The organism is Pseudodesulfovibrio cashew (assembly GCF_009762795.1).
In the GTDB taxonomy this organism is placed as follows: Bacteria; Desulfobacterota; Desulfovibrionia; order Desulfovibrionales; family Desulfovibrionaceae; genus Pseudodesulfovibrio; species Pseudodesulfovibrio cashew.
On sequence record NZ_CP046400.1, the window covers coordinates 3652443 to 3709821 of the forward strand.

A 57379-nucleotide genomic window follows, 5' to 3' on the forward strand; every position below is an offset into this window, starting at 1 on the left:
TACGCTCGGGCCGTTCCTCGCCGATACGCGCCAGGAAGTCATTGACGCTTGACGTCAGCTTCCGCGACTTGACCGCCAGTATCTCGCTGCCCCGCCTCCAGGTAATCATCACCGTAAAGAATGTCAGGCCAACGGCCAGGGGGAACCAGGCACCGTGAAAGATCTTGGTCATGTTGGCCGCGAAAAAGGACAGGTCCACGGCGAAAAAGAGCGACGTCAGGGTCGCGGCCGCAGCTAGCGACCAGCGCCAGTGCTGCCTGAGAATCACAAAAAACAGAGTGGTGGTTATCAGCATGGTAGCGGTGACGGCTACGCCGTATGCTGCGGCCAGCTTGCTGGACGACTGAAAGCCGAACACCAGACCGATGGTACAGGCCATCAGCAGCCAGTTCACCGGGGCGACATATATCTGCCCCCGATGGGAGACCGAGGTGTGCCTGACCCTGAGCCTCGGCAGGTACCCCAGCTGAATCGCCTGGCTCGTCAGGGAAAAGGCGCCGGTGATCACAGCCTGGGAGGCGATGATGGTGGCCATGGTGGCCAATGCGACCATGGGGATGAGCGCCCACGACGGCACGATGGCGTAAAAGGGATGGTAGGCGTCAGCCGGATGATTCAGCAGGTGCGCCCCCTGCCCGAAGTAGTTGAGGACCAGACAGGGCAGGACGAGCCCGAACCAGGTCAAACGGATGGGACGCCGTCCGAAGTGTCCCATGTCCGCATAAACCGCCTCGGCTCCGGTCGCCACCAGAAAGACCGCTCCCAGCACCACAAAGCCGTGCAGCCGGTTGTCCAGAAGAAAGGCGAGGCCGTACCATGGCGAGAAAGCCTTGATCACCTGCGGCGTGCGGAGGATCTGCGACAGCCCGAGCCCGGCAAGGGCGATCATCCACACAAGGATAACCGGGCCGAACAGCGTTCCGACCCGGGCGGTGCCGTGTTTCTGGATGAGGAACAACCCGGTCAGGATGGCCAGGGTAACGGAAATGATGTGCGGCTGGAAAGCGGGTTCGATGTGCCCCAGCCCCTCCACCGCGCTCAGCACTGAGATCGCCGGGGTGATCATGCCGTCTCCATAGAGCAGGCAGGCCGCGAACAGCCCGAGGGCCACCAGGGTCCGGCCAACGGCGCTCCGGTCCGCCCCGCCCGCTTTGACCAACGAGGTCAGTACCAGCACACCGCCTTCGCCGTGACTGTCGGCGCGGAGAATGAACAGCAGATATTTTATGGTGACGATAAGCAGCAGCGCCCAGAAGATGAGGGAGAGCACGCCGAGTACATTGGCGGGAGTCACCGCGATACCGTACTCCCCGTGAAAGCATTCCCGGAGCGCGTACAGCGGACTGGTGCCGATGTCTCCGAAGACAATGCCCAGCGCAGCCAACGACAGAGCCGCCAAGCGGCGCCCGGAAGGGTTGTCAGCAGTACTATCCATTCTTGCAGATTTACTGCCGTGGACAGAGGAAGTCAATTCAGTGCAAACAATAACCGACAGGCGACGAGCCTAAACGCCCGAGACTAAAGGGAGGCTTTCGGAAATGGCACAACGCTCCCAGCGACACGGAAGTGCCGCTACAGGGAAGGCCCCGATGCCGCAAAAACGATCAACGCCGAATGGAGGCTTTCGAGAGTGGTGCAGCCGCTAGGCGGAAGCGTTCGCGCTTCCCACAGGCGTATCCCAACACACCGAGGACAGGCTCAACGCTCCCAGCGACACGGAAGTGCCGCTACAGGGAAGACCCCGATGCCGCAAAAACGATCAACGACGAATGGTGGCTTTCGAGAGTGGTGCAGCCGCTAGGCGGAAGCGTTCGAGCTTCCCACAGGCGTATCCCAATACGCCGAGGACAAGCGCAACGCTTCCAACGACGCGGATACGCCGCTATCGGAAGCCGACGTTAGGATTACTGTGCGTCGATCCAGGCGTTGGCTTCCTTGACGTCCAGGGTGCCAACGTAGATGGCGCGACCCGAGATGGCGCCCTCCAGGCCCTTCTTGGACAGCGGATAAAGCGCCTTGATGTCGTCGAGGGTGTGCACGCCGCCTGCCGCGATGACCGGAACGGACGTCTTGCCGCACAGGGTCTCCAAACCGAGAACGTTGACGCCGGTCTGCATGCCGTCGCGGGAGATGTCGGTGTAGACGATGAAACGGATTCCGTCGGCTTCGAGGCGGGGCAGCACGTCGTCGATAGTCAACCCGGCGTCCTCGACCCAGCCCTTGGTCTTGAGCCGTCCGTCCACCGCATCCAGGGACACGCCGATGCGACCTGGCAGCGCCCGGCACAATTCCGAGAAACGGTCCGGCTCTTCGAGGGCCATGGTACCGATGATCAGACGGTGTACTCCGGCCTCAATGTAATTTTGGGCAGTCTCGATGTCGCGGATACCGCCGCCCAACTGGACCGGGATGTCGATCTCGGTGCAGATGGACTTGATCAGGTCGAAGTTCTTGGGCATGCCGGAAAAGGCGCCGTCCAGGTCCACTACATGGAGGTAGCGGGCGCCGAGTTCGGCCCAATGGCGGGCCTGGGCGACCGGATCGGTGCCGAACACGGTGACCTGGTCTTCCTTGCCCTGGGCCAGGCGGACGCATTCACCGTTCTTGATGTCTACAGCGGGGAAAAGAATCATAATCCGAGTTCCGTGAGTTTTTCTTCGATGCCGTCCGAGGCCAGACGGGTTGCGGTCACCCATTTGCCGCCACGGTCAGCGAACTTGCGGGCCGTGAACAGATTCTCCATGAGGGAGACCTGGGTTTCTTCGTAGCGGGCGCGCACCATGCGCTCCTGCTTGACGTCTATGAGGTAAAATTCAAGGGATACCGAAGCCGGGGTCTCGACCCCGTTATCGCTGCCCACGCGCTCACGCCAGTAGGTAACCTGGGGCACCAGGAGCAGGTCGACCTGCATGCACTTGCCCACGCCCAGCCAGTATTTCCAGGCCGAAACCTTGGGCAGGCCCGATTCCTCGAACACCACCACGTCCTCACACTGCTTGACTGCGGCGGGAGTGATGTAATCGAAGACTTGGTGGCGCTGCAGCGTCTCCCGCAAGATGCCATCGAGGGCGTCAAGTGTCCCGTCGGGCACCGGGTGCCCCTCTTCATCGAGGTAGCCCGCCAGGATCTGCCAGTTGTAGATGGGATTGGAGAATCCAGCCACGGCGAGCTTGCCTTCGGGACGAGGCACGGCGGCGGTGCGCTTGCTGGTTCCGCAACCGGCGGTCAGCAACAGGGAAAGAGCCAGGGCCGCAAAGGTGACTAAAGAAAACGTGCGTCGCATCAGTCGAGACTCCCTTTGGTGCTGGAGACGCCCTTGCGCCCGACTCGGACGGCCTGGCCGAGGGCGATGCCCATGGCCTTGAAGGCGGCTTCCAGAAGATGGTGGCCGTTTTGGCCGTAGGCGTAGTGAACGTGCAGGTTCATGCCCGCCTTGTAGGCAAAGGACTTGAGAAATTCGCGCCATACGTCCTTTTCACCACCGCCGATGAGGGCAGGCAGCAGGTCGTCGGCATAGACGATATAGGGACGGCCCGAAATGTCGACCACCACTTCGGCAAGAGCCTCGTCCATGGGCACCTTGGCACTGGCCACGCGGACAATGCCCTTCTTGTCGCCCAATGCCTCGCCCAGAGCCTGGCCGAGACAGAGCCCGATATCTTCAAGGGTGTGGTGGGTGTCGATCTCCAGGTCTCCCTTGCAGGTCAGGTCCAGGTCGAACCCGCCCCAGAAGGCGAACAGGGTGAGCATGTGGTCGGCGAATCCGATGCCGGTGTCCACCTTGACCTTGCCCTCCCCCTCGAGCGTGAGGGTCAGCTTGATATCCGTCTCGTTCGTAGTCCGAGCCACCGTTGCCTGGCGCACCATGGGCTCCTCCTTTGCTCAACAATACATAGATGGTATGAGCGCGACTGTATAGTAAATCTCTAGAAAAGGAAACCGGGCGGAGACGCCATTTTCACGCCCCGCCCGGATTGGGATCATTATGCCTTTTCGGTTTCCGCCTCGTCGCCATCAGGCTCTCCGGCATCCTCTTCCCCGGCGGCATCCTGTTCGGAAGCGGCATCCAGGGCGGCCTGCTTGGCCGCTTCCTCCTCCGCCTGCTTTTTGAGATGCCGCTTCTCCTTCTTGCCGAAGAAGAAGGCCACCCAGATGCCCAGCTCGTAGAGCAGGATAAGCGGACCGGCCATGAGGCACTGGGTGAACGGATCGGGCGGGGTCAGGATGGCGGCCACGACAAATCCGATCAGGATCGCGTACTTGCGCTTCTTGCGCAGTCCCGTGGACGACACCATCCCCAGCCTGGCCAGGAAGAAGATGAACAGCGGCAACTCGAAAACAAAGCCGAAAGCGAAAAGGAGTTTCAGACAGAAACTCAAGTATTCGTTCAGCTTGGGTGTAAACTGAATGCCCTCGGTAGAAAAGCTCGCGAAGAACTCGAACCCGTAGGGAAAGACGATGAAGTAGCCGAACAACGCGCCAGCGGTGAAGAAGATGGCCGAAACCAGGGCCATTGGGATCATCCACTTGCGCTCGTGGGCGTACAGGCCCGGGGCGATGAAGCCCCAGATCTGGGCAAAGACGTAGGGGCTGACCAGAAAGAGGCCGGCCACGATGGCTATCTTGATGTGCGAGAAAAACGCTTCCGCCGGGTAGGTGTACTGGAAGTGTCCTTCCTGGGCCACCTGCATGAGCGACTGCTGGAGGGCGTTGACGAAGAGATCGATCTGCTGGCTGTGCTGGAATCCTTTCTCGGCCAGCACCTGGGTCAGGGCCTGGCGCAGGTCGTCGAAGAAGCCGAGAGGCAGTTGCGGCTTGGAGGCCATGCGCGACTGGAAGACCTGAATCATGGGAGCCATGAGGATGTCGAACATCCGGTCAGCGAACCCGTAACAGGCGACCATGCCCACGGCCACGGCGATGAAGCACTTGGTCAGCCGTACGCGCAGTTCACCGAGGTGATCAAGCAGGGACATCTGGGCGCCTTCGCCGTCATCCTCGCCATCGGGCTCGTCATCGGACCCATCTTCGGGCTCACCGCCTTCCGGTTCATCCGGGTCGGCAGGTTCGTCAACTGGCTCGGAATCCCCTGTCGGAGGCTCTCCGGAACCGCCGTCGCCCGCCTCTTCGGGCTGCGGATAAACCGGCGGCACGGTCTCGGACTGCGCTGCGGCATCAGCCTCGGTCGCGGCTTCAGCATCGGCAAGATCCTCTTGCCAGGATTTCTCGGCGGCCTTGCCCTCCATGTCAAAGGGCGCGGGGGTTTCCTCTTCCTCCAGGGAAGGATCGTCATCCGGCACGGCGGCCGTCTCCCCGGTCTCCAGTTCCTTCACGTCGTCTTTGTCGGAAGCCATCGCCACCTCTAAGCGTCTTCGGCTTTTTCGACAGTGGCGGCCTGGGCCTGGGCCTTTTCCAACTCCGCCTTGGCGGTCTCGGCCTCGGCCTTGGCAGTCTGGGCTTCCAGCTTGGCCTTCTCCGCCTGACGACGGGCCAGCTCTTCCTCGACTTCGCGCTTGCGGGCTTCGGCCTCGGCCTTAGTGACTTCCTCGTCCAGGGTGGACTTGACGTCATTGCCCATGCGCTTGAATTCGGCCACGCCCTTGCCGAGGGAACGCAGCATTTCCGGCAGTTTCTTCGGACCGATGACGATAAGCGCCACAACACAGATGATCAGCAGTTCCGGGCCACCAATTCCAAACATATTTCTACCTTTGTCGCAGGAGTTAACGCGTTATTCCCATTCGATGGTGGACGGCGGCTTGGAGGAAATGTCCAGCACCACGCGGTTGACGCCCTTCACTTCGTTGATGATCCGGTTGGACATGCGGGCCAGCAATTCGCTGGGCAGCCGCGACCAGTCGGCGGTCATGGCGTCCAGGCTGTCCACGATACGCAGAGCAACGACGTTCTCGTAGGTCCTGTCGTCGCCCATGACACCCACCGTCTTGAGCGGGAGCAGCACGGCAAATCCCTGCCAAACCTTGCGATACCAATCCGAGGCAACCATTTCGTTCTGCACGATCCGGTCGGCCAGACGGAGAATCTCCAACCGTTCCTCGGTCACTTCGCCGATGATGCGGATGGACAGGCCCGGTCCAGGGAAGGGCTGACGCCAGATGATGTGTTCGGGCAGGCCCAGTTCGTAGGCGGCGCGCCGCACTTCGTCCTTGAACAGCTCACGCAGGGGCTCAACCAGCTTGAGATTCATCTTTTCAGGCAGGCCACCCACGTTGTGGTGGGACTTGATCACCGCAGAGGGGCCCTTGAAGGATTCGGACTCAATGACGTCCGGGTAGAGGGTGCCCTGGCCCAGGAACTTCACGCCGTCGATGGCCTTGGCCTCGCGGTCGAAGACCTCGATGAACTTGTAACCGATGATCTTGCGCTTCTTTTCCGGATCCTCAACACCCTTGAGATCGTCGAGAAATTCCTGGGAGGCGTCCACGAACTTGACGTTGAGGTCGAAGTGTTCGGCCAGGAAGCCGACGACCTCTTCTTTCTCGCCCATGCGCAACAGCCCGTTATCCACGAAAATGCAGTGCAGGTTCTGGCCGATGGCCCTGTGCAGGAGCACGGCCGCCACGGTGGAGTCAATGCCACCGGACAGGCCGAGCACGACCTTGGCGTCGCCAACCTGTTTCTTGAGGTCCTCGATGCAGGTGTCCACGAAGCTGGCCATGGACCAGGAGGGCTCCAACCCGGCGACCTTGAACAGGAAGTTCTGGATGATGATGTCACCGCCGGTGGTGTGCGCCACCTCCGGATGGAACTGGAGTGCATAAATTTTCTTGTCCACGTTGCCCATGGCACCGAACTCGATGGTGTCGGTCTTGCCCATGGGTACGAAGCCCTCGGGCAGCCCTTCCACTCTATCGCCGTGGGACATCCAGACGGTCAGGTCCTCCTTGTCCTCGATACCATCGAAGAGGACACAGTCGTTCATGGCCGTGAACTTAGCTCGTCCGTATTCGCGATCCTTGGACGAGACCACGTTGCCGCCCAGCTTGTGGGCGAGTAACTGCATGCCGTAGCAGATGCCGAGCACGGGAATTCCCATGTCCAGGTATTCCATGTTCAGGTCCGGGCACCCGCCCTCCAGGACGGAGGAAGGCCCGCCCGACAGGATCAGCGCAGACGGCTTGAACGCCTTGACCCGCTCGGGATCGACGTTGCAGGGATGGATTTCGGAGTAAATCCCGGCCTCGCGCACGCGGCGCGCTATGAGCTGGGTGAACTGGCTGCCAAAGTCAAGGATGAGTACTCTGTTGTCGTGCATGCGTTCCTCTCTAATTCACATCACGCAAAATGAAAAGCAGAAGATGCCCGCTTCCCGCCCAAGACAGGCTTTGCACCATGGCGGCGAAACAGGATGCGGACCACCGGAAGCCCGTCCGGGCAAGGCGATCCGCGGAAAATTTGCCTCCGCCCGCTCCGCATGCGTCCATGCCGCTTGCGGAACGGCGGCGGGGAGGCCCGCTGGGAGCCTCCCCTAAAACATGCCGTCCGACTAGCCGTCGCCGCGGTAGTTGGGGGCTTCCTTGGTGATGGTCACATCGTGGACGTGGGACTCGCGCAGGCCGGCCGGGGATATCTGCACAAGCTGGGACTTCTCATAGAGTTCCTCGATGGTGGCGCAGCCGGTGTAGCCCATGCCGGAGCGCAGGCCGCCGATGAACTGGTAGAGGGACTCGCCCACCTTGCCCCGGTACGGGACGCGGCCGACGATGCCCTCGGGCACGAACTTCTTGGACTTCTCCTGGAAGTAGCGATCCGAGCTACCCTGCTTCATGGCGTCGATGGAGCCCATGCCGCGATACTGCTTGTAGGTACGACCCTGGTAGAGAATGGTCTCACCCGGGGACTCCTCGGTGCCAGCCAGGACCGAGCCCATCATGCAGGAGTTGGCGCCCACGGCCAGGGCCTTGACCACGTCGCCGGAATACTTGATGCCGCCGTCCGCGATGATGCACTTGTCGGCTTCGCGAGCTGCGCGGTTGGCTTCCATGACGGCGGTGATCTGCGGCACGCCGACACCGGCCACCACGCGGGTGGTGCAGATGGAGCCGGGACCGATGCCGACCTTGACCGTGTCCACACCAGCTTCGATGAGCGACTTGGCGCCCTCGTAGGTGGCGATATTGCCGCCAATAAGCTGGACTTCGGGGAATGCGGAGCGCAGCTCACGAGCGGACTGGAGGATGTTCTCGGAATGGCCGTGTGCGGAATCCAGGACCAGGAAGTCGGCTCCGGCGTGAAGCAGCGCTTCGGAACGGGTCAGGCAGTCCTTGCCCACACCGATGGCGGCACCCACCAGCAGGCGGCCTCGGGAGTCCTTGACCGCGTCGGGGTACTTCTTGTGCTTGTTGATGTCCTTGATGGTGATCAGTCCCTTGAGACGGTTGTCCTGATCCACCACGAGCAGTTTTTCGATGCGGTGCTGGTGCAGCTTGCGCTTGGCCTCTTCGTTGTCGATACCCTCGGGCACGGTGACCAGATCGCGGCTGGTCATCAGCTCGGAGACGCGCGGATTGTCGTCCTTGACGAAACGGATGTCACGGTTGGTGATGATGCCCACCAGATGGTCGCCCTTGACCACGGGCAGACCGGAAATACGGTACTCGGACATGATCGCCTTGACCTTGCCCAGATCGTCATCGGGGTGAACGGTGATGGGATCGGAAATCATGCCGGATTCGGACTTCTTGACCCGGTCGATCTCCCTGGCCTGCTCCCGGATGGACATGTTCTTGTGGATGACCCCGGCCCCGCCGTGCCGGGCCATGGAGATGGCCATGCGCGCCTCGGTCACAGTGTCCATCGCCGCCGAAATGAGCGGGATGTTCAACTTGAGCAGCGGCGTCAGGTAGGTGGAGACATCCACGCTGTCGGGCAGCACGTTGGAATAGCCAGGCTGCAGCAGGACATCGTCAAAGGTTAATGCTTTATCAAGAATCTTGCTCATAAAATTCCTCCAGAGCGGTTTGCGTATGCACTGTATATGTGATCTCTTTGCAAAGTTCGATTATAAGACGCATAGGGTGCGCCCCCTCTCACCTTGTCCAGTATGTAGAAGGCCGGACGTTTCCGTCCGGCCTTGTAGCTTTCTCAGAGCCCCAGGTAGGCCCGTTTCACCTGCTCATCCGCCAAGAGCTTGTCGCAGGTGTCGGCGAGCACTATCCGCCCGTTCTCCATCACGTATCCGCGGTCTCCGATCTTGAGCGCCAGGTTGGCGTTCTGCTCCACCAGGAAGATGGTGGTTCCCGATTCCGCGTTGACCTTCTTGATGATGTCGAAAATCTGCCGGACCACCAGCGGGGCCAGGCCCATGGACGGTTCGTCCAGGAGCAGCAGCCGGGGCCGGGCCATCAAGGCTCGGGCGATGGCCAGCATCTGCTGCTCGCCGCCGGACAGATTGCCGCCCGGCTGTCTCCGGCGCTCGGCCAGGATGGGGAACAGGTCGTAGCAGTATTCCATATCCCTGGCGATGCCGTCCTTGTCGTTGCGCATGAACGCGCCCATGTCGAGGTTTTCCTGCACCGTCAGTTCAGGAAAGATGAGGCGTCCTTCGGGCACCTGGCAGATGCCCTGGCCCACGATCTTGTTGGGCGATTCCTTGGTGATGTCCTCGCCCTGGTACAGAACCTGGCCAGAACGCGCCTGAACCACGCCGCACACGGTCATGAGCGTGGTGGACTTACCCGCACCGTTAGCCCCGATCAGGGTAATGATCTCGCCTGCGTCGATATACAGGTCGATGTCGTAGAGGGCCTGGATGTTGCCGTAAAAGCTGTTGACGTTCTTGAGTTCCAGAATCCTAGCCATCGTGGTCCTCCCCGAGGTACGCCTTGATAACGTCCTCATTGCCCGCGATCTCCTCCGGGGTGCCGTCGGCGATCATCCGGCCGTAATCCAGCACGTAGATGCGGTCGGACATGGACATGACCATCTTCATATCGTGCTCGATAAGCATGATGGAGATGCCGAACTTTTCGCGAATCTTGATGATCAAATCCTCCAGGTCGCGGGTCTCCTGCGGATTCATGCCCGCTGCCGGCTCGTCCAGAAGCAACAGGAACGGGTCCGTGGCCAGGGCGCGGGCGATTTCAAGCCTGCGCTGTTTGCCGTAGGCTATGTTGGAGGCCAGCTCGTTGACGTATTCCTCCAAACCAACCAGTTGCAGCAGTTCATAGCTTCGCTGGATAACCGCCTGCTCTTCCTCGCGTGTGGCCTTGTTGCGGGAGACCGCGCCCCAAATGGAGGACTTGGTCCGGCAGTGAGTACCGATCATGACGTTCTCCAGGGCGGTCATGGACGGGAAGAGCCGGATGTTCTGAAAGGTCCTGGCCATGCCCAGCTCGGTGACGATGTTCGGCTTTTTGCCGTTGATCCGGCGGGTCTTGCCCGAACACTGGGGATCAATGAGCACGTCGCCGCGGGTGGGCTGGTAGATGCCGGTGATGCAGTTGAAGAAGGTGGTCTTCCCTGCGCCGTTGGGGCCGATGAGGGCCACGATTTCCTTGTCGTGCACCACGAGATCGACTTCATCCAGGGCGCGAATGCCCCCGAAGTCCTTGCTCACGGCGTTGACGTTCAAGACGGGATTATTCATTGCCTGCACTCGCGGGGTTAGCTTTGTATTCGTAAATCTTGCGCTTGGCGCTGATCAGACCCTGAGGACGGAAGACCATGACCAGAACCATGATCGCCCCGAACAGGAGCATGCGGAACTCAGCAAAGTCACGGAGATATTCCGGAACCAGGATGAGGATGATGGCTCCGGCGATGACGCCTCGGATGGAACCCATGCCGCCGATGACCACGATGGACAGGATGATGGCCGACTCCCAGAAGGTGAAGGACGCCGGGTTGACGAAGGTCGTCTTGGCCGCGAACACGACGCCGGCCATGCCCGCCCAGGTGGCGCCCAGGGCAAAGGCCATAAGCTTGGTCTTCATCTTGTCGATGCCCATGGCCTGGCAGGCGATCTCATCCTCGCGCAGGGCCAGCCAGGCGCGGCCGATACGCGAATTCTGGAGCCGGTTGACGCAGAAGATGGTCAGTACCAGCAGTCCTATCATGATGTAGTACATATAGGTGGTGGACCCGATGACGCCGAGCTTGGCGCCGAAGAACTCCGGGCGGGCGATGCGCGAGATGCCCGAGGGCCCCATGGTCACCTCGCCCCAGTTCTCCAGAACCAGGCGGATGATTTCGCCGAAGCCCAGGGTGACGATTGCCAGGTAGTCGCCTCGCAGCCGCAGGACCGGAAAACCGAGCAGCAGGCCGAGGATGGCCCCGAGCACCGCGCCCACGGGGAGCATAAACCAGAAGCCGACGCCCCAGTGCATGTTGCACAGGGCGTAGGCATAGGCGCCCACGGCGTAGAAGGCCACGTAGCCGAGGTCAAGCAGTCCGGCCAGGCCCACGACGATGTTCAGGCCGAGCCCGAGCACCACATAGACGAGGCAGGAGATCATGATGTTGGTCTGGTAGAGGTCGAAAACCTCGGGGAAGGCCAGGGCCAGGGCGGCGATGACGCCAAGCGCGACGAATTTGAGAATCTTGTGGGACTGGATGGTAGTCAGCAACGCCTCTGCGCGGCTCTCACCCTTGCTTTCGTCCTTCTTGAGTTCCTTGCGGGCGAGCAGCCAGCGCCAGACGAAGGAGCCGAAAAACACGGCCAGGACCACATAGCCGAGCCGCTGCCAATGCCAATCCACAGTATGTTCAATGGTATTGACGCGGATGACCATGATCGGAAAGGTCACGAAGGCGAACCAGACGGCGGCCAGGAAGGACTTCTTGAGCGCATGGGCGAAGCTGTCGCATCCGGCGCTCAGGAAAAATTGCAGGAATCCCTGCCTGTCCATGTTGTTGGTTTCGGTAGTCACGATATATTTCCTTGCGGCGGAAGACGCGGCCCGGGGGCCGCCTCAAAGTTAAACCTTCTGGATCTTTTCCTTGCCCATGATACCGGAGGGCCGGAAGATCAGGATCAGCACGAGCAGGCAGAACGCGAAGACGTCCTCGTAGTCAGAGGACACATAGCCGGTGGCAAAGGCTTCGGTCAGTCCGAGGACGAGACCTCCGAGCATGGCCCCGGGAATGGAGCCGATGCCGCCCAGCACTGCGGCGGTGAACGCCTTGATACCCGCGATGAAGCCGATGAAATAGTTGATCTGCCCGATGTGCGAAGCGATGAGCACGCCGCCCATGGCAGCCAGACTGGAACCGATGATGAAGGTGGCCGAGATGACCATATCAACATTGATGCCCACCAGCATGGCCATCTTGCGGTTCTGAGCCGTGGCGCGCATGGCCTTGCCGAGCTTGGTGTACTTGATGAACAGGGTAAGGCCCACGCAGACAGCGACCGTTACCGTAAGGATGGCCAGCTCGGAGGAGCTGAGCATGGAGCCCATGCCCTTCATGAAGTCGAACTCGGGGATCAGCTCGGGAAAGGGAAGAAAATCGGAAGTCTGGGCGAGCATCACGTAGTTCTGCAAGAAGATCGACATGCCGATGGCCGAGATGAGCGGAGAAAGCCTGGGAGCGCCCCGCAGGGGCTTGTAGGCGACCTTTTCAATGGTATAGCCGTACGCCGCAGCCCAGACCACTGCGCAAGCCATGGCGATGGCCAGGATGGCGATGCCTGGGAAGCCGAGCATGGTCAGCAGCCCGGCCACGATCAGGCCGGTGAACGCGCCGATCATGTAGATCTCGCCGTGAGCGAAGTTGATCAGCTCGATGATGCCGTAGACCATGGTGTAGCCGAGGGCGATGAGCGCGTAGATGCTCCCCCGGGTCAGCCCGCCGAACAGCAGTTCCAGAAAATATTCCATGTTATGTCCGTATAAATATAATAGCAGGGGACAGGCTCTGCACCTGTCCCCTGACCAATAAAGGTAATGTTTGGTTTCCTACTTGACTTCCGCGTACTTGCCGTCTTTCACCTGGTACACGGAGAAGCCGACACCCTCGGCATCGCCCTTGGCGTCGAACTTGATCTTGCCGACGGCGGTGTCCACGTACTGGGTACGCAGGGCCTCGGTGACCTTGTCGTAGTCGGTGGAACCGGCACGCTGAACAGCGGTCAGCAGGGCCTGGGCAGCGGCGTAAGCCTGGGAGAAGAACGGACCGGGATCTTCGCCGAACTCGGCCTTGTGGGCGGCGACGGCTTCCTGGTTCATGGGCACGGAGGACAGGTCCTTGGGACCGGTGGCGTAGACGCCCTCGGCGTACTTGCCGGCAACCTTGATGAAGGTGTCATCCTTCACGCCGTCATCAGACAGGAACGGCAGCTCCAGGCCCTTCTTGCGCATACCGGTGACGATCTTGGAAGCCTCGGGATGGTAACCGCCGAAGATGACGCCTTCAGCACCGGAGGACTTGATCTTCTGGACAACGGCGGAGTAGTCCACCGCGCCGGGGGTCACGCCTTCGAACAGGACGACGTCGATGCCGTCTTCCTTCTCGATGAACTGCTTGCAGAAGGAGGCGAAGCCCTTGCCGTAGTCACCCTTGTCGTGGATGACGGCGACCTTTTTCAGACCGAGGCTCTTGGCGAAGGAAACTTCGAGGGCAGCCTGGGCATCATCAGGAGCGATGGTGCGGAAGAAGTTCGGGTAGTCGCCGGACTGGGTCAGCGGCGGGTTGGTGGCGGAGGGAGACATGAGGATGATCTTGGACTCAAGGTAGATCGGGAGCGCGGCCTTGGTGGCGCCGGAGCAGATGTGGCCGAGAACGATCTTCACGTCTTCGGAAACCATCTTGGTGGCGGCGTTGGTGGCCAGCTCGGGCTTGCACTGGTCATCCTGAGCGTAGACTTCGACCATGGCGCCGTTCACGCCGCCGGCGGCGTTGAACTTGGCGGCCACGAGCTTGGCGGCGTTGACGGTGGGCAGGCCGTAGGAGGCCAGGTCGCCGGAGTGGGCACCGGCTACGCCGAGCACCAGTTTGGCAGCCGGAGCCGGGGCTTCGGCCTTTTCTTCACCTTTTTTCTCACCTTCGCTGCTGCAGGCGGCCAGCATGGCGACCATGGCGATGCACAGTGCGATCAGACGCAGTTTTCTCATACTTCCTCTCCTAAAATGTATAAGGTTCCAACAGGGACTCTGTTCACATACCAAATCATATCCGCGCGTTGGGCCACTCGTCTCCCCACGTGTAGCCCGGCGGAATGAAGTATTGTATTTAATTTGTGGAACTTGTCAACACGATAGGAACGTTCGATCGTCTCGGCAACAGGCTGGAATCACGAATGTTTTATTTTTCGAGCTCTTGTTTTGCCATCTTTATGAGTTCCGCATCTTCCTTTTCAACAGCCAACACTTTCTCGAAATACGTTCTGGCCTGATCTTGTTTTTCGAAATAATATTTGTGGATGACACCCAGATTGAACAACGCCAGCGTGTCCTCTGGTTCGACCTTGAGGACAGCCTCGTAGGCCGCAGCGGCCTCGGCGTAATCCTTCTTGTTGAACCTGGCGATGCCTATGGCCTTGAGCAGATGGACGTTGCCCGGCTCCAGCTTGTTGGCCTTTTCCAGCGGTTCCAGGGCACGATCCCAGGCGCGCATCATCAGGAAGGAATTCCCCAGGTTGATCAACGCCTTAACGTCATTGGGGTTCTTCTCCACCTGGATCATGTACTCGCGGACCTTGGCCATGGGGCCCTCTGCGCCGCCGGTCATGCCCGGAGGCGGCGTCATGGCGCCCTGCCCGGTCGATCCGGCGGGCTGCTTGACCTGCACGAACAGGTTCGGGTTGCGCATCCGGTAGGCGAAACTGGTCACGAACATGGCCGCGACACAAAACAACACTGCAATAATGACCGTCTTGCGGCCCATGGTCACGATGCTAGCCGTCATGGCCTTCCTCCAGAAGTTCGATCTGCCGCGCCCGCTTCTTCAGGCCCGCCTCGCGGGAAGCCAGAAAACAGAGGTAACCGACCAGGCCGAGCAAGACGGCGCTGTTGGCGATGAGGATATAGGTGGTCGCAGACATGTGCTTTTCCTTGTCTATTCCTGAATGTTATTCGTCGTCCCAGACCAGCCGGGCATCAAGTTCAGCCTGCCGCCCGAGCTGCCTCACCCGCGTCAGCAGGATGGCGCCCCAGACAAAACCGAAGGAGATCAATCCGGCAAAGACCGTGTGCCACATGCGCGCCTCCATGCCCGAGCCCTGACGGGCCAGGCCGTCCGGATGGGCGCTGCCCCACAACTTGGCCGCGAAAAAGACCAGCGGCACGTCGAGAAAGGCCACGATGCCGAGCACGGCACAGACCAGCGCCTTGCGGTCACGGCCCATGGGCGTTGCCCTGAGCACGAGGTATCCGGCGTACACATACCACATGATAAGCGCGGTGGTCAGCTTCGGGTCCCACAGCCACCAGTGGCCCCACTCCGCACGCGCCCAGGTCGATCCGGTGACCAGCGCCAGGGTGGCGAAGAGCACGCCGATCTCGGCGGCGGCCCCGGCAACGCGGTCAAAGGCGTCGTTGCGCTTGAGCAGGAACAGGATGGACGACACGAAAACCACGAAAAAGCTCACCAGCGCCCACCAGGAACACGGCAGGTGCATGTAGAAAATCTTCTGCACCGGCCCGGACTGGGCGATGGGCGCGTAAAACCAGATCATGTATTGTTGCACCAGCAGCGCGATGACTGCCAGTCCGGCGAGAATCTTTACTTTCATACCTACTCTTCCCCACTGTAGACGAACGGAAACAAAAACAATCCGGCTCCGGCGAACAGGCAGTCAAAGGCGAAAATCAGGCCAAGCCATTTATCGGCCCCCTCGATTTCCTCCGGAGAAAAACAGAAGCCGAACAGGGTGATCCCAGCCAGCAGCACGGGCAGCAACAGCGGGAACACGATGACCGACAGGAGCGACTCGCGCGCGGCCTGCCCCTGGGAGAGCGCGCCGAGCAGCGCGCCGATGACCACCAGGCCGATGTCCGCGCCCAAAAGCACGGTCAGCAGCAGCCACCAAGGGCCGCTCACGGTCTGGCCGAGAAAGGCCACGGTGGCCGGGAAAAACACAAGCTGCGAGACCAGCAGCAGGCTCAATCCGGCCGCCCCCTTGCCCACCCACACGGCGTGCACCGGCGCGGGCGACGACAGGATGCCGATGCGCGCGCCGTTGGCTTCCTCGATGGCGAACAGGTCATTGAAGACCAGAACCAGCCCGAAGGCCGAGGCGAGCCAGAAGATGGCCCCGGCAGCCTGGGGCGAGATGGTGCCGCCCAAAGGCTTGGACAGGGAGAACATGAAGATCAGCAGCAGGCCGAGCAGGACGGCCTGCACCAGCCCCTGCCCGCCGGAGACGGACAGCGTCAGGTCCTTGGAAGCGATGGCCAGGGTGCGCCTCAGCATGACGCCACCTCATACCCGGAGGCCGGACCGAAATATTCCACCCGCCTGCCGCCCAGGGCCAGGACCATGTCGGCCAGGGCGGTGTCCTCGGCCACGTGATGGCTGATCCAGATGACGCTGGTGCCGCGATCGCGGAAGCCGGCGATCTCACCACGCAGGGTGGCGAGGGACTTGGGGTCCAGCCCGGTTCCGGGCTCGTCCAAAAAGATGAGCTTGGGCTCGACCAGATAGATACGGGCCAGATTCAGCCGCTGGGCCATGCCCCGGGAAAAGGCCCCTGCCTTTTCCTCGGCCACGCGCTCCAGCCCCACCCGCTTGAGCAGGGCCATGAGCTCGTCGCGGGAAGGCGACAGACCGTACATGGAGGCCCAGAACTTCAGGTTGGCCAGGGCGGAAAGCCCGGGATAGATGAACGTCGCGTGCCCCAGGTAGGCGGTTTCCTCGGGCTCCAGGCGCAGGTCCACGTCCCCTGCCGACGGCTTGGACAGCCCGGCCATGATGCGCATCAGCGTGGACTTGCCCGCGCCGTTGGGACCGGCGACGAGTACGATCTGCCCGGGTCCCACATCGCAGGAGACTTCCTTGAAGACGAGCTTCTGGCCGTAGAACTTCGCGGCCCGCTTGACCGAGAGCAGCGCGTTGCCGGGAGCGTCAGCCATCTATATCTCCTGCTCCGGGCGGCGGGTGCGGGTCAGCACCAGGAACGGAAACACGCACATGAGCGTGCCGCCGATCCAGACCCAGTTGACCAGCGGGTTGACCGAAATCTTGAAGGACGCCCTGTCGTCTTCCGTGAACCCGAGCAGCGTGGCGTAGACCTCGTCGCCAAGGCTGAAAATGGTCGCCACCTCGGCGAACTGCTGGCGCTCGAAGTTTCTGTAGATGCGCTTGTCAGGGAGCATCAGGCCGAGCGTCTTCCCGTCCTTGCTCACCTCGAGGGTGGTGGTCGCACGGGCGCGCAACTCGTCGGTGCTGTCCTCGATCATGGACTGGTACTGGATGGTGTAGCCGTCGATGACCGAGCTCTCACCCTTGGCCAGGACCACCTCGCGCTCGACCTTGTACGGACCGGAGAAGGCGATACCCAGGGCCAGCAGCGCCATGCCGAAATGGATGCCGTACGCGCCCCAGGTACGAAGCGACCGGCGCATGGCCGGATTGAGCACGAAAAGCGTGACGATGGATACCATGGCTGCCACGGACGCGGCTGCGGCCAGCGCGGCCAGCGGCTTGGTCATGCCCATGGCGAAAAATCCGGCGAAGGCCGCGACCAGGACGGCGGCCACGACGATCAGCCCGTTCCGGCTGCGCAGGCCGCCTTTCCAGCCCAGCCAGGGGCAGAAGGCGAACAGCAGCACCAGCACGGACATGAACGGCAGGCAGACGCGGTTGTAGAAATTGGCATCCAGCCCAACGGACTGAGTGGTCCACAACCGGCTGATGACCGGCCACATGGTGCCGAGGGCGACGACCATGCCGAGGGCGAGCAGGAACCAGGCGGTGATGACCAGCATGCCTTGGCGGCTGACGAAATCGGACAGGGTGCGGTGGGTCAGCCGCTCACCCAGGAAAGTGACCATCAGGGTCACGGCCAGGAAGGCGATCTGGCCCCAGAACAACGGCACGGACACGCCGGACTCGCCAAAAGTGTGCAGGGAGTCAATGACGCCGGACCGGGTCAGATAGGTGGAAAAGATGCACAGAAGGAAGGTCAGCCCCATGAGGAAGACGTTGGTCCGCTGGAGCGCGTTGCGCCGGGCCTCGATGATGGAGGTGTGCAGCACGGCCGTGCCCGCGAACCACGGGATGAGCGAGGCGTTCTCCACCGGGTCCCACGCCCAGTAGCCGCCCCAACCCAGCTCCATATAGGACCACCAGCCGCCGAGCACGATGCCCGCGGTGAGGAAGACCCAGGCCAGGATGTTCCAGTTGCGGCTGATCTTGATCCAGGACTTCTCTTCGCTCGCGATGGCGGAGGCCAGGGCGCAGGCCGCCGGGATGGCGTACAGGGCAAAGCCCAGGAACAGAAGCGGCGGATGGAAGATCATGCCCGGATTGCGAAGCAGCGGGTTGAGGCCGCGCCCGTCCGAGGGGGCCGGGATCATCTCGATGAACGGATTGGACCAGCAGGTCAGCAAAAGCAGGAAAAAGCCCTGGATGGCGAGATAGAACATCCAGAAGTACAGGCGCGTCCTCGGCGCCAGGACCTTGTAGCCGGGCGTGAAGACGAAGATGGCACCGCCTAGGGCGATGATCAGCTCCCAGAACAGCAGGGAGCCCTCGCGCCCGCCCCAGAAGGCGGTCAGGGTGTAGACGAAGGAGAGCGTGTTATCCACGTTGTCATAGACATAGCGGAAGGAGTAGTCGCGGGAGGTCAGGGCCACGAGGAGAATCAGGGAGGAAAAGACCACGCCCGCAGCACCGAGCAGTTGACCCCGCTCGATGACGGGCAGGGATTCGTCCTTGTCCGACCAGGCCGCCACACCGGCCCAGACTGAAAGAAAAAGAAAAGCGAGCAGGGAAAACAAGAGGCCCACATAACCGGTCAGATGCATAGATACTCCTTGAAACGGCGCGATGAAGAGGACATAGCGCACATCCGGCGCGTACGTCCATGATCAAAGTCAGAAGGCGGTAGGACGGAAAAAAAGGGAATGGCAAGCATGTGAATGATTTTTCACTACCGGGGACTTACCCGTTCTGCTGCTCCATTTCCTTGCTTTTCTCCTCGTACTTGGAGGGGCATTTGGTGACCAGAGTCCGGGCCACGAAGACGGTACCGTCAGGGGAAAAACCACCCTCCACGATGACTTCCACGTCATCCTTGAAGGTGTCTGGCAAGGCGCCCTTGTACTGCACTCGCAGCATCTTGGCGTGCTCCATCTTGTCCATGAGGTCAAAGGAGGCGCCGAGCTTGCCGTCGGCGATGACCAGGTTGGAGGGCGAGACCTTGCCAAACAGCCGGGCCTGCTTGATCTGCGTCCGATCCTGGGCCAGGGCCTCGGACACGTTCAGAAAATACACGCTGTCCTCGGTCAGGCCTGAAAAAATGAGATACCCAAGGCCGCCCAGAAACAGGAGCAGAGCTACGGCATACACGGCCGTATTGTTCTTTTTCGCCATATTTATTTCTTCCCTTGATGCGCCGTGGCGCTAGTCTTCTTCGCTTTCGCCGTCCCTCATGCGGCGTCCGGTGAGTTCGTCGCGTTGTTGCCGCGCGAGCTCCCGCATATCCACCACCTGATCGGTCTCGTCAACTATTTCACTGCCCAAAATTTCTTCGAGCACGTCCTCCAGGGTGACCACCCCGGCCACGCCGCCGTACTCGTCCAGGACCACGCACAGATGCAACCGGCTCCCCAGAAATTTGACCAGCAGCTTGTCCAGCGTGATGGTCTCCAGCACGAAGCGAACCGGTCGCATAAGGTCCGCCAATCGAAGATCGTCCAGGTCGTCGGCCAGGGCCTCGAAGACCTGCCGCCGGTAGACCACGCCCACCACATCCTCCGGATCGTCGTCGTACACGGGAATCCGGCTGTGGGGCCAGGAAGCCTGCAGCTCCCGCGCCTCGGCCACGGTCATATCCATGGGCAGCGAGAAGACCACCGTACGCGGGGTCATGATCTCTTCCACCGTCTTGGTGTCCAGCAGCAGGATGTTGCGGATGGACTGTTCCTCGTACGGTTTGATCGATCCCGACCGCCGGGTCAACGCAACGATGGCCCGGATGTCGTCCTCGGTATGGTCCGGGCCTTCCTTCTTTCGCGACACGGACCTCGACAGCATGCCCATGAAGATGATGAGCGGCTTGAACAGCCAGACCATCCCCCTGAGCGGGCGTGCCAGAGGCGGAGCGATACGGTCGCTGTAGACCACGCCCACGGTCTTGGGCAGAATCTCCGTGAAGATGAGAATAATTACTGTGAAGCCTGTTGTAAAGAGCCACAGGGTTTCCTTGCCGTAGAGATTGGCCCAGGCCCAGCCCGCCACAGCGGCTCCCGCAGTGTGGGCGCACGTGTTCAAGGTCAGGATGGCGGTGATGGGCTCGTCCACGTTGGAACGGAGCTTGCGCAGCAGTTTCGCCGACTTGCTGCCTGTTGCGGCGAGCTTTTCGATATCGGGCCAGCTCATGGAATAGAGGGCGGCCTCGGCCACGGAGCAGAACATGGAAACGAAGACGGCCACGCAAACCGATATGATGAGTTCTAGCATAGAGGATTTTTCTCTTTATGATCCATTCCGGATCATGCCGGAGTATGGGTGTTCAGATATACCAGAGACAACAGCGTGGTGCAACACACTACACCCTTGACTTCCCGCCGGATTGCAGCCATTTCCACGGCATGCCTAACAGCGGTACCCACCAGCCGAGCGTCGCGGTGCGCCTGAGCCACATGGGCGATGTGGCCCTGACCACGGGCGTCCTCGCCCACTGGAACCAAACCCGTGGCGAGACCTTCGTCTTCCTGACCCGCAAGGGTAATGCCCCCCTGCTGGAGAACCACCCCGCAGTGGAGCGCGTCATCGGCGTGGAGGACGAGGCCCTCAAGACCGGGGCATGGCTCCGGCTGGCCCGGCAGCTCGCCGCCGAATACGAGGGACACGATCTCATCGACCTGCACGGCACCCTCAGGTCACGCCTGCTCTCCCTGCTCTGGCGGGGCAAGGTAAGGCGTTATCCCAAGCTCGGCCTGGCCCGGCGCCTCTATGACCGCACCCACGGGGAACGCTATCGCCGCCGCCTGGAGGCAACCAACGTGCCCCAGCGTTACGCCCTGGCCCTGGACGCCGAACCGCCGTCGCCACAGGACCTGCTCCCCCGAATATTTCTCACCCCGGCGGAAGTCGATACCGCCGCCACAAGGCTGACAGGTTTATCCAGCTCCGGCCCGCTGGTGGCCCTGCATCCCTACGCCACCCATCCGGCCAAGCAGTGGCCTCGCGAGCATTGGCTCGCCCTGACACGGGAACTGAGCCGCAACGGTCTGGACTGGGTAGTGGTCGGACGTGATGACGCCCCACTCCTGCCCGGAGATGAACGGGACCTCACCAATGCCACGAACCTGAGGGAAACCTGCGCCCTGCTCTCACGGACCGATCTGCTCATCACTGGCGATTCCGGCCCCATGCACCTGGGGTGCGCCGTGGGCACACCCGTGCTCGCCCTGTTCGGCCCCACGGCCAAGGTCTGGGGGTTCTACCCGGCAGGCCCCCGCGACCAGGTGTTGGAGCGGCCCATGGAATGCCGCCCCTGCTCACTGCACGGAGCCAGGACATGCGAAAGGGGCCACTCCTGCCTGGCAGGCATTCCCCCGGAAAAGGTCGCTGCCTGCGCGGCTGAGATGCTCGCCGCGCAGTAGAAAGAATTCGCCGTCACCCCTTGAGGGTGCGCTTGCCCCAATACTGCTCGATCTCCCCGGCCCGCTCTTCCAGCATGGCCTCCACCCCGGGAGGCACCAGATAGCGGATACTTCGGCCCGTGAGCCAGCGCTGCCGGATATGCCCGCCCTTGATGTCCAGCCTGGGAGCGTCCAGCAACCGGATGGTGTGTCCCTGCGGCAGCCGCCAGAGGCCGTCCTCCTCCCTGGCCTCAGGCCAGTACTCCTCGATAAATCCGGGCACCTCCACAGACGCCTCCCAGCGGTTGACCACCACCAGGGAAGCCAGCTCGGGGATCTCGAGCCCCCGTCGCCACTGGGGCAGCTCCAGAAAAGTGGACGCACCGAGAATGAAGGACAACTCGATCTCGGGCTGCTCCGTGCGGTAGCAGGTCAGAGTGTCGCACGTGAACGAAGGACCGGGCCGCTGGTTCTCGATGGGGTTCACGTCCAGCTCGGGCATATCCTCGATGGCTCGCTCCACCAGCGCCATACGCAGATCAAACGGCAGGATGTCGTCCCCTTCCTTGTGCGGCGGATGCTTGGCCGGAAGCAACTCCACCCTGTCCAGGCCGAGCTGTTCGTGGACCTCGATGGCCATGCGCACATGGCCGGTATGCACCGGATTGAAACTGCCGCCGAGGATGCCGATCTTCATGGGTGGTTACTCCTTCGCTTATTCAAGAGGATACGCCGTGAAACGGGTTCGGGCAAGGGGGTCAGAAGGCCATCAGCACCGCATGCCAGACGGGCAGGGTCAGGAACGAAAGCGGAATGCCCACTCCCAGCAGTGATGCAGCCAGCTTGGGCCTGAGGCCGTGACTCATGGCGATGATCCCGCCCGTGATCATGGGCCCCATGGCCGCCTCGAAGACCGTGACCCTGATGTTCATGTCCGCCTGTCCCGTAGTGCCTATATACAACATGAATATCAGCAGCGGCGCCAACAGCATCTTGTAACCCAGTCCCACCGCGAGTTCGCGCACATTGCCGCCGATATCCCGAAAGCGCAGGGCCATGCCCACGGAAAGCAGCGCCAGTGGGGTCAGGGTCCCGCCGAGTCGGCTTAAGAGGGACTCCAGCCAGTCGGGATACGGAACGGGCTGGAGTGCAAAACCCGCCAGGATTGCCAGGAAAGGCGGAAAAAGAAGCACCTTGCGCGCCACGGCCAGGCCGTCCACCGCCTGTCCCGAGGCTCGCGCCGCCAGGATAATGCCGGGAATGGCCAGGGCCATGAAGGTTCCGGCGGTGTCGCAGAGCATGCCCACGCCCAGATACTCGCTTCCGAAAAACGCCTCGATCATAGGCAGCCCCACGAAGGAGGTATTCCCCAATCCGGCGCACAGACACAGGCAAGCCACGGTCTTGTCGTCCATACCCATCGCCTTCCCCACCAGGGAAAACAGCACGTACCCGGCCCCGAACACTATCCAGGCCATGGCCGCGGGCAGCAACAGCTCTACGCCGAGGGGCAATGAGTGGGTATACAGCAGGGCCAGCGCGGGCAGCGACATGTGAATGATCACCGCGTTCAGCGTGACCGGCCCTCTCTCGTCCAATATCCGCGCCTTTCTAAGCGCAATACCGAGCAGGAAACAGACGCCCAGCAGGATAAAATTTTCCATGACAAACTCCAGATTAGGGCGAAACGTAGTGTTTTTCCCTTCGAATCACAACCCGCGCTTTGACCTTTTTTGCGAACGTTTCGACGGGAAGGATATCGGGGCTCCGAGCTGAAAAAGACGGGTCAAAAAATCTGAACGCAACGCCCCCCTTCCTGGAGAGAGTTCAATATTTTATACCGGATGGTCCGAAAAAGAGTGTCGCGCCAACGAGCAGCAATCAAAATTATCACCATTTTTTTCAGCATGTTATAAATTTTTCGCTCTTCTTTATCGAGGTTGGCATGATAGCTGCTATATTCTGATCATCTGTCTTCCTTTTATTTGCACACGAGAATACCAAGGCTTTCGGGAATCCCCCGGAGGCCTTTCTCGTTTTCGGGGCAGGGGGAGTGCAATCGCTGCGTCGCTGCGGGCCGGGCGGACCCTTGCGTATTAAGATACGCGGCGGTCCCGCCCGGCCCTTGCTCCTTGCGCTTGCGCTCCCCCAGCCCCGAAACCAATTCTCGCACTGAAACAAGGCAAAGAAAGAAGCAGACCCTTGTGTATTGAGATACGCGGCGGCCCCGCCCGGCCCTTGCTCCTTGCGCTTGCGCTCCCCCAGCCCCGAAACCAATTCTCGCACTGAAACAAGGCAAAGAAAGAAGCAGACCCTTGTGTATTGAGATACGCGGCGGCCCCGCCCGGCCCTTGCTCCTTGCGCTTGCGCTCCCCCAGCCCCGAAACCAAATCACGCACTGAAACAAGGCAAAGAAAGAAGCAGACCCTTGTGTATTGAGATACGCGGCGGCCCCGCCCGGCCCTTGCTCCTTGCGCTTGCGCTCCCCCAGCCCCGAAACCAAATCACGCACTGAAACAAGGCAAAGAAAGAAGCAGACCCTTGTGTATTGAGATACGCGGCGGCCCCACCCGGTCCTTGCTCCTTGCGCTTGCGCTCCCCCTGCCCCGAAACCAAATCACGCACTGAAACAAGGCAAAGGAAGAAGCAGCCCCTTGCGTATTGAAAGACGCGGCTTAACTGCACAATGCCCGATACTACGACGCACACTGATAGCCCCACAAAAAAAATGAGAACGGGATCCAAAAAACGCTTGCCAACGGAGTGGCCCGCAGCTATAAGCCTCTTCGCCCTGATCGTGCCGAAGTGGTGGAATTGGTAGACACGCTAGGTTCAGGGTCTAGTGCGGGTTCCCGCGTGGAGGTTCGAGTCCTCTCTTCGGCACCACGATAGAAACAGGCCCCGGTCGTCATGACCGGGGCCTTTTCATTTGCGGATCAAAGGTGTCGCTCCAGGCATGGGGTGGACACAGCCTCGGCTTTCCTCTAATTATTCAGACAGTTCGCCCAAAAGACTAAACCGAGGAAAGGCATGCGCCGAAACTGGATAATCATCTGCGGAGCCATACGCGACCTGGACGCGTTTCTCCCCACATTGGCAACAGCCTGCGGGCTGCATGCGCAGGGTGCCGTGGAGGGAGTGATCCTGACCACGTGGAACGGCGAAATCGACGCACACCAGGGATTGCGGAAGCGGCTGGCAGGGCTGCCCGTCACCGTGGCCGAGACGCAGGACCCGGGCAGCAACGCGTGGGGCAACTTCGCCCGCCAGCTAAAGCACCTGCGCCTCGCCCTGGAGCTCTGTCCGGATGACGCATACGTGTTCAAGACGCGCACGGACAAATCCCGGCTGGGAGAACTGAACCTCGACCTGTTCAAAACCGACCTCACCCCGGACCGGGAGCGCTACCCAGGCTTCCCGGACCTCTTCCGGGAACGCATCGTCGTTCAGCACTGTTTCCCGCTGGGCCCACTATATATATCTGATATGAACTACTACGGGCGCAAGGATGACCTCGAGACCCTGATCAGCCTTTGCGACCCGATGCGCCCGCGCGTGAGCTGCATGGGCACTTGGGCTCCGGAAATGCGCCTGTTCGGCACCCCCTTCCTGAGCCGCTTTCCAATCCTGGAGGCGTTCTACCGCAGGGCGCACTCGCCCATGAGTTACAGCCCCGGCACCACGGACAAATCCGCCAACAAGGTCATGACCCGAGAGCAGATCGACTACAGCAAGCAGGTCATAGCCTTCTTCCTGACCCACCCCTTTTCCCGTGCCGCGCTCATGACCTGGTGGACGATTCTTGACCGATATTTCCTGCTCGGCCTGACTCGTGGCGAAACCGGACCGGAGGCAGCAGGCCGTCACTGCGAGGCCGTGGCCGCCGCGTCCATTGGCGACCTCTTCGACCCGACGCTTTCCTCTGCCTTCGGCGTGCGCTCCTACGGCGACCCGCCCAACTTCTATACTCGCGCCCTAAGCCACCACTGGCTTGACGGTTTCGTCAAGGAGACATGGCCCTCGGACGCTCTCTTCAAGCGGCTGCACGCCACCTTTGATGAAGTCCGCGATTACGCGTTCCATCAGGCCTTTTCAGATACTCTCGCCTTCCCGAGTCACCGGGCAGAATCCTTTGCGGACGGACTTGAACGCCTGACAGGCGAACGGGAAATCTTCGCAACGGTAAGCGGTCCTGACCGATAGCGCCCCTCAGCGCCCTAAAATATCACTAACCTGTTGACATACGGATACCATACAGGTATCCAGTCTTTCCCTGAATCGTGCCGAAGTGGTGGAATTGGTAGACACGCTAGGTTCAGGGTCTAGTGCGGGTTCCCGCGTGGAGGTTCGAGTCCTCTCTTCGGCACCACGAAATCAAAGGGCCTTGGTCAATAGACCAAGGCCCTTTTCTCTACCCCTTCATCTCATTCCATACTTTCTAGGTATGATAATTATACCCATTTTACCCTATTGGTATAATACCAAATAATAACAATAAGTTGACACGATGTTTTGTTCGTAATAGGCATAATGCGTTTCGAGGGTGAACCGTCAGCGCATCCCACCTGCACTGATACGGCCTACTTGGGAGGGTGACCGTATCAACTGACTGTTCTTCCCTACACCAGTCATTGAGGAGAAATCGGATGAAACCCTGCACGCTGCTGCTCTGTCTAGGGCTCTTCCTGGCCTTGTCCGCGCTTCCGGTCATGGCCCAGGATACTGAAATGAAAACGGATGAAGCTCCCGCCGAGTATACGCTGGGCGAAGTCGTGGTCAGCGATACGACCAGCGCACTGGAGAACTCCACAACGGTGACGGTCATCACCGCCGAGGAACTCAAGAACTCCGGCGCACGAACCTTGTCCGACGCCTTCAAGCTCGTCCCCGGCATCACCACCCGCACTGCCGCTGACGGCACCTGCCGCATCGACATTCGCGGCATGCGCACCCGTCAGGTCAAACTGCTGCTCAACGGTGTACCTTTTGGGTCCACCTATGACGGCCAGTTCGACCCCGACGCCATCCCGGTCGAAAACATCGCCCGCATCAAGATCACCCAGGGCGCCACGTCCGTGCTCTACGGCGACGGCGGCACCGCTGGCGTAATCGACATCATCACCAAGAAAGGCACCAAGGAGACCCACGGCAGCGTCGGCTTCCAGGCGGCCCAGAGCGACCTCTACAAGGTCCAGGGTTCCGTCTCCGGCGGCACCGATGATGTCGACTTCTACGCCGGCGCCAGCTACCTGACCCGCAACGCCTACCCGGTCTCCTACTACTTCGACCAGACCGCCAACCAGGATTCTCAACTGCGCAAGAATAGTGACCGCCAGCACACCAACGTCCTGGCCAACGTCACTTACAAGGCCAACGAGTCCACCAACCTTGGCGCCACCGTGAACTACTTCGACGGCTCCTACGGCAAGCCGCCCATCGTGTACGAAAAGGCCGCCGATTCCTATGCCAAGACACGCAAATACGAGCGAGTGGACAGCTACGACGGCATCGGCACCCAGTTGGCCATGGACCACGACTTCGATGGCCCCATCGATACCCGCCTGATGGTGTACGGAAATGTCCAGCACACAGAAGACAACATCTACGACGACGGCAACTACGACACGCAAAACAACAACAACTCCGCTAAACAGCGAAGCACCTCCACCACTCTGGGGCTAAACAACCAGTGGGGCTACGACTCCGACTACATGGGCCGCTACACCCTGGGCCTCATCGGCGAATATCAGAACTACCGCGAGACAGGCTTTTTGATCGGTACAGCAAACGATATAGTTGTGGAAAAGTCTGTCAAACTCTATACCGTAGCCCTGCAGGACGACATCACCCTGTTCGAGGATTTCCAGCTTTCCCTGGGACTCTCCGGCGTTGGGCAGAGCCGCTCCGAAAAGGACGCCAGCACCTACTCATACGTGGTGGCGGGCAACTACCAGATCGTGGAAGGCACCAACTTCAAGCTGTCCCACGCGCGCAAGGTCCGCTTCCCCTCCGTCAAAAACCTCTATGACTCCAGCGCAGGCGATGCCGAACTGGCCCATGAGACCACCTGGCATTACGAAGCAGGCCTGACCCAGGCTCTGCCCTGGGCCTCCACCGCCGAACTGACGGTCTTCCGCCTGGACGCCGACAACTACATTGAAAAGGGCGCCACCTTCTACGAGAACAACGACAAGTACCAGTTCCGCGGCGTGGAGTTCACTCTGAGCAGCCAGTTCATGGAAGGTCTGTCCACCAAGCTGGGCTACACCTTCATGGAGAGCGAAAACCTGTCCGACGACGCCACCTTCAGCGTCCTGCAGTATAGGCCCAAGCACAAGGCCACTGCCGAGGCGACCTACAAGACCACCTTCGGCACCACCCTGTTCGGCAGCTTCCGCTACCTGGGCGACCAGTTTGCCTTCAACCGGGCCGAGACCGATTACAAACGGATCCCGGACTACGCCATCGTGGATGTCAAGGTGTCCCAGGACATCACCAAGAACCTGTCGGCCTACGTGGGTGCGGACAACCTGACCGACACCGACTACTACGAATCATACGGATTCCCCAGGCCTGGCCGCTCTGTTTACACCGGCCTGGACTACACCTTCTAACTCGTCGAATGACGCCCGGATCGCATGTCGAACCACCTGCGTCTCAACGAACTTGAAGTACGCTTCAACGAAACGACACCGCCGGTTCTCTCCGGCGTGAATCTCTCGGTAAGGGCCGGCGAATGCCACTGCATCGCCGGCCCCACCGGGAGCGGCAAGTCCACCCTCCTGCGGGCCGTCGCGGGGCTCCTCCCTCCCGATGTCGGCTCAGGTAAAATCGAACTTTCCTCCCGACCCGGCGTGGTCTTCCAGAATCCCCGCACCCAGGTCCTCTTCGACCATGTGGGCAAGGAAACGGCCTTTGCCCTGGAGAATCAGGGCACGCCGCCCGACGCCATGCCGGAAAAGGTCACCCGCGCTCTGGCGCAGGCTGACCTGGACGTCCCGGCCCATACCCCAACCGCCATCCTCTCCATGGGCCGCCAGTATCGGTTGATCCTGGCGGGAGCGCTGGTCACCGAACCGGACCTCCTGCTCCTGGACGAACCCTGCGCCCAACTCGATCCGGAAGGATGTGCCGCCGTGGCCCGGGTCATCGGGCGTTTCAGGGACAAGGGCGGCGCCGTGCTCCTGTGCGAGCACGATCCGACCCCGCTCGCCGATCAGATCACTCACTGGTGGCGGATAGAAGACGCCGCGCTCCGCCCTTCGGGCCCGCCGGAAAACGGCTTCGCACCCGACAAGATCGAGGCAAACCAGAACAGCGGCACAACCGCGCTGCTGGATATCCGGAACGTCGGCCTGACGCTGGGAGACAAGACCATCTTTTCCGGCCTGGACCTGGCCATAGCACCAGGCGAGGCCATACACGTGGAAGGCCCCAACGGAACGGGCAAGTCCACCCTGACACGAATTATCTCCGGCTTTCTGAAGCCGGATTCAGGCTCGGTCGCCCTCTTTGGCAAGCCGGTGCAGCCCGCCGCCCTGCGGGGAAGAGTGGGCCTGGTGCTGCAAAGCCCGCTGAGCCAACTCTTCGAGGACACTGTGGAGCGGGAGCTCGTTTTTGCCGCCAGACGCAAGGGCCAGACTGACGCCGAGGACCGCGCCCGCGACATTGCCGGACGCCTCGGCATCGGCTCCCTGCTGGACCGCCCCCCGCACCTGCTCAGCTACGGAACCCAGCGCCTGGTCGCCCTGGGCGCCTGCCTGACCCAGGCACCGGACCTGCTCATTCTCGATGATCCGTTCGCCGGACTGGACAGACCGGCTCGCGATCGCATCCGGGAACTGCTCCGCGAAGAAAGGGAAAAGCGCGGCATGGCCGTGCTGGTCACCGGGCACAATCCGCCCTCACCGCTCCGTTTCGCCGATTTCTACACCAGGGAACTGCGCCTGGAAGGAGGCCGCCTTGCTGCCGTGGCGTGACGTGGCGGCGGAGACCCGCCTGCCCTTCCCTCCCTGGATCATGCTGATCCTCTGCCCGCTGCTCTCGTTGCTGGCCATCGTCTGGCACGGCCCGTGGTCCCTGCCGGTCCTAGCTGCGGTGGAGGGCGTCCTGCTCGTGCTCGCGCGCCCCGGCAAGAAGATGCTTCTGCGCCTGGCGCTGGCGGCCTTCTGGCAGACCGCCGTGATTACCGGACTCTACGTCCTGCGCTACGACATGAGCCAATGGCAGGGGGGCATGGATATCTCCTTCCGCCTGATCCTGGTCTTCGTGCCGGGCATGCTCACGGTGCGCCTGGTGCCGCCGTCCTCGCTGGAGAGGATTCTCGGCAGGATACTCCCGGGCAACCTCGCCTTCGTGGCCTCCTGCTGTCTCCGCTTCTTCCCACTGCTTCTGGACCGCATCCGCATCATCCACGAAGCCCAGGTCCTGCGGGGGGCCCGCGTGATGCCCAGGGAACTGCTCTCCCCGCGCAACTGGCCCGACGCCGTCATCTGCATCGGTTTCCCGGCCATCGTCCAATCCATCGAACTGGCCACGGAGATCGCGGACAGCGCCAAGGCCAGGGGATTCGAAATGCACGCCCGTCGCACGCTCTGGCCCCAGGACCTGAACCGGCAGCCCGCCAAGCCCGTCACTCCAACGGAGGCAAAACAATGACCCCTTCCCAGTCATCAACGGCCCTGCGAGACACCTTGCTCATGGGCTTCTGCGCCCTGTTCCTGCTGGGCACGAAAATGGTCCTGCGCCTCAACCTGGGCATTCCGGGCCATGCCATGTTCTTCACCGTTTTCTTTCTCATCCTGCCCCGGGCAGCCACCGGGAAAAAACTGGCAGCCACCGGCACGGGCCTGGCCGCCGGACTCGCTTCCATGCTCCTGGGCATGGGCAAGGGGGGCCCCCTGCTCCTGCTCAAGTTCCTCTTTCCCGCCCTCACCGTGGACCTGGCCTTCCTGCTCTTTCCCGGCCTGGGAGCATCCATGGCGTTCTGCGCCGTCACCGGCCTGCTGGCCGCCGCCACCCGCATCATCGGCGTGGCGGCAACGGACTACCTCGTGGGCATGGACACCGCCGTCCTCTTCGCCCACGCCTTCATCAAAACACTGAGCGGAGCGCTGTTCGGCGCGGCAGGCGGACTTGCCGCCGCCCCGGTCATCCGCAAACTCCGGGCACGGGGCCTGATCCCCGCGTCCCGATGATTTCGAGGTACCCATGCGTTACTATCTGTGCATCGACGACACCGACAACAAGGAGACCAAAGGCACCGGCTGGCTGGCGGAACAGGTCTGCAACGAGATGACCGCCCGGGGCATGGGCAGCTTCTCCTACATCAGCCGCCACCAGCTCTACGTGCACGAGGACGTCCCCTACACCTCGCACAACAGCTCCATGTGCGTGACCGTGGACGACTGCTCCTCTCCGCAGGCGATCATCGAACACGTCCAGCATTTCCTGGAGACCAAAGCCGCCCCCGGCTCCGACCCCGGACTCTGCCTGGTGGCCGAGGATATTGCCGCCGAGGCGCGCGAAAAGCTTATCCGCTTCGGAGAAGACGCCAAGTGCACAGTCCTGAACAAGGGGTTGGCCTACGGACTGGCCAGAGAGCTCGACGTCCACCTCACTGAGCACGGAGGCACCGGAGACGGCGTGGTCGGCGCACTGGCGGGCGTAGGCCTGCGCATGATGGGCAACGACGGCCGATACCGTGGATGGCATCACCTCGGCCCCGAGGACACCCCCATGGCCGCGAGCGAAATCGCCCGACTGTGCGCAGCGCACCATGTGGAGGACGAATCCGGTAACCGGCTCGACGACGACGTTCCGGTTTTGCTCAGGGAACGCATCAAGCGCATCCGCCGGGGCGGACACGCCGTGCTCCTGGCCACGGCCGAAATACAGGGCGGTCCCATGCAGCTCTTGCCCAAGGAAGCCTTGAAGGCGTATTGATAGCCCTTTCAACACCGCAACTCCGGACCGGGAGGTCTTCGTGAAACCCATCGCCACCGCCGCGAACCTGCTGCTCTGCCTGTGCCTGCTTATCGCATGCCCGGCGACAACGGCCCACGCGGTCGAGGGCGGTGACGTGCTCGCGGGTGAAGCCGGAGTGGCACGTTCGGCACGCGCTGCAGGCAAGGCCGGGGCCGAGGCCGAGCAATGGGAGACCGAACGGACCGCCCTCATGGACGAGGCCCGGCAACTGCTCTTCGACATCGAATCCACCCGGTTCGCAGCCGACCGTCAGGAGGCCTACATCGCCACCGAGCAGAAGACACTCAGGGATTTAACCGAACGACTGGACGCAGCCCGCGAGACACGTCAGGGGTTGGAGCCACTTATGGAGGGCGTGTACGACGCCCTGATTCGGGCCACTGACGCGGACCTCCCCTTTGCCGGCGACGAGCGGCAGACCAGGCTGGCCCTGTTGCGCAAGACCCTGGACGATCCGGACGCGGCCACCGGTGACAAGCTCGGACGACTGCTGGAGGCCCTGCGCATGGAGGCGGCATACGGCCAGGACGTAGAGGCCGAGGACGCGGTGGAGACCGTGGACGGCGCGCCCATGGCCCTGACCGTGCTGCGCGTGGGCAGGCTGGCGCTGGTGCGAATGCCCGCGTCGGGAGACTGGGTGGAACGGTACGACCGGAAGGCAGCAAAATGGGCACGCCTGGGAGACGAATCAGCCAGGGAAGTGACCAAGGCCATCCAGATCGCACGAAAGCGGCGGACCGCCGAGCTCGTCACCCTGCCCGTAGGCACCATCGGCGAACTGATGCCCGAAACGACGGAGGCGCAATGACCGGTCTCCGTCCTGTACTTGTACTCTTCATGCTTGTTTTACTGTCCCTGCCGCACCCGGCCGGGGCGGCCGAGTCCGCTTCTACCGGCGCGGCGGAGCGCCTGAATAAGCTGGCTGAGTCAATGGACGAACGCACTGCGGCCCTTGAACGAATGCTCTCCCTGGATCGGGCCGAACTCCGGGCCAGGGTAGCGGCCCTGCGCAAGACCATGGCCGACGAAACTGCCCGGCTGGACAAACGCACCGCCGAACTGGCGGCGTTGCGCAAGGAGCGCGAGGCCAAGGAGCGGCAATACGACGAAGCCGCCGCAGACATGCGCAGCGTGGAGGACGCCGTGCGGGCCAACGCCGCCCAGGCGCGCACCCTACTTGAAGACAGCGCGGTCACCTCCCTGCGTCCAGGCAGGCTGGCTCCCCTGGAACGGATTGCCGCATCCGAGGCCTTCCCCGGTCTCAATGAAATTTCATCATTGGCCGCCCTGCTGCTGGAGGAGATCCAACGCGGCGGCTCGGCGGAGACGCTGTCCGGCGATTTTCTCGGCCCGAATGGGCTCTCTCGCCACGGCACGCTGCTGCGGGGCGGAAGCCTGTTCCTCGGCGCGACCGATGGCAGCGACGCATTCCTGCTCAAGCCCGGCTCCACGCCGCCCACGGCGGTGGCGTCCACCCCGAGCGGAGCGGAGTCGGCCATCGCGGCCTGGGCCGAGCGAGATGGGAGCGAGCTCCCCCTTGACCCGGCCCACGGCGCGGCCCTCTCCCTGTTGCAGGCCCGACGCACCGTGGACGATTGGCTTCAGGGCGGCGGCATGCTCCTGTGGCCCATCCTGGCGGCGGGCCTTTTGGCCGGGCTGGCCATTGTCTACAAGTCAGTGCGTCTGCTGGCCCTTCGGCCCGCGCCCGTGGATTTCACAGCTTCCCTGAGGGCCGCGGTGGACAAAGGCGGGTGGCCCGACGTGGAGGAGCTGCTGCGCTCCATGCCGCGCGTTCCCGCTGCCAGAGTACTGCTCAAAACCGGGCCGGAAGCCGGAACCGAACTGCGGGACAAGCAACTCCAGGAAGGTTTCCTCACGGAGCTCCGCCGGATGGAGAGCCTGCTCGGCTTCATCGCGGTCATGGCCGCCGTGGCCCCGTTGCTCGGCCTGCTGGGCACGGTCACGGGCATGATCGATTCCTTCCAGGCCGTGACCATCTTCGGCACCTCCAACCCGCGAATCATGTCAGGCGGCATCAGCGAGGCGCTGATCACCACCCAGGCGGGCCTCGGCGTGGCCATTCCGGTCATGCTCCTGCACCATTTCCTCAAGCAACGAGTCCGGACCCTGGCAGGAGACATGGAGCAGCAATGCGCCGCCCTGCTCGCACTCCTGGCCGGAAGGAAGAGGAAGAGACATGCCTGACCTGATCCGCGCGGTGCTGGACTTCGCCGAAGCCGGAGGCGTAACCATGATCCCGCTGCTGCTCTGCTGCGTCGGCATGTGGTACTGCATCCTGCGGACATGGCTAGACATATTTCTCTCTCCGCAAACCGATGAAGCCCACCCGCTGGCCCTGGAATTCACCCACATGCGTTCGGGCAGGGAGCGAGTTGATTCCCGCCTGGCCGACAAGCTGGCGGAAGCCCAATGCTTCCCCTCCCGCCGCCGTCTGGCCATGGCCGGGGCCATGGCCTCCGCCGCTCCCCTGCTGGGGCTGTTCGGCACGGTCACGGGCATGATCGAGACCTTCGACAGCGTGGCCCGCTTCGGCATGGCCAACCCCAAGGCCCTGTCATCCGGCATCAGCACCGCCATGATTTCCACCCAGACAGGGCTTGCCGTGGCCGTCCCGGGCCTCATTGCCATCCACTTCCTGCGCGGGCGGGTGTTCCGAAAGCGGGAGCGGTTGGAAAGACTTGGGGCGACCCTGGTCAGGAGGAACGCGTCATGAGATCCATGCGCCGCATCCGGCAGGACGACCCAATCGACATCAACCTCGCGCCCATGGTGGACATGATCTTCATCCTGCTGATCTTTTTCATCGTAACCGCCAGCTTTGCTAAGGAGAGCGGCGTAGAGGTCCAGAGGCCCGTGGCCCGGACCGCCGAGCAGGCCGAAGATTCCGCAATGATCATCGGCGTCGCCGCCGACGGTGCTGTCTCGATTGAAGGGCAACGGGTGGACATCCGCGCTCTGGGCCCGCGCCTGGAAAGGTTCGTGGCCGGGCAGCCAGCCGGAGCCGCCATCGTGGTGGCCGACCGGGACTGCCCCACCGGCATCACTGTCCGCGTGCTGGACGCCTGCCGCTTGGCCGGAGTCCGATCCGTGAGCGTGGGAGCCCGGACCGTGGACGCGGCGGACGGAGCCACGGGAGGCCCGTGATGACCTGGAGAACGGTGGCCGCTTTGCTGGGCGCGGCGGGCATCACTCTTGCCGTCTGCCTGATTATCCCCATGCTCGGCACGGTCCGCCATGAACAGCCCCGCTTCGAAGAGCATGCTGTCCGGGTCGTCCCTCTCCCGCCGGAGACCAGGCAACGCAAGCCCGAAATCGCCACGGCCCCGTCCGGCAGGGTGGACCTGACCGCTCCCACTGTGCCCAGGACCATGGCCGTCCTGCCCGCGCCCTCGCTCCCGTCCGACATTGCCCTGCCCGCTTTGACCGGCCCTGAATCTCTCTCTCTGACCATGCCCTCGGCCCCGGCTCCGGGGCTGGCCGGACCAGGCATCGGCAAGCCGGGACTGCCCGCCTTTGACAAACCGCCGCAGCTGCTCACCCGGCTCGACCCCATCTACCCACTGGCCGCCAGAAGGAGCGGCACCGAAGGACAGGTGCTGGTCCGCGTCAAGGTGGACGAGAGCGGACATGTGATCGAGGCGGACGTGATCGAATCCGAGCCGGCCGGAGTCTTCGACGCCGCCGCACTGCACGCGATCCGTGGCTGGCGATTCTCTCCGGCCGAAAAGCAGGGCCAACCGGTGGCCGTGATCATCGACATCCCCATCCGCTTCACCCTGGACAAGCCATGACCCATACCTTGCCTTCATCACGCCTCTGCCATGGCCCGCTCCTGCTCCTGCTCGTGACAATGTTCTGCTGCCTGGTGCTTCCGACCAACGCCAATGCCGGGAAACGCAACACAGGTGAGGAACGCCTCTCGCCCCGCCAGTATGCGGCCATCGTGGACGCCAGAAATTTCCTCGACAAGGGCGAACCGGACAAGGCCATCAAGACCCTCCAACCGCAAGCCAAGACCAAACGCCCGCCCCGCATCATCCTCAGCCACCTGGGCTGGGCCCTGATCGAGACCGGTGACAAGCCCGGCGCGCTGGACGTTTACGCCGTGGCGGTGAAGCTCTATCCGGACGACCCGGAGGTCAGGCGCAACCTTGGCGTCCTGCTTCTGGAACTGGGCCGGTACAGCCAGGCGGCGGACGCCCTGGAGAAAGCGTACACGCTCCAGCCCGAAGACAAGCGCGACCCGGCCCTGCTGCTCCAGGCCGCATACGCCCTGACCGAAACCAAAAACTTCAAGCGGGCCCTCGGCCTGGCCGAACGCGCACTGAAGGCGGCCACCGAGCCGCCCCTGCCCTGGTTCAACCTGGCCGTGCACTGCTGCCTGCGGCTGCACAGGCAGGACAAGGCCCTCCATTTCGCCCGCAACGGAACCCGGCTCCACCCGCGCGAAGAGGCGGCCTGGACCCTCTACGCCCGCCTGCTAGCCAGAACTGGAGACCCCCTCGGCGGAGCGGCGGCCCTGGAGACAGCTCTGGCCCTGCGCGCAGGAGACGGCCGGGAACGCACGGCGGCCCTGTCCAAGGAAACCGCGACCCTCTACGCATTGGGGCATGCTCATGCCGAGGCCGCGAGGCACCTGGACGACGCCCCTGATCCGGGTTCACAACTCAGCGCCGCCGACCTGTACCGGAGGAACGGACGTAACAGGGAGGCCCTGGCCGCCTTGAATCGTTTCGAGGCCGCATCCCGCAAGGACACGACCGACGACCGGGCCGCGCACCTGCGTGCGGCGGTGCTGGGCGGCCGCATCCTGCTGGACATGAACCGGACGGAGGACGGAATTTCCCGCCTGCTGAAGGCTGCGGACAAAGCTGCGCCGAACGCGTCAAAGACAGAGCAGCGACTGCGCGGCACCGCGCTGCTCATGGCCGGTGAAGCGCGCTGGATGGAGCGAAAATGGCGGGATGCCGCCGCGATCTTCACCAAGCTTGCCACGGTGCCGGGCTTCGGCTCAACAGGCACCTCCCTGGCGGCGGGCATGCGCGCCCTGCTGCGGGAAGCGGCCATGGCACATGACGCCCCTGCGACACAACCGGCAATCCCCTCACCTTCAGAGTCATAACAGCCTGACACCCCTTGCCATCGGCAAAACGTTTCATTACGGTTCAAAGCGGGTTCATTATGACTCACCTCGGGCGCATTGATGCCCCAACCACCCGGAAACCGGAGTTTGCCGGCCATGCCCGCCATCGACACCCAACTCCTGATCGACCTGCTCTCCCACGAGGAGGCCCTTACTCTTCTGCTTGACGAGCTACCCGCCGCCGTGGCCCTTCTGGACGCGGACGGCAGCGTCATCCTGGTCAACAGGGCTTACGCCAGTCTCACAGGACTGGAGCGGGAAAGCGCAATGGAGCTCAAATGCCTGCACGCCCTGCGGTGCGACTTCTGCGTGTCCGGTTGCCCGCTCATGGTCCGGGACAAGCCCATGGAGATGTGTTCCACGAACGCCAACATCATCAGCCGTTCGAGAGAAAAGATTTTCGTACGCCTCACGGTCTCCCCGCTCAAGGACAAGGAGGACCGGGTCCGGGCGGTGGTCGAAACCCTGACGCCGCTCTCCCACCACATCCTTGACGAGACCTCCGGCAGCGCCTTCGGGCTGGGCGAACTGGTTGGCCGGAGCCCCCAGGTGCGCAAGATCTTCTCCATGACCCCGTCCATCGCCCAGACAGACTCACCGGTGCTCATCACCGGTGAAACCGGCACCGGCAAGGACATGCTGGCCGAGGAGATCCACAAGGAATCCGACCGCAACGACGGCCCGTTCATCAAGGTCAACTGCGGCGCCCTGCCCGAGCATCTTCTGGAGTCGGAATTCTTCGGCCACGTCAAGAATGCCCTGCCCGGCGCGGATCACGACAAGCCGGGACGATTGCGCATGGCCCACGGAGGCTCGCTCTTCATCACCGAGATCGGCGACCTGCCCTACTCGCTCCAGACCAAGCTTCTCTCCTACATGGACGACCACATGGTTCACCCGGTGGGCTCGCACAAGGGCATGCGTACCGACGTCCGCATCATGGCCGCCACACAGCATGACCTGGAGACCATGGTCAGGCAAAAACGATTCCGCCAGGACCTCCTCTACCGACTCAACGTCATCCGGCTCAACCTGCCGCCCCTGCGCCAGCGGGGCGACGATATCCGGCTACTCCAGGACCACTTCCTGAAGATGTTCCGGGCCCGCTTCGGCAGGCCGGTGGAACGCTTCTCGACAAATGCGGAACGGCTTCTGGGCTCCTACGCCTATCCCGGCAACGTAAGGGAGCTGCGCAACATCATCGAGTACGCCGTCAACTTCTGCGACGGCAAAGTCATTCGCATGCGCCATCTGCCCGGCTACATGCTGGACGGACACGGCCTGCCCGAAGGACTGACCGCGCCACAGCCGGAACCGCCGACCCCCGTGGGGGAAGACGGCACCAGGGCCATTCCGCCCGAACGCTGGGAGGACGTCCAAAGGAAAATGATCCTCGACGCCCTGGTCAAGACAGGCGGCAAGAAGCAGCAGGCCGCCAAGCTGCTCGGCTGGGGACGTTCCACCCTGTGGCGGAAGATGAAACATTTCGGCATCGAGTAAGCGAGGTCCCCCCATGGAAAAAATACTTATCCCTCTGCTGGACAATGAGCTGGCCCCCCGTTTCGACCTGGCGGCAGATGTGCTCGTGGTATCCCTCATCCGCGAAACAAGCGCCATGGGCCGGGTCGAGGAGATGGTCACGGTTCTGGAAGACCCGTCCGCCGAGGCCATGTGCCGCCTGGCGGTCAAGGCTGGCGTGCAGACTGTTATATGTGCCGGTATTGAGAAGGAATTCTTTGATTTTCTCGAGTGGAAGGGCATCCGGGTCCTGGACGACATCTGCGGCCCGGTGGACGTCATCCTCGAAGCCTACCTGGGGGGTAGACTGGCTACGGGCCAGAGTTACTACTGACCACCACGTCTCCTTTTGTTTCATTTTCGTTCACATTCCTCTCATTTTTCTGTTTCTTTACGTTTCATTTTGTGCTTGCTCTTTTTTTCACATCGTTTTCTTGACCCTCACAACCAAGTATCATTTATACAATAAGGACTGTTGAAGAAAACCGGCTCCGCGACTGGAATCGCATGGAGCGGGCGACCTGACGCAGAGCGCCGTGGGACTGGAAAATCACGACGCGAACTCCGGCAATCCCGGCCACTCGACTGGACCCCCGTGGTCGGGACAAGGAAGCGGTATCCCGCCATGGGACTGGAAATTACATGGCGGGATACCGTCCGGCGCCTCCGCCGCCAGCCGGGTCAGAGCGGAGAGAAGCGCTCACGTCATGCGACTGGAAACATGGCCGAGGCGCAAACTGCCACTTCCGCGTGACTGGAAACGCGCGGTCGGGGGAATGACGTCTTTCCGTCCGGCGACTGGTGCCGTAAGGCGGAAGACCATACTGGAACGCGACGACAGCCTGGCCCTCCAGGGCTCGGGAGCGTCCTGTTCCAGGGGGATTGGCCGAACCGTTCCGCCGAGGCGGATGGCCCGGTCGAAGTGTGAAGCGCAAGTCCGCCTTTGTTCGGAACGCAAACGCCCACGCGGCGCCCATGCGACTTCCGCCACAAGACGGCCCATACATTGGGAGGAGGATTCAATGCAGGTAAAAGACCTTATGGTCCCAGTCTCCGAATACAAATCGGCAGGCGTGAACGACTCGCTGGGCGAAGTCGCATCGGTTATGGCCGGTGGCGGCCACCGGGATGTTCTGGTCGTCAACGACAAGGGCAATCTGGAAGGCGTCATCACCATGACCGACATCTTCATGGCCCTGGAACCCAACTACAAGAAGCTCAGCCGAAAGGAACTCAGCACGGACATTCTGGCCAGCCGCTACGTGACTGACCTGTTCAAGGAGTACGGCCTCTGGTCCGTCTCGCTTTCCGAACTCTGCGAAAAGAACGCAACCATCAAGGCCGCAGAGGTCATGCACGTGCCTGACGAACACGAGTTCCTGAAGGAGGAAGACGATCTGGAACAAGCCATCCACCGCTTCATCGTGGGGATGCACCAGCCGCTCTTCGTCAAGGCCAACGGCACCATCACCGGTGTCCTGCGCATGGTCGACGTCTTCAATGAAATCGAGGCGCGGATGACTTCCTGCGCCGGCGAATAACCGTTTCGCGGGTTACTTGAGGAGTTCAACATGGAAATAGCACAAGCAGCCAACACCGGCTTCGACTGGAAACGCCTGGTCTTCATGCTGACCGGCGTTACCCTCTTCGCCGTGGTATTTTTCTCGTCGGCCTGGCCCGACGCCATCGACCCCAACGGACAGCATTTCGCCCTGAGCAAGGAAGGCAAGGGCGCCATCGCCGTCTTCCTGCTCGCAGGCACATGGTGGGTCTTCGAGGTCGTACCCATCGGCATCACCTCGCTGATGATCGGCATCCTCCAGGTCATGTTCCTGATCCGTCCGGCCAAGGTGGCCTTCAAGGACTTCATGGACCCGTCCGTACTCTTTATCTTCGCCTCCATCATGATCGGTCTGGTCTTCACCAAGACAGGCCTGACCAGACGGCTGGCCTACAAGATGCTCGACGTCGTGGGCGAGCGGACCTCCATGATCTACCTGGGCGTCTTCGTGGTCACCGCCGCCCTGACGCACATCATGGCCCACACCGCGGTCGCCGCCACCATCTACCCTCTGCTCCTCGCCATCTACGCCCTGTATGGCGAAGGCGACAAGCCCACCAAGTTCGGCAAGGGGCTGTTCATCGGCATGGCCTACGTGGCCGGCGCGGGCTCCGTCGTCACCCTGCTGGGCGCGGCGCGCGGCGCGGTGGCCATCGGCTTCTTCAAGGAAATCGTCAATGTGGAGGTCGGCTTCTTCGAGCTGTCCTACTACATGTTCCCCATCGGCTGGGGCATGACCTTCCTGCTCTGGGGCTTCTTCATGATCTTCATGAAGCCGGAGAAGGAGCGCATCCCCGGACTGCGCGAAAAGGCCCGTGAGCTCAACGCCAAGATGGGTCCGCTGACCCGCAACGAGATCATGGCCGCCATCATCGTCGGTACCGTCATCTGCATCATGTCCCTGCGGTCCTTTGTCCCGGCGCTCAACGCCGTTGACAAGACCGCCATCATCCTCTGTTCGTCGGTCCTCTTCTTCGTCTTCAAGATTCTGGACCTCAAGGACCTGGAAGATATCCCCTGGAACATCATCCTTCTGTTCGCCGGCGCCATGTCCATCGGCTTCTGCCTCTGGGAAACCGGCGCGGCAAAATGGATGGCCGTCAACTGGCTGGTCATGTTCGCAGACGCCAACTGGTTCGTCTTCGTCATGTCCATCGCCTTCTTCGTCATGATCATGACCAACTTCATCATGAACGTGGCGGCAATCGCCATCTCCCTGCCCGTGGCCCTGGTCATCGCGCCCTATCTTGGCGTGGCCCCGGAGGTCATCCTGTACTCCTCCCTGGCCATGGCCGGTATGCCCTTCCTGCTTCTGGTGGGTGCGGCGCCCAACGCCATCGCCTACGACTCAGGCCAGTTCACCACAGGTGAATTCTTCGGCTGGGGCGTACCCGCATCACTCCTGCTGATGGTCTTCGTCGGAGTGGCCTGCTACATACTGTGGCCACTCATGGGCATGCCCGTGACCCTTCCTGCCGGAGGATAACGCCCTTAGGGCTCCGCTGAAAACAAACGGCTGTCGCGCAAGCGGCAGCCGTTTACAACCGAACAGAGAGAGACACTCGCAAATGGAAAAACTGGAAACCCTCTTTGAACACATAGCGTCCCGAATCAACGTCAACCTCAAGCCCATGGGGCTCGACGTCAGGCCCATCCTCCAGAATGCCATCCCCAGAGAACGCCACCTGGCGTATTACGCATTCTACGCCCTGACCGAAGACCATCCCATCAGCTTCAAATTTACCAACTCCAACCTTGCCGGGACGTACTTCCTGGGCAAGACACTGGTGGATCGCTCCGTGGTCTACAAGTCCAACCTGCGCGGCGACGAGCTCAAGCGCAAGGGGGACGTGGTGGAGTTCAACGGCGTCAAGACGACGCTCTTCTATGACGAGGTCATCCGCGTCATCAACTCCTACCTGGTCAAGACCCTGGTCCACAACCACTCCAAGAACCCGGAAATTCCCGAGGTCTTCAAGATTCTCAACACCGTGGCCATGCACTATTCCAACATCCACGGCACCACGACGGAAGGCGTCTACCTCGGCCCCTTCTCCACGGTGGATTTCTCGGTCATGCACAACTGCATCGTGGGCGACTTCTCCTACGTCCAGGCCGGGGACCTGTCCCGGGTTGTCATCGAACCGGGACACGTCTGGATCAAGGTCAACGGATCGTTCGAATTCCACTACGTCTATCCCGAAGGGGTCGTGGACGAATACGTCTCCCTGGACGAACACGGACACGTTTCCGGAAAGTTCATCGAATACGTCGACGAATTCAAGGAAGACTTCGTCCCGGTATACTCCACCGTCAAACCGGAGCGGCTGGAACTGGCCATCGGCGACGGCTCGTACGTCAGCCCCTACTCGGTCATCAAGGGTGCCTGCACCATCGGCCCCAACGCGCTGATCGCCCAGCGCGCGCACATCGAGGACTCGGTCATCGGCGAGGGTTCCAACGCGCAGGAGAACTGCTACATCAAGGACTCCGTGTACGAAGGATTCAACGTCACCGCCCACGGCGGCAAGGTCATCCATACCCATAACGGCAAGAACGTATTCGTCGGCTTCAACTCGTTCGTGCACGGCACCGAGTCCTGCCCGATCACCATCGGGAAAAATTCCATCGTCATGCCGCATACTATAATTGACGCCGCCGAGCCTATCGAGATACCGGAAAACTCGGCAGTATGGGGTTATATAACCAAACAATCGGACCTGGAAACGCAATGCATGGACCTGGACGAGCTGTCCAATGCCAGTGACCTGACCTTGGGCAACCTCACCTTCAAGGGCGACGGCAAGGCTTTCGTGGAAGGTTTCAGAAACCGCATTGAACATATTCTGGAAGAAAACGGGGCGTATTACGACGGAACGGATGACACCCGCGGGCACGCCCAGAAAACACAGGATGCCAGTTTCAACATCCTCCAGCCCTTCCAGGGCGGCAAGGATGCGGGAATGTACCCGACGATGACCATCGGCGAATAGCCTGCCGACCGGTCACCAACCATAACAACGTTCAGGAGACACCAAACATGCCTCGAACACTGTCCCAGGCCTTCGGAAAGAACTTTCTCGGCAACGCGCCGAGTTGGTACAAAATGGCGATCCTTGGCTTTCTCGTGCTCAACCCCATCCTGGTACTGACGGTTGGACCGTTTATCGCCGGCTGGGTGCTGATCGTCGAATTCATCTTCACCCTGGCCATGGCACTGAAATGCTACCCGCTGCCCTCGGGCGGCCTGCTGGCCATCGAGGCGGTCATACTTGGGCTCACCACGCCCGGCACCGTCTACCATGAAGCCAAGAACAACTTCCCGGTCATCCTGCTGCTGATCTTCATGGTCGCGGGCATCTACTTCATGAAGGACTTCCTCCAGTTCACCTTCACCCGCATCCTGACCAAGGTCCGCTCCAAGATCGCCATCTCGCTGATGTTCTGCTTCGCCGGAGCATTCCTGTCCGCCTTCCTGGACGCCCTGACCGTCACGGCTGTCATCATCGCCGTGGCATACGGCTTCTACAACGTCTACCATCGCTACGCCTCGGGCAAGACCCTGACCTGCGACCATGACCTCTGCTCCGACCTCTCCGTCAAGGATGCCGCCCGACAGGAACTCATGGACTTCCGCGCCTTCCTGCGCAACCTGATGATGCACGGCGCGGTGGGTACCGCCCTGGGTGGCGTCTGCACCCTGGTCGGCGAGCCCCAGAACCTGCTCATCGGCGAGGAGATGGGCTGGCACTTCGTGCCCTTCTTCCTCCAGGTTGCCCCGGTTTCCATGCCAGTGCTGCTCATCGGCCTGCTGACCTGCATGGCCGTCGAAAAATTCCATCTCTTCGGCTACGGCGCCCAAATGCCGGGCAACATCCGCTCCCATCTGCTGGAAACCGCCATGGAAATGGAGGCGAAACGCGGGCTCAAGGGCAAGGCCATGCTCATCATGCAGGGACTCATCGGCGTCTGGCTGATCCTCGCCCTGGCGTTCCATCTGGCCGAAGTCGGCATCATCGGCCTCTCGGTCATCGTCCTGCTGACCTCTCTCAACGGCTTCACCGACGAGCATCAGTTCGGCCCGGCCTTCGAAGAGGCTCTGCCCTTCACCGCCCTGCTCGTGGTCTTCTTCGCCATTGTCGGCGTCATCCACGACCAGCACCTGTTCGCGCCGGTCATGCACTTCGTCCTAGGTCTGGAGGGCCACATCCAGCTGGCGGCCTATTACATCGCCAACGGGCTGCTCTCCATGATCTCGGACAACGTCTTCGTGGCCACGGTCTACATCTCCGAAACCAAGATGCACTTCGTCCAGTTGCTGGGCACCATCCCCGGAGTGGAGAATGGCGCGGCCCTCATGGACAAGCTCACCGATCCGCAGCTGCATCGGGCCGATGTCATCACCACGCTTCCCGCGGGCATCCAGGCCAAGGTCACCGAAACCATGGCCCACTTCGACAAGCTCGCCGTGGCCATCAACACGGGCACCAATATCCCGTCCGTGGCCACGCCCAACGGACAGGCGGCCTTCCTCTTCCTGCTGACCTCGGCTCTGGCCCCGGTCATCAGGCTGTCCTACGGCCGCATGGTTGTCCTGGCCCTGCCCTACACCATCACCATGTCCATAACCGGACTCGCCGCCACCTACTACTTCCTCTAGGAAGAATGGCGGTCAAACAACAAACGGCAAGGGCCCGCGCACAATGCGCGGGCCCTTTTTTTCGGTCAAAAGTCTGCTGGCCAGGCGGGACTACCGGTTTGAAGACATGTGCCAGACCCACTTTGCAACCGGGGGGTTTACAAAGGGACCCTAGTCCGTTGGCGCACCGCCTGTACCGACCAAGCGCAACCCCTTATTGAACAATTCCTTGAGGGCGGCCCCTCGGGGTTCGCGTTCAAAACAGACATAAAGATTGTGGATGGCGAGCATACGAGGCATGAAGTCCAGCTCTTCCTTCCGGGAATGGATGACCGGGTCCGTCTCCGCCAGATAGCGAAACACATTGAGATCAATCACGGCCAGATCAATCCTCTCCATCAGCACCTTGCGCAGATTCAGGCGGTCGGAAACCGCTGTTTCCGTGCGGATGATTTTTTTCCGGGCCAGCTCATCAAACTCAACCGAGTTGAGGTAGCCGTCCACCACCCCGACCACCTGGGCCCCGGCCCCGATCTCGGCAATCTCATTCCAGGGGAGCTTGTGCGTGCGCAGCTTGGCAAAACCCAGCGGGCTCCTGCCGATGGAATCGGAATAGAGGCAGCGTGAGGCGCGCCCCCGGTATTCCGGAAAATAACCGTCAATCTCGGGGTTGGACTCCGCCTCGAACATCACCCTGTTCCAGGGAAAGTACCGCACTTCCAATTCGTAGCCCGCCATACGGAAGGCTTCGCGCACAATGCGCACGGCGCTGCCGCCACCCGGCAGGCCTTCTCCGGCATAGGGAGGCCAATAGAGCGAGGCCAACACGACCTTGCCCTTCCCGGCCTGTGCCGGAAGGCAGAAGAGGAGCAAGAGCGCACTCAACGTAAAGACTATTTTACGCATAGGGATACTATGCCCAACAAAAGGCGGTAAAACAAGATGGATATACGAAGTGGGACCTGCTTTACTGCCGCATGCCGGTCAGCTCGCGACGAGGGATGACCACGCGTACCAGGGTGCCCTTGCCCACGGTGGAATCGACCTTGATGTCCCACTGGTGCTCCATGACGATGCGCCGGACAATGGCCAGGCCCATGCCGGAACCATTGGCTTTACGGGTAAAGAAGGGATCGAAGATGTAGGGAAGGTCTTCCTCGGCTATGCCCAAGCCGTCGTCCGAAACCTCGATGGCACAGGCCAGGCTACCGGGCGAGACCTTGATGTGGACCTTGACCCGCCCCTGGCTGAAATCCACGGCGTTGTCCATAATGGCCTCGAAGGCTATAACGAACAGGGCCGGATCCACCAGCACGGTCTGGTCAGGGCAGAATATCTCCCACTCCACGCCGCCGCTGTCGGCCATGCGGTCTTCGACGTGATCCATGGCCTCCTCCAGCAGGACGCGAATGCTCGCCGGGCGCATTTCACCGATCTCTATGGAAGCGTACCGGGTCACGTTTGAAACCATGGTTTCCAGCCTTGCGGCCTCCTGCAGAATGGTGCTCAAATGCTCGCCCACATCCTCAGGCACGTCCTCGTGACGCTTGATGATGTTGGCGAAACCGGCGATAGCCACGGTTCGGTTGCGGATCTGGTGGGCCACGGACATGGCCAGGTGGTGCAGGCCGCGCCGTGCGTCGTTGACTGACTTGAGGTCGCGGAAGGAACGAATGGCCGTGATGACCGAAGTGATCAACCGCTCCGAGGTCAGCTCGGTCTTTGAGCGGTAGTCGTTGATGTCCAGCTCGGTGACAACCTCCCGCTCCGGCGCCTCGCCGGGCTGGCCGGTGCGCAGGATGATCCTGACCAGATGGTTGCGGGCCACCTCTCGGGTGTACTCGGCCACTTCGAGCCCGGCCCGCCGGGTCTCCATGACCACGTCGAGCAGCATGACCGCAAGGTCGGGGTTGGCGACCACCAGCTCGCGGGCCTCCTGGCCGGAATAGGCGCTCAGGCAGGACACCTTGCGTCCCTCGAAGGCGAGGCCGTCCAGGACCAGACGCGTCACGTTGTGCACGTCCTCCTGGTCGTCCACGATGAGGACTTTCCAGGTTCCGTTGCCACCCGCGCCTTTGGCCTCGGCCTCGCGACCGCCGTCTTCATCGGCAAAGATCAATTGATCATCCATGTTCCGCCCCCACCGGTTTTCCCGCTTTCCCGCTCTCTACCATGACAACATAACCCAAAACGGGAAAAATAGTAATGGTATCCGGCAATACACGGCAAAGGGCCTGCCGAACAACGTCGGCAGGCCCTTATCGGTAATGTTCTCTCGAGGTGTAATCAAGCGTCCACCTTGGGTGAATCATCGCGGTGTTCACGGCAGAGCCAGATGATGGACTGGCGCTTGGCATCGAAGTGCGGACTGACGCCGTGCTCGCTGCCACAGACGGCACACCGGTACTCTCCTTCGCAGCTGGGAAAGCATTCATACCGGTTGAGCATCGCGTTGAAGCGATTAATGTACTGGAACATCGGGTGCTTCTGATGCCGCCTGATGTCCTTGCTGTTAAGTTTGCCGTTGTCGTTGACCTTGACGGTGATCATCCGGGATCGATTGATGACACCCTTCTTCTTGTTCATGACCACCTCCGTCGGCTCCTCCCAACGGCAGATGATCCGCTTGCGGTCCTGATCATAACGCATCGACATGGTATTCTCCTTTCGTAACGGGCCTTGGCTTGTCACGAACGAACAACGTCAAGCCGTCGTCCTGAGCCGGGCCGCATCGTCCTAGATTACGTAATCCAGAACCTTGCGACTGGCGGCCACCGTCTTGACGAAGGCGACGCAGGCCTGGTGTTCCGGATGCCCCTGATAATGGTCCAGGGCAACCGCATCATCGTGCTCGGAGCAAAGAACAATGTGGCATTCGGGATCAGCGGCCACGATGTCGTAGCTGACCTCAAGGTGCCGCAGTCCTTCAATCCGCCCGTTCAGGGCTTCGAGCATTTCTTTCATCTTGGCCGCGTTCTCCTTGGCGGGAACGCCGTCCACTTCCTCTTGCAAAGTCCACATGACAATATGTTTGACCACAGTTCTACTCTCTTTAATAACGCTGAGATTCAACAGGAGAGGCAATATGCAGAAATTTTGCAATAGCCTCCATCTTTCCTATTAAGCACGGAGTTGGGCTTTGTCACCCTTTCTGCGATAATTTATAAAAGGTTCAGGATATTTTCCCCCAGCCCCCTCCGCGCTTCATGTTGGAAGACGACGGAGCAAGGGAGAAAAAGAGGTTCCCCGCCCCGCAGCGGGCGGGGAACCGGATGAGGCTTTTCCCTGTTAGGAGGAAGCGTGGCAGTTGCTTCGAGGGATTGCGGTCCAACCTAAAGTGAGAGCCTCATGAGTTATGGCTCCGATCCCGCGCCATTGCCCGGGACCGGAGCGAATTCCTTTACTTCTTGTTGTCTGCCAGGACCTCGGCCACGTGACGGACCTTGATCCAGGAACCGCGCTTCTTCAGTCCGCCGCGCAACTGCATGACGCAGCCGGGGCAGTCAGTCAGGAGCACGTCGGCCCCGGTGGCCTCAACGTTGTCGAGCTTCTTGCGCAACAGCTCGGACGAGAGTTCCGGGAACTTCATGGAGAAGGAGCCGCCGAAGCCGCAACAGACTTCTTCCTCGGCGCATTCCACATACTCCATGCCGCCCTTCTCGATGAGCTGACGCGGCGCATCGTGCACGTCCAGGCCCCGGCACAGATGGCACGGCGCATGGTAGGTGGCCTTGCCGCCGGACTCGTTGAAGTCCGACTTCTTCACCTTCAGCACGTCGTTGACGAAGGAGGAGTAGTCGATGATCTTCTCGGAGAAGGCGTCGGCCTTGAGCTTGAGCCCAGGCTTGTCCATGACCAGCTTCGGATAGTTATGCTTGAGGTGCGAAGCACAGGATGCGCACAGCGTGATGATGTAGTCGTAGGCGTCGGTGTTGAACGCCTTCAGGTTCTGCGCGGCCACATCCTTGGATGCCTTCATCTCGCCCATCATCTGCACCGGCAGGCCGCAGCAGGACTGGGCTTCGGGGTAATCCATCTCAACATCGTTGTCTGCGAAGACCTTGACCGCCGCCTGCATCTGCTCGGGGTAGACGAAGTCCTGTACGCAACCGGAGAACAGGGCCACCCGGTACTTGGGCTTGTCCACGTACGGACGGTTCTCCTTCCACCAGTCGCGGAACGGGGTCTTGGCAATGGCGGGCAGTGCGCGGAAGCTGTGCTCCTTGGAGAAGATCATGGGCAGGTGGCGGATGAAGCCGTCGCCTTCTGCCACGGGCTTCTGGCCCCACTTGGCGGTGCGCAGCAGCGTGTGGAAGAGCTTGCGGTTCTTGAGCACCGTCCCGAGGAGCTTCTGCGGCAGCGGGCTGCCGTCCTCTTCCATGATGCGGGCGTGAATCTCCTTGATCAGCCTGGGCAGGTCGATGCCGCCGGCGCAGATGTCCTTGCACGCCTCGCAGTTGATGCAGTTCTGGACCAGGTTCTTGGCCTTGTCCTTACCGTGGAAGAAGTAGGTCAGGATCAGGCCGATGGCGCCGATGTAAATGTGACCCATCTTGTGGCCGCCCACCAGACGGTACACGGGACAGACGTTGGCGCAGGCGCCGCAGCGCACACAGCGGTTGACCTGGGAGAAGAGCGGGTCCTTGACCAGTTCGCTCCGGCCGTTGTCCAGGACGACGTAATGAATTTCCTTCTTGCCGTCCTCGGCGGCCAGGCACTCGTTGGCGCCGGTAATCCAGGTCACGTAGGACGTGATCTGCTGACCGGTGGCGTTGCGGGGCAGAACCTTGAGGATACGCAGGGCGTCATGCAGCTTGGGCAGCAGCTTGTCGATGCCCATGAGCGCCACGTGAACGCGGGGCAGGGTCGACACCAGGCGGGCGTTGCCCTCGTTGGTAACCAGACCGATGCCGCCGGTCTCGGCCACGGCGAAGTTAGCGCCGGTGATGCCCATGTCCGCATCGATGTACTTCTGGCGCAATTCGCGGCGGGCGACCTTGACCAGCTTCTCGATCTCCGAGTCCTGCTTCTTGCCGGTCACCTCGGTGAAGAGGTCGCCGACCTGGAAGCGTGACAGGTGGATGGCGGGCATGACCATGTGGGACGGGCCCTCATGCCGGAGCTGGATGATCCACTCGCCCAGGTCCGTCTCAGTCACTTCCAGGCCTTCGGCCTCCAGGTCGTGATTGAGCAGGGTTTCCTCGGCGGTCATGGACTTGGACTTGACGATCTTCTTGCAGCCCGTGTCCTTGGCGATCTTGGCGATGATGGCGTTGGCCTCGTCGCCGTCCTTGGCAAAATGAACGTGGATTCCGGCAGCCTCGGCGTTGGCCTTGAATTCGGCGAACAGGGCGTCGGCCTCCGCGGCGGCCGCATCCTTGGAAGCGGCGATGTCACTGATCAGGCCACGTACGTCCATCCCCTTGAAGGCATTGGCGCGTCCGGCGCGATAGGCCACGGCAAAATTGTCGAGGGTGGTGCGCAGGAAATCGTTATCCAGGGATTCACGCAGTTCCTCGCGATATTCCTTGAGATCGTGTGCTTTCTGCATGGCTTAGTCCTCCAGGAGCAGGATGTGGAGTTCGAGGGGGCCGTGGACACCGAGGGCAAGCACCCGTTCGATGTCCGCCGTCCGGCTGGCGCCGGTGATAAACGCCATGTAGTTGGGCGTCTTCCTCATCCGGGTCAGCATCATCTTTTCCACCGCGTAGGTGTTGGCGCGGATGCTGGACTTGGGCAGCATGCAGACGTGAAACTCGGAGACCATGGTGGCCAGACGCAGTTCCTCGCTCGGGCAGTCGACCATTAGGGTGCCGGTGTCGGCGACGCCGTACTCGGCGGCGGTGAACCCGATGTCGATACCGGCGAGATGCTCACGCATCCCCTTGTCGATACACTCGAAACCCGCTTTCTTAGCCTTGGCGGAGAGCTTCTTGTAGAGCTCCTTTTTGAGGGCGGGAGCAGCGATAACCTTTTTCTGCTTGGCGTCGCAGAGCGCTTCGGCCTCGTCCGAGATGGCCTCACCGCAACCGCTGGCCAGCAACTGGCAAGCCTCTTTCTTTCCACAAAGATCCAGGACGTACTCCATGGCCTCGTCCTCGTTGGCCAGGGTCGTCACCTTAGCGGAAACCAGCTCCGCCTTCTCGATAAACTTTTCAACCAATGCTTCCTTGGAAGACATGGCAGACACCTCCATAATGTTAATGGACCGCCCCCCGCCCAAGACCGGGCGGGGGGCCCGCAACAGTCCTTGTTATCCGTTTACTATATCCCGGGTTTCCCTTGCGATGGCCAACTCCTCATTGGTCGGAATGACCCAGATGGCCACCGGGCTGTCCCCGGTGCTGATGAGCATGGGCTCTTTTGCGCGTTTGTCATTTGCCTGCACATCGATCTTCATGCCGAAGGGCTCCAGGCCCTCCATGGTCTTGCGCCGGACGATGCTGTCGTTCTCGCCGATGCCGGCGGTGAAGACGACCGCGTCCACGCGGCCCAAAACGGCCATGTAGGAACCGATGTATTTGCGCGTGCGGTAGGTCTGCACGCCCAGGGCGAGTTCGGCGCGCTCGTCGCCCTTCTCGATGGCCGCGTGGATGTCGCGCATGTCGTTCATGCCGCACAGCCCCTTGAGCCCGGACTCCTTGTGGAGCACGTTGTCAATGGTGGCGATGTCCATGCCGCGGTTCACGGCCAGATAGTTGTGTACCGCGGGATCGACGTCTCCGGACCGGGTACCCATGACCAACCCCTCCAGGGGGGTGAGGCCCATGGAGGTATCCACGCACTTGCCGTCCTTGACTGCGGCCATGGAGGCGCCGTTGCCCATGTGAATGGTGATCACGTTGAGCTCGTCCAGAGGCTTGTCCATGAGCCGGGCGCACTCGCCCGCCACGTACTTGTGGGAAGTTCCGTGCGCGCCGTAGCGGCGGATATGATCTTCCTCGTAGTACTCGTACGGCAGCGCGTACATGAACGCATGGGGCGGAATGGTCTGGTGAAAGGCGGTGTCGAACACCAGGACCTGAGGCACGCCGGGGAACAGCGCCATGGCCTCCCGGGCTCCGCCCAGATTGGCCGGGTTGTGCAGGGGCGCCAGCCGCTCGGTGTCCTTGAGTTCCTCCATCATCTCGGGGGTAACCACCACCGGAGCGCTGAAGTTCTCGCCACCCGCGACCACGCGGTGGCCGACGGCCTTGATCTCGTCCAGGGAGCAGACCGCGTTCTCGCCGCTAGAGGTCAGGTCGATGGCCAGCTTGAGCCCCACGCTGTGGTCGGGGATAGGCTGTTCGAGCTTGACCACGGCTTCCCGGTCGGTGCCGGGGTAGGCCTTGTGGGTCATAACGCCCTGCTCTTCGCCGATGCGTTCCACCAGACCGGAAACCATGACCGACTCATCGGCCATGTCGATCAGTTGGTATTTAATGGAAGAGCTTCCGGAGTTGATGACAAGTATCTTCATTTATTTTTCCTTTTCAGCCTGGGCCTGAATGGCGGTGATGGCCACGGTATTGACGATGTCGGGCACGGTGCAGCCGCGGGACAAGTCGTTGACCGGCTTGTTGAGTCCCTGGAGAACCGGGCCGATGGCCACGGCGTTGGCGGCGCGCTGCACTGCCTTGTAAGTGTTGTTCCCGGTGTTCAGGTCCGGGAAGACGAAGACGGTAGCCCGTCCCGCGACTTCGGAATCGGGCAGCTTGACGGCGGCCACGTCCGGGTCAACGGCGGCATCGTACTGGAGGGGGCCCTCCAGGGGGAAGTCCAGGCCGCGCTCCTTGATGAGCCCCTTGGCGATCCGGGCCGCCTCGGTCACCTTCTCCACGTCCTCGCCCTTTCCGGAGGAGCCGGTGGAGTAGCTGAGCATGGCAACGCGGGGCTCCACGCCGAAGATCTTCGCGGTCTCGGCGGCGGAGATGGCGATCTCGGCCAGTTCCTGCGCGTTGGGGTTGGGGTTGACGGCGCAGTCGCCGTACACCAGCACGCGGTCACGCAGGCACATGAGGAACACCGAGGAGACGATGGAGCTGCCCGGCTTGGTCTTGACGAACTCGAAGGCCGGCCGGATGGTCTGGGCCGTAGTGGTCACCGAGCCGGAGACCATGCCGTCGGCAAAGCCCTTGTAGACCATCATGGTTCCGAAGTAGGTGGGATCGGCCATGCGGTCCCAGGCCATTTCAGCAATGACGCCCTTGTGCTTCCTGAGCTCCAGATACTCCTCGGCAAAGGCGTCGAGCAGTTCGGAGTTCGAGGGGTTGATGATCTGCGCACCGGAGATGTCCACACCATACATGGACGCATTCTTGCGAATGACGTCCTCGTCGCCGAGCAGGATGATGTCGGCCACGCCGCGACGCAGCAGAATGTCCGCCGCGCGCAGGATGCGTTCGCCGGTGCCCTCGGGCAGGACGATGCGCTGCTTGTCGCGGGACGCCTTGTCGAACAGCGAGTATTCGAACATCTTGGGCGTCACGCGGGTGGAGCGCTGCTCGACCACGCGATCACGCAGCTCGGGCACGTTGACGTGCCGCGAAAATCCACCCAGGGCGGTGGCGATGCGCTGATGGTCGTTGACCTCGATCCGGCCATACAGCCGATTGAGTTCCTGCACATTGTGATAGGTGTGTCCCTTGACCGAGAGAACGGGAACCGGAACGCCGGTCCAGCCCTCGATGAGCTTGTGCACGTTCATGGACACGTCCAGGCCGCCGGTAAGCACGATGCCCGCGATGTCCGGGTACGAGCTCGACAGCCGGGAAGCCAGCGAGGAGAGGATGATGTCGGAGCGGTCACCGGGGGTGATGATCAGGGAACCCGGCTTGATGTACTGCAGGAAGTTTCCGATCTGCATGGCCGCGATGACGTAGTTGTCCACCAGGGTCTGGAGTCCGGAGTGCCCGTAGAGCACGTCCGCGTCCAGCCAGCGCTTGACGTCGCCGACGGTGGGCTTGCCCAGAGTCTCATCCTCGGGGATGACATAGACGGGCATGGGGTCGGCATGGCCCGCCTTGCAGTCGATGTGGCTGCACAGGTCGTCGGTCATGCCCTCGGGTGCGCGGTTGACCACGCAGGCAACAAAGTCCACCCCCTTCTCACCCAGGGTGTCCAGGGTGCTCTGGGTAATGTTGACCACCTCGTCCGGGGTCTTGTCCCGGCCGGAGGTGACCACCAGCATGGGCGCGCCAATATTGGCGGCGATGTCCGCATTGAGATCGAACTCGAAGGCAGGGTCCTTGCCCTTGAAGTCGGTTCCCTCGCAGAGGACGAAGTCATACTCCTCCTCCAGCGCCTTGTACTTGTTCAGGATGTTCTCCAGCACGGATGCGTACTGCCCCGAATTGATCAGTTCCCGCGCTTCCTTCAGCGTGTAGGCGTAGGTGTCGCGGTAGGGAATGGGCAGCTTGAAGTGTTCCGTCATCAGCAAGATGTCGTGATCCTGTCTGCCTTCGCCCGGATCGTCGATTATGGGGCGGAAGATGGCGACCTTATGCAGTTCCCTCAGGAGCATCTGCATAACGCCGAGGATGACGGCGGACTTGCCGCTCCGTTCTTCCGTAGAGCTCACGTACAGGTTTTTGGACATGGTGGTTTCCTTGTTACCTCATCATTGGGGGTTAGAGACTATCCGCGTATAGCTCTATGACGTGTTTTACGTCCATCCCGGCCCCTTTCTGCGATAGCATGTCCGTTATCTGGAGCATGCAGGCCGGGCAGCTCGTGGCTGCCGTCTGGACCTTTGCGGCCAGGATGTTGTCGGCTTTGCGGGAACCAATTTGTTTGGATATGTCGTAGTGGGCGATGTTGAAGCTGCCTCCGCAGCCGCAACAAGTGCCGGCTTCGGCCATTTCCTTGTAATCACAGCCTGCTGTCCGGATCAATTCTCGGGGCTGGGCGGTGATGCCGAGGGAATTTTTGAGGTGACATGGGTCGTGATAGGTCACGCTCCTGCCGCAATTGCCCCCGGTCGGTTGCACCTGGAGAATATCCACCAGGAACTGACTGATGTCCATGGTCTTTTTCTGAAGCTTCGCGGCCTCGTATCGAGTAACCGAATCCCCCTGGTACATGTGGGGCCACAGTTCCTTGATGGTGGAGGTGCAGGAGGCGCATCCGGTAACCAGATAATCGAACTCCGCGTCCTTGAAGAGCTTGACGTTCATGTTCACCAGGGAGTCGAAGGTGCTGGTGTCGCCGCTGGACAGGGCCGGAATGCCGCAGCACGCCTGGCCTGCGGGCATGTACACGCCCACGCCGTGGTGCTTGAGCACCTTGAGAATGGCTTCTCCCACCTGGGGGAAGATCTTGTCGACGACGCAGCCCACGTACAGGGCGACGCGGATGCCGGACTTCCCGGCGGGCGTATCCATCTCGGGCACGATCTTGTGCAGGGGCTTCTTGGCCAGGGAGTTGAAGTGACGGTCTCCGATGACCGGCGCGTTGAAACGCGCACAGGAGGAGCCGAGCATATCGTCCACCTTCTTGGTGAACAATCCCTGGAACTTGGAGCCCATGCCCACCAGTGTGTTGAACAGCTTGGGGTTCTTGAGCATGCCGCGGAAGATGGCCTGCTTGACCGGAGACAACCCGAAGTACCCGGTCATGATGGCCCGGGCCTTGAGGAAGATGTCCATGACGGACACGCCGGAGGGGCAGTTTGCCTGACAGGTGCCGCAGAGCAGGCAGCGGTCGAGCTTTTCCTTCACGCCCTGGGGATCTTCCAGCATCTCGTGGGCAAGCTTGTCCAGCAGGGCGAGCTTGCCGCGGGTCACGTCGCCTTCACGCCCCGACTGGGCAAAGACCGGACAGACGGCCTGGCACATGCCGCAGCGCATGCAGCCGACCAGGAGATCGTCCAGTTCCATGAACATTTGTGCGAGTCTGTTGATATCGGCCATGGCGCCCCCCTATTTCTTGAACCCGATGATCTTGCCGGGGTTGAGGATACCCTTGGGGTCCAGGACGGACTTCATGCGGTGGGCATACTCCAGGGTGGCGCGGGAGGTCTCGATCTCCATGTACTTGGACTTGGCCAGGCCAATGCCATGCTCGCCAGACAGGGTGCCGCCGAGAGCGAGGGCGCGGTCGAAGATCATGTCGATGCCCTTCTCCACCCGCTCCCACTCGGCCTTGTCGCGCTTGTCGGTCAGGATGGTGGGGTGCAGATTGCCGTCACCGGCGTGGCCGAAGGTGCCGATGGTCAGGTCGAGCTTCTTGGAGATCTCCTCCAAAGCCGCGATCATGGCCGGGATCTTGGAACGCGGCACGGTGGCGTCCTCAAGCACGCAGGTGGGCTTGAGCTTGGCCAGGGCGGGCAGCGCATCGCGGCGGGCCTGCCAGACTGCGTCGCGCTCGGCGGCGTCCTTGGCGACCTTGATCTCGGTAGCGCCGTTCTCCTTGCAGATCTTCTCGACCAGAACGGCCTCGTCCTCGACCTGGGCGGGGTGACCGTCCACCTCGATGAGCAGCAATGCGGCAGCATCGGTGGGCAGGCCCGCACCGCGGAAGTTCTCCACGGTGTTGATGGTGAAGTTGTCCATCATCTCCAGGGTGGCCGGCACGATCTTGTTGGCGATGATCGCGGCAACGGTCTCGGAGGCGGCTTTCATGGAGGGGAAGATGGCCATCATGGACTTGGCGGCCTGCGCCGGGGGAATGAGCTTGAGGATGATCTTGTCGAAGACGCCCAGGGTGCCTTCGGACGCAACCATGAGGCCGGCCAGGTTGTAGCCGGTGACGCATTTGACGGTGCGAGAGCCGGATTTGACCAGTTCGCCGTTGACGTCCCAGAAGTCCACGCCCATGACGTAGTCCTTGGTCACGCCGTACTTGAGGCCACGCAGTCCGCCCGCGTTCTCGGCAACGTTGCCACCGAGGGTGGAGACGGTCTGGGAGCCCGGATCCGGGGGATAAAAGAGGCCTCGGCTCGCCACTTCGGCGGCGAACTTGGCGGTGACGACGCCGGGCTCGACCACGGCGTACATGTCCTCTTCATTGATCTCGAGGATACGGTTGAGGCCGTTGGTCAGGACGACGCAGCCGCCCGGATGGGGGATGGTACCCCCGGAAAGGTTGGTACCGGCGCCGCGAACGGTCAGCGGCACGCCGTTGTCGTTACACAGCTTTACGCATTTGCCCAGGGCTTCGCTGGTGGTGGGACGAACGACCAGAGCGGGCACGACGGAATCAAGAACAGCGGCGTCGTAGGAATAGGCGTGACGATCGGTCTCGTCCGTCATGACATTCTCGGCTCCGATGGCGGCTTCGAATTCCTTGATGATGGCGTCTTTGCTCATTGTTAGCTCCTTAACTTGAAATATGTTCAGCCAAGTTTCTTTGCTCGGCTTGGTTGTGGCTGCCGGTCCAGACCCGACCGCAACCTGTTATCACATCCCCGTCCGTCGGCAAAGGGAGAGGCGGGATTTTCCCGCCTCTCCCGTTATCGGTTTAGAAGAGGCCGGGCAGGAACACGAAGCTCATCAGCGAAGCCACGATGCCCACGACCAGACCGTAAAGCAGGAAGGGCCACACGGTCCGCCTCAGGATCGCACCCTCCATGCCGGACAGGCCGACAACGGCGCACGCGGCGACGATGTTGTGGATGCAGATCATGTTGCCCATACCACCGCCAACGGCCTGTGCGGCCACGATGATCTGGCGAGGCAGTTCAAGGTTGGAGGCGACGCCCCACTGGAACTCGGCGAACAACAGGTCGGAAACCGTGTTGGAACCGGTGATGAACGCGCCGAGGCCACCCACGAAGGAGGCGAACATGGGCCAGGCGTTACCCGCGATGGACGCGACGG

Annotated in this window: 53 protein-coding genes and 2 tRNA genes (2 of these 55 only partly in view); 21 read left to right on the plus strand and 34 right to left on the minus strand. The window is 61.6% G+C overall.

The window, feature by feature from the left end; genetic code table 11:
* The 21 genes from GM415_RS16760 to GM415_RS16860 all read right to left on the minus strand — a co-directional run.
* On the minus strand, positions 1-1435 hold the 5' portion of the coding sequence (locus GM415_RS16760; RefSeq protein WP_158950211.1) for a potassium transporter Kup. It extends 452 nt beyond the left edge of the window; 1435 of the gene's 1887 nt are visible here — the first part of the coding sequence; its start codon is at positions 1433-1435; the stop codon falls past the left edge of the window.
* Positions 1436-1904: 469 nt separating this feature from the next.
* Positions 1905-2633 (minus strand): 1-(5-phosphoribosyl)-5-[(5-phosphoribosylamino)methylideneamino]imidazole-4-carboxamide isomerase, encoded by a 729-nt coding sequence (gene hisA / locus GM415_RS16765; protein WP_158950213.1) that lies wholly within the window; start codon positions 2631-2633, stop codon positions 1905-1907.
* Positions 2630-3283: a hypothetical protein gene (locus GM415_RS16770; RefSeq protein WP_158950215.1), complete on the minus strand. Its 654-nt coding sequence runs from the start codon at positions 3281-3283 to the stop codon at positions 2630-2632. Before GM415_RS16770 ends, hisA begins: the two co-directional genes overlap by 4 nt.
* Positions 3283-3867 carry an imidazoleglycerol-phosphate dehydratase HisB gene (gene hisB / locus GM415_RS16775; RefSeq protein ID WP_158950217.1) on the minus strand — a complete coding sequence of 195 codons (585 nt, stop codon included), beginning with the start codon at positions 3865-3867 and terminating at the stop codon, positions 3283-3285. The genes GM415_RS16770 and hisB overlap by 1 nt, the downstream gene beginning before the upstream one ends.
* Before the next feature lie 116 nt (positions 3868-3983).
* Positions 3984-5354, minus strand: coding sequence for a twin-arginine translocase subunit TatC (gene tatC / locus GM415_RS16780; RefSeq protein WP_158950219.1), 1371 nt, complete (start codon positions 5352-5354; stop codon positions 3984-3986).
* An 8-nt stretch (positions 5355-5362) separates the two neighbouring features.
* Positions 5363-5701 carry a Sec-independent protein translocase protein TatB gene (gene tatB, locus GM415_RS16785; RefSeq protein ID WP_158950221.1) on the minus strand — a complete coding sequence of 113 codons (339 nt, stop codon included), beginning with the start codon at positions 5699-5701 and terminating at the stop codon, positions 5363-5365.
* A gap of 30 nt (positions 5702-5731) precedes the next feature.
* Positions 5732-7276 carry a glutamine-hydrolyzing GMP synthase gene (gene guaA / locus GM415_RS16790; protein WP_158950223.1) on the minus strand — a complete coding sequence of 515 codons (1545 nt, stop codon included), beginning with the start codon at positions 7274-7276 and terminating at the stop codon, positions 5732-5734.
* Between the two features lie 231 nt (positions 7277-7507).
* Positions 7508-8962: an IMP dehydrogenase gene (guaB, locus tag GM415_RS16795; RefSeq protein WP_158950225.1), complete on the minus strand. Its 1455-nt coding sequence runs from the start codon at positions 8960-8962 to the stop codon at positions 7508-7510.
* Positions 8963-9105: 143 nt separating this feature from the next.
* Positions 9106-9813 carry an ABC transporter ATP-binding protein gene (locus tag GM415_RS16800; protein WP_199244366.1) on the minus strand — a complete coding sequence of 236 codons (708 nt, stop codon included), beginning with the start codon at positions 9811-9813 and terminating at the stop codon, positions 9106-9108.
* A gap of 1 nt (position 9814) precedes the next feature.
* Positions 9815-10609, minus strand: coding sequence for an ABC transporter ATP-binding protein (locus GM415_RS16805; RefSeq protein WP_158950229.1), 795 nt, complete (start codon positions 10607-10609; stop codon positions 9815-9817).
* Positions 10602-11870, minus strand: coding sequence for a high-affinity branched-chain amino acid ABC transporter permease LivM (livM, locus tag GM415_RS16810; RefSeq protein ID WP_158950993.1), 1269 nt, complete (start codon positions 11868-11870; stop codon positions 10602-10604). The genes GM415_RS16805 and livM overlap by 8 nt, the downstream gene beginning before the upstream one ends.
* Before the next feature lie 69 nt (positions 11871-11939).
* The gene (locus tag GM415_RS16815) at positions 11940-12842 is read right to left on the minus strand and encodes a branched-chain amino acid ABC transporter permease (RefSeq protein WP_158950231.1); all 903 of its coding nucleotides are present in this window, start codon (positions 12840-12842) and stop codon (positions 11940-11942) included.
* 78 nt (positions 12843-12920) lie between these two features.
* The gene (locus GM415_RS16820) at positions 12921-14075 is read right to left on the minus strand and encodes a branched-chain amino acid ABC transporter substrate-binding protein (protein ID WP_158950233.1); all 1155 of its coding nucleotides are present in this window, start codon (positions 14073-14075) and stop codon (positions 12921-12923) included.
* Positions 14076-14265: 190 nt separating this feature from the next.
* Positions 14266-14868: a tetratricopeptide repeat protein gene (locus GM415_RS16825; RefSeq protein ID WP_158950235.1), complete on the minus strand. Its 603-nt coding sequence runs from the start codon at positions 14866-14868 to the stop codon at positions 14266-14268.
* Complete coding sequence (locus tag GM415_RS16830) at positions 14858-15004, minus strand: CcmD family protein (RefSeq protein ID WP_158950237.1); 147 nt, start codon at positions 15002-15004, stop codon at positions 14858-14860. The genes GM415_RS16825 and GM415_RS16830 overlap by 11 nt, the downstream gene beginning before the upstream one ends.
* A gap of 27 nt (positions 15005-15031) precedes the next feature.
* Positions 15032-15694, minus strand: coding sequence for a cytochrome c biogenesis protein CcsA (gene ccsA / locus GM415_RS16835; protein ID WP_158950239.1), 663 nt, complete (start codon positions 15692-15694; stop codon positions 15032-15034).
* Positions 15695-15696: 2 nt separating this feature from the next.
* A complete protein-coding gene (locus tag GM415_RS16840) occupies positions 15697-16374 on the minus strand; it encodes a heme exporter protein CcmB (RefSeq protein WP_158950241.1) in 678 nt (225 codons plus the stop codon).
* Complete coding sequence (gene ccmA / locus GM415_RS16845) at positions 16368-17033, minus strand: heme ABC exporter ATP-binding protein CcmA (RefSeq protein WP_158950243.1); 666 nt, start codon at positions 17031-17033, stop codon at positions 16368-16370. Before ccmA ends, GM415_RS16840 begins: the two co-directional genes overlap by 7 nt.
* Positions 17034-18929 carry a heme lyase CcmF/NrfE family subunit gene (locus tag GM415_RS16850; protein ID WP_158950245.1) on the minus strand — a complete coding sequence of 632 codons (1896 nt, stop codon included), beginning with the start codon at positions 18927-18929 and terminating at the stop codon, positions 17034-17036.
* Between the two features lie 136 nt (positions 18930-19065).
* Entirely contained in the window at positions 19066-19497 is a 432-nt protein-coding gene (locus GM415_RS16855) for a cytochrome c maturation protein CcmE (RefSeq protein WP_158950247.1), read from the minus strand.
* Positions 19498-19527: 30 nt separating this feature from the next.
* Entirely contained in the window at positions 19528-20586 is a 1059-nt protein-coding gene (locus GM415_RS16860; protein ID WP_158950249.1) for a hemolysin family protein, read from the minus strand.
* A gap of 131 nt (positions 20587-20717) precedes the next feature.
* On the opposite strand from GM415_RS16860, the gene GM415_RS16865 reads away from it, so the two are divergent.
* Positions 20718-21734 (plus strand): glycosyltransferase family 9 protein, encoded by a 1017-nt coding sequence (locus GM415_RS16865; protein ID WP_158950251.1) that lies wholly within the window; start codon positions 20718-20720, stop codon positions 21732-21734.
* Positions 21735-21747: 13 nt separating this feature from the next.
* Here the strand turns inward: GM415_RS16865 and nadD are convergent, their stop codons facing one another.
* Both nadD and GM415_RS16875 read right to left on the minus strand, forming a co-directional pair.
* Positions 21748-22410, minus strand: coding sequence for a nicotinate (nicotinamide) nucleotide adenylyltransferase (gene nadD, locus GM415_RS16870; RefSeq protein ID WP_158950253.1), 663 nt, complete (start codon positions 22408-22410; stop codon positions 21748-21750).
* A 61-nt stretch (positions 22411-22471) separates the two neighbouring features.
* The gene (locus tag GM415_RS16875) at positions 22472-23377 is read right to left on the minus strand and encodes an AEC family transporter (RefSeq protein ID WP_158950255.1); all 906 of its coding nucleotides are present in this window, start codon (positions 23375-23377) and stop codon (positions 22472-22474) included.
* A 1135-nt stretch (positions 23378-24512) separates the two neighbouring features.
* Here GM415_RS16875 and GM415_RS16880 point away from each other — a divergent pair.
* The 20 genes from GM415_RS16880 to nhaB all read left to right on the plus strand — a co-directional run bounded on the left by GM415_RS16880 (position 24513) and on the right by nhaB (position 44603).
* Positions 24513-24599 (plus strand) — tRNA-Leu (locus GM415_RS16880).
* Positions 24600-24743: 144 nt separating this feature from the next.
* Entirely contained in the window at positions 24744-25916 is a 1173-nt protein-coding gene (locus tag GM415_RS16885) for a hypothetical protein (protein ID WP_158950257.1), read from the plus strand.
* A 79-nt stretch (positions 25917-25995) separates the two neighbouring features.
* Positions 25996-26082 (plus strand) — tRNA-Leu (locus GM415_RS16890).
* Positions 26083-26359: 277 nt separating this feature from the next.
* Positions 26360-28327 (plus strand): TonB-dependent receptor plug domain-containing protein, encoded by a 1968-nt coding sequence (locus GM415_RS16895; RefSeq protein ID WP_158950259.1) that lies wholly within the window; start codon positions 26360-26362, stop codon positions 28325-28327.
* A 24-nt stretch (positions 28328-28351) separates the two neighbouring features.
* On the plus strand, positions 28352-29692 hold the full coding sequence (locus GM415_RS16900) for an ABC transporter ATP-binding protein (RefSeq protein ID WP_158950261.1): 1341 nt from the start codon (positions 28352-28354) through the stop codon (positions 29690-29692).
* The gene (locus GM415_RS16905) at positions 29676-30371 is read left to right on the plus strand and encodes an energy-coupling factor transporter transmembrane component T family protein (RefSeq protein ID WP_158950263.1); all 696 of its coding nucleotides are present in this window, start codon (positions 29676-29678) and stop codon (positions 30369-30371) included. Before GM415_RS16900 ends, GM415_RS16905 begins: the two co-directional genes overlap by 17 nt.
* Positions 30368-30910 (plus strand): hypothetical protein, encoded by a 543-nt coding sequence (locus tag GM415_RS16910; RefSeq protein WP_158950265.1) that lies wholly within the window; start codon positions 30368-30370, stop codon positions 30908-30910. Before GM415_RS16905 ends, GM415_RS16910 begins: the two co-directional genes overlap by 4 nt.
* A 13-nt stretch (positions 30911-30923) precedes the next feature.
* Entirely contained in the window at positions 30924-31658 is a 735-nt protein-coding gene (locus GM415_RS16915; RefSeq protein ID WP_158950267.1) for a hypothetical protein, read from the plus strand.
* Positions 31659-31698: 40 nt separating this feature from the next.
* Positions 31699-32508, plus strand: coding sequence for a DUF3450 domain-containing protein (locus tag GM415_RS16920; protein WP_158950269.1), 810 nt, complete (start codon positions 31699-31701; stop codon positions 32506-32508).
* Positions 32505-33905, plus strand: coding sequence for a MotA/TolQ/ExbB proton channel family protein (locus GM415_RS18120; protein WP_158950271.1), 1401 nt, complete (start codon positions 32505-32507; stop codon positions 33903-33905). The genes GM415_RS16920 and GM415_RS18120 overlap by 4 nt, the downstream gene beginning before the upstream one ends.
* The gene (locus GM415_RS16930) at positions 33898-34434 is read left to right on the plus strand and encodes a MotA/TolQ/ExbB proton channel family protein (protein WP_158950273.1); all 537 of its coding nucleotides are present in this window, start codon (positions 33898-33900) and stop codon (positions 34432-34434) included. Before GM415_RS18120 ends, GM415_RS16930 begins: the two co-directional genes overlap by 8 nt.
* On the plus strand, positions 34431-34865 hold the full coding sequence (locus GM415_RS16935; RefSeq protein WP_158950275.1) for an ExbD/TolR family protein: 435 nt from the start codon (positions 34431-34433) through the stop codon (positions 34863-34865). The genes GM415_RS16930 and GM415_RS16935 overlap by 4 nt, the downstream gene beginning before the upstream one ends.
* Positions 34865-35512: an energy transducer TonB gene (locus tag GM415_RS16940; protein ID WP_158950276.1), complete on the plus strand. Its 648-nt coding sequence runs from the start codon at positions 34865-34867 to the stop codon at positions 35510-35512. The genes GM415_RS16935 and GM415_RS16940 overlap by 1 nt, the downstream gene beginning before the upstream one ends.
* Entirely contained in the window at positions 35509-36843 is a 1335-nt protein-coding gene (locus tag GM415_RS16945; RefSeq protein WP_158950278.1) for a tetratricopeptide repeat protein, read from the plus strand. Before GM415_RS16940 ends, GM415_RS16945 begins: the two co-directional genes overlap by 4 nt.
* 117 nt (positions 36844-36960) lie before the next feature.
* Positions 36961-38364 carry a sigma-54 interaction domain-containing protein gene (locus GM415_RS16950; protein ID WP_158950280.1) on the plus strand — a complete coding sequence of 468 codons (1404 nt, stop codon included), beginning with the start codon at positions 36961-36963 and terminating at the stop codon, positions 38362-38364.
* 13 nt (positions 38365-38377) lie between these two features.
* The gene (locus GM415_RS16955; RefSeq protein ID WP_158950282.1) at positions 38378-38716 is read left to right on the plus strand and encodes a NifB/NifX family molybdenum-iron cluster-binding protein; all 339 of its coding nucleotides are present in this window, start codon (positions 38378-38380) and stop codon (positions 38714-38716) included.
* A 688-nt stretch (positions 38717-39404) separates the two neighbouring features.
* The gene (locus tag GM415_RS16960; protein ID WP_158950284.1) at positions 39405-39923 is read left to right on the plus strand and encodes a CBS domain-containing protein; all 519 of its coding nucleotides are present in this window, start codon (positions 39405-39407) and stop codon (positions 39921-39923) included.
* Between the two features lie 30 nt (positions 39924-39953).
* The gene (locus GM415_RS16965) at positions 39954-41429 is read left to right on the plus strand and encodes an SLC13 family permease (protein WP_158950286.1); all 1476 of its coding nucleotides are present in this window, start codon (positions 39954-39956) and stop codon (positions 41427-41429) included.
* An 82-nt stretch (positions 41430-41511) separates the two neighbouring features.
* Entirely contained in the window at positions 41512-42936 is a 1425-nt protein-coding gene (locus GM415_RS16970) for a transferase (protein WP_158950288.1), read from the plus strand.
* Positions 42937-42983: 47 nt separating this feature from the next.
* On the plus strand, positions 42984-44603 hold the full coding sequence (gene nhaB, locus GM415_RS16975) for a sodium/proton antiporter NhaB (RefSeq protein ID WP_158950290.1): 1620 nt from the start codon (positions 42984-42986) through the stop codon (positions 44601-44603).
* A 150-nt stretch (positions 44604-44753) separates the two neighbouring features.
* On the opposite strand, the gene GM415_RS16980 is transcribed toward nhaB, so the two are convergent.
* The 11 genes from GM415_RS16980 to GM415_RS17030 form a co-directional block, all read right to left on the minus strand.
* Positions 44754-45488 carry a substrate-binding periplasmic protein gene (locus GM415_RS16980; protein ID WP_158950292.1) on the minus strand — a complete coding sequence of 245 codons (735 nt, stop codon included), beginning with the start codon at positions 45486-45488 and terminating at the stop codon, positions 44754-44756.
* A 61-nt stretch (positions 45489-45549) separates the two neighbouring features.
* A complete protein-coding gene (locus tag GM415_RS16985; protein WP_158950294.1) occupies positions 45550-46713 on the minus strand; it encodes an ATP-binding response regulator in 1164 nt (387 codons plus the stop codon).
* A gap of 155 nt (positions 46714-46868) precedes the next feature.
* Positions 46869-47237 carry a hypothetical protein gene (locus GM415_RS16990; RefSeq protein WP_158950296.1) on the minus strand — a complete coding sequence of 123 codons (369 nt, stop codon included), beginning with the start codon at positions 47235-47237 and terminating at the stop codon, positions 46869-46871.
* Between the two features lie 81 nt (positions 47238-47318).
* Positions 47319-47621, minus strand: coding sequence for a Dabb family protein (locus tag GM415_RS16995; protein ID WP_158950298.1), 303 nt, complete (start codon positions 47619-47621; stop codon positions 47319-47321).
* Between the two features lie 361 nt (positions 47622-47982).
* The gene (gene ldhH, locus GM415_RS17000; protein WP_158950300.1) at positions 47983-50133 is read right to left on the minus strand and encodes an L-lactate dehydrogenase (quinone) large subunit LdhH; all 2151 of its coding nucleotides are present in this window, start codon (positions 50131-50133) and stop codon (positions 47983-47985) included.
* A gap of 3 nt (positions 50134-50136) precedes the next feature.
* Positions 50137-50763: a LutC/YkgG family protein gene (locus tag GM415_RS17005; protein WP_158950302.1), complete on the minus strand. Its 627-nt coding sequence runs from the start codon at positions 50761-50763 to the stop codon at positions 50137-50139.
* A gap of 72 nt (positions 50764-50835) precedes the next feature.
* Positions 50836-52041 carry an acetate/propionate family kinase gene (locus tag GM415_RS17010; protein WP_158950304.1) on the minus strand — a complete coding sequence of 402 codons (1206 nt, stop codon included), beginning with the start codon at positions 52039-52041 and terminating at the stop codon, positions 50836-50838.
* A complete protein-coding gene (gene pta, locus GM415_RS17015; RefSeq protein WP_158950306.1) occupies positions 52042-54159 on the minus strand; it encodes a phosphate acetyltransferase in 2118 nt (705 codons plus the stop codon). It lies immediately after the preceding gene.
* A gap of 31 nt (positions 54160-54190) precedes the next feature.
* Positions 54191-55471 carry a (Fe-S)-binding protein gene (locus GM415_RS17020; RefSeq protein WP_158950308.1) on the minus strand — a complete coding sequence of 427 codons (1281 nt, stop codon included), beginning with the start codon at positions 55469-55471 and terminating at the stop codon, positions 54191-54193.
* Positions 55472-55480: 9 nt separating this feature from the next.
* Positions 55481-56869: an FAD-binding oxidoreductase gene (locus GM415_RS17025; protein ID WP_158950310.1), complete on the minus strand. Its 1389-nt coding sequence runs from the start codon at positions 56867-56869 to the stop codon at positions 55481-55483.
* Positions 56870-57020: 151 nt separating this feature from the next.
* Positions 57021-57379, minus strand: partial view of an L-lactate permease gene (locus GM415_RS17030; RefSeq protein ID WP_158950312.1) — the end only. Its footprint extends 1351 nt past the window's final position; only the last 359 of its 1710 coding nucleotides appear in the window; its start codon lies beyond the right edge, outside the window; it ends in the stop codon at positions 57021-57023.

What these genes read in the sequence shown, in the direction of transcription:
- hisA (WP_158950213.1), bottom strand. Translation starts at nt 2,633, where the DNA reads ATGATTCTTTTCCCCGCTGTAGACATCAAGAACGGTGAATGCGTCCGC.
- GM415_RS16770 (WP_158950215.1), bottom strand. Translation starts at nt 3,283, where the DNA reads ATGCGACGCACGTTTTCTTTAGTCACCTTTGCGGCCCTGGCTCTTTCC.
- hisB (WP_158950217.1), bottom strand. Translation starts at nt 3,867, where the DNA reads ATGGTGCGCCAGGCAACGGTGGCTCGGACTACGAACGAGACGGATATC.
- tatC (WP_158950219.1), bottom strand. Translation starts at nt 5,354, where the DNA reads ATGGCTTCCGACAAAGACGACGTGAAGGAACTGGAGACCGGGGAGACG.
- tatB (WP_158950221.1), bottom strand. Translation starts at nt 5,701, where the DNA reads ATGTTTGGAATTGGTGGCCCGGAACTGCTGATCATCTGTGTTGTGGCG.
- guaA (WP_158950223.1), bottom strand. Translation starts at nt 7,276, where the DNA reads ATGCACGACAACAGAGTACTCATCCTTGACTTTGGCAGCCAGTTCACC.
- guaB (WP_158950225.1), bottom strand. Translation starts at nt 8,962, where the DNA reads ATGAGCAAGATTCTTGATAAAGCATTAACCTTTGACGATGTCCTGCTG.
- GM415_RS16805 (WP_158950229.1), bottom strand. Translation starts at nt 10,609, where the DNA reads ATGAATAATCCCGTCTTGAACGTCAACGCCGTGAGCAAGGACTTCGGG.
- livM (WP_158950993.1), bottom strand. Translation starts at nt 11,870, where the DNA reads ATGGACAGGCAGGGATTCCTGCAATTTTTCCTGAGCGCCGGATGCGAC.
- GM415_RS16815 (WP_158950231.1), bottom strand. Translation starts at nt 12,842, where the DNA reads ATGGAATATTTTCTGGAACTGCTGTTCGGCGGGCTGACCCGGGGGAGC.
- GM415_RS16820 (WP_158950233.1), bottom strand. Translation starts at nt 14,075, where the DNA reads ATGAGAAAACTGCGTCTGATCGCACTGTGCATCGCCATGGTCGCCATG.
- GM415_RS16825 (WP_158950235.1), bottom strand. Translation starts at nt 14,868, where the DNA reads ATGACGGCTAGCATCGTGACCATGGGCCGCAAGACGGTCATTATTGCA.
- GM415_RS16830 (WP_158950237.1), bottom strand. Translation starts at nt 15,004, where the DNA reads ATGTCTGCGACCACCTATATCCTCATCGCCAACAGCGCCGTCTTGCTC.
- ccsA (WP_158950239.1), bottom strand. Translation starts at nt 15,694, where the DNA reads ATGAAAGTAAAGATTCTCGCCGGACTGGCAGTCATCGCGCTGCTGGTG.
- GM415_RS16840 (WP_158950241.1), bottom strand. Translation starts at nt 16,374, where the DNA reads ATGCTGAGGCGCACCCTGGCCATCGCTTCCAAGGACCTGACGCTGTCC.
- ccmA (WP_158950243.1), bottom strand. Translation starts at nt 17,033, where the DNA reads ATGGCTGACGCTCCCGGCAACGCGCTGCTCTCGGTCAAGCGGGCCGCG.
- GM415_RS16850 (WP_158950245.1), bottom strand. Translation starts at nt 18,929, where the DNA reads ATGCATCTGACCGGTTATGTGGGCCTCTTGTTTTCCCTGCTCGCTTTT.
- GM415_RS16855 (WP_158950247.1), bottom strand. Translation starts at nt 19,497, where the DNA reads ATGGCGAAAAAGAACAATACGGCCGTGTATGCCGTAGCTCTGCTCCTG.
- GM415_RS16860 (WP_158950249.1), bottom strand. Translation starts at nt 20,586, where the DNA reads ATGCTAGAACTCATCATATCGGTTTGCGTGGCCGTCTTCGTTTCCATG.
- GM415_RS16865 (WP_158950251.1), top strand. Translation starts at nt 20,718, where the DNA reads ATGCCTAACAGCGGTACCCACCAGCCGAGCGTCGCGGTGCGCCTGAGC.
- nadD (WP_158950253.1), bottom strand. Translation starts at nt 22,410, where the DNA reads ATGAAGATCGGCATCCTCGGCGGCAGTTTCAATCCGGTGCATACCGGC.
- GM415_RS16875 (WP_158950255.1), bottom strand. Translation starts at nt 23,377, where the DNA reads ATGGAAAATTTTATCCTGCTGGGCGTCTGTTTCCTGCTCGGTATTGCG.
- GM415_RS16885 (WP_158950257.1), top strand. Translation starts at nt 24,744, where the DNA reads ATGCGCCGAAACTGGATAATCATCTGCGGAGCCATACGCGACCTGGAC.
- GM415_RS16895 (WP_158950259.1), top strand. Translation starts at nt 26,360, where the DNA reads ATGAAACCCTGCACGCTGCTGCTCTGTCTAGGGCTCTTCCTGGCCTTG.
- GM415_RS16900 (WP_158950261.1), top strand. Translation starts at nt 28,352, where the DNA reads ATGTCGAACCACCTGCGTCTCAACGAACTTGAAGTACGCTTCAACGAA.
- GM415_RS16910 (WP_158950265.1), top strand. Translation starts at nt 30,368, where the DNA reads ATGACCCCTTCCCAGTCATCAACGGCCCTGCGAGACACCTTGCTCATG.
- GM415_RS16915 (WP_158950267.1), top strand. Translation starts at nt 30,924, where the DNA reads ATGCGTTACTATCTGTGCATCGACGACACCGACAACAAGGAGACCAAA.
- GM415_RS18120 (WP_158950271.1), top strand. Translation starts at nt 32,505, where the DNA reads ATGACCGGTCTCCGTCCTGTACTTGTACTCTTCATGCTTGTTTTACTG.
- GM415_RS16930 (WP_158950273.1), top strand. Translation starts at nt 33,898, where the DNA reads ATGCCTGACCTGATCCGCGCGGTGCTGGACTTCGCCGAAGCCGGAGGC.
- GM415_RS16935 (WP_158950275.1), top strand. Translation starts at nt 34,431, where the DNA reads ATGAGATCCATGCGCCGCATCCGGCAGGACGACCCAATCGACATCAAC.
- GM415_RS16940 (WP_158950276.1), top strand. Translation starts at nt 34,865, where the DNA reads ATGACCTGGAGAACGGTGGCCGCTTTGCTGGGCGCGGCGGGCATCACT.
- GM415_RS16945 (WP_158950278.1), top strand. Translation starts at nt 35,509, where the DNA reads ATGACCCATACCTTGCCTTCATCACGCCTCTGCCATGGCCCGCTCCTG.
- GM415_RS16950 (WP_158950280.1), top strand. Translation starts at nt 36,961, where the DNA reads ATGCCCGCCATCGACACCCAACTCCTGATCGACCTGCTCTCCCACGAG.
- GM415_RS16955 (WP_158950282.1), top strand. Translation starts at nt 38,378, where the DNA reads ATGGAAAAAATACTTATCCCTCTGCTGGACAATGAGCTGGCCCCCCGT.
- GM415_RS16960 (WP_158950284.1), top strand. Translation starts at nt 39,405, where the DNA reads ATGCAGGTAAAAGACCTTATGGTCCCAGTCTCCGAATACAAATCGGCA.
- GM415_RS16965 (WP_158950286.1), top strand. Translation starts at nt 39,954, where the DNA reads ATGGAAATAGCACAAGCAGCCAACACCGGCTTCGACTGGAAACGCCTG.
- GM415_RS16970 (WP_158950288.1), top strand. Translation starts at nt 41,512, where the DNA reads ATGGAAAAACTGGAAACCCTCTTTGAACACATAGCGTCCCGAATCAAC.
- nhaB (WP_158950290.1), top strand. Translation starts at nt 42,984, where the DNA reads ATGCCTCGAACACTGTCCCAGGCCTTCGGAAAGAACTTTCTCGGCAAC.
- GM415_RS16980 (WP_158950292.1), bottom strand. Translation starts at nt 45,488, where the DNA reads ATGCGTAAAATAGTCTTTACGTTGAGTGCGCTCTTGCTCCTCTTCTGC.
- GM415_RS16985 (WP_158950294.1), bottom strand. Translation starts at nt 46,713, where the DNA reads ATGGATGATCAATTGATCTTTGCCGATGAAGACGGCGGTCGCGAGGCC.
- GM415_RS16990 (WP_158950296.1), bottom strand. Translation starts at nt 47,237, where the DNA reads ATGTCGATGCGTTATGATCAGGACCGCAAGCGGATCATCTGCCGTTGG.
- ldhH (WP_158950300.1), bottom strand. Translation starts at nt 50,133, where the DNA reads ATGCAGAAAGCACACGATCTCAAGGAATATCGCGAGGAACTGCGTGAA.
- GM415_RS17005 (WP_158950302.1), bottom strand. Translation starts at nt 50,763, where the DNA reads ATGTCTTCCAAGGAAGCATTGGTTGAAAAGTTTATCGAGAAGGCGGAG.
- GM415_RS17010 (WP_158950304.1), bottom strand. Translation starts at nt 52,041, where the DNA reads ATGAAGATACTTGTCATCAACTCCGGAAGCTCTTCCATTAAATACCAA.
- pta (WP_158950306.1), bottom strand. Translation starts at nt 54,159, where the DNA reads ATGTCCAAAAACCTGTACGTGAGCTCTACGGAAGAACGGAGCGGCAAG.
- GM415_RS17020 (WP_158950308.1), bottom strand. Translation starts at nt 55,471, where the DNA reads ATGGCCGATATCAACAGACTCGCACAAATGTTCATGGAACTGGACGAT.
- GM415_RS17025 (WP_158950310.1), bottom strand. Translation starts at nt 56,869, where the DNA reads ATGAGCAAAGACGCCATCATCAAGGAATTCGAAGCCGCCATCGGAGCC.